This is a genomic window from Actinospineispora eucalypti (assembly GCF_039543365.1).
Lineage (GTDB): Bacteria > Actinomycetota > Actinomycetes > Mycobacteriales > Pseudonocardiaceae > Pseudonocardia > Pseudonocardia eucalypti.
The window spans coordinates 451,860-507,809 of sequence record NZ_BAABJP010000015.1; the positions used below are offsets into that span (position 1 = coordinate 451,860).

52 protein-coding genes (2 of these 52 running past the window's edge) are annotated in these 55,950 nt (G+C 72.6%); 32 read left to right on the forward strand and 20 right to left on the reverse strand.

The window, feature by feature from the left end; genetic code table 11:
- From ABEB12_RS18210 to ABEB12_RS18225, 4 genes are all read left to right on the forward strand, one after another.
- Window positions 1-1,288, forward strand: partial view of a hydantoinase/oxoprolinase family protein gene (locus tag ABEB12_RS18210; RefSeq protein WP_185059231.1) — the 3' portion only. The gene continues 785 nt to the left of window position 1, outside the view; the window shows 1,288 of its 2,073 coding nt (coding positions 786-2,073); its start codon lies off the left edge, out of view; it ends in the stop codon at window positions 1,286-1,288.
- A complete protein-coding gene (locus ABEB12_RS18215; protein WP_185059230.1) occupies window positions 1,288-3,255 on the forward strand; it encodes a hydantoinase B/oxoprolinase family protein in 1,968 nt (655 codons plus the stop codon). The genes ABEB12_RS18210 and ABEB12_RS18215 overlap by 1 nt, the downstream gene beginning before the upstream one ends.
- 82 nt (window positions 3,256-3,337) lie before the next feature.
- On the forward strand, window positions 3,338-4,918 hold the full coding sequence (locus ABEB12_RS18220) for an FGGY family carbohydrate kinase (RefSeq protein WP_185059229.1): 1,581 nt from the start codon (window positions 3,338-3,340) through the stop codon (window positions 4,916-4,918).
- Window positions 4,915-6,288, forward strand: a complete 1,374-nt coding sequence (locus ABEB12_RS18225; protein ID WP_185059228.1) for an alpha/beta hydrolase-fold protein — start codon at window positions 4,915-4,917, stop codon at window positions 6,286-6,288. Before ABEB12_RS18220 ends, ABEB12_RS18225 begins: the two co-directional genes overlap by 4 nt.
- 4 nt (window positions 6,289-6,292) lie before the next feature.
- On the opposite strand, the gene ABEB12_RS18230 is transcribed toward ABEB12_RS18225, so the two are convergent.
- From ABEB12_RS18230 to ABEB12_RS18240, 3 genes are all read right to left on the reverse strand, one after another.
- Window positions 6,293-7,063 carry an enoyl-CoA hydratase gene (locus ABEB12_RS18230; protein WP_185059227.1) on the reverse strand — a complete coding sequence of 257 codons (771 nt, stop codon included), beginning with the start codon at window positions 7,061-7,063 and terminating at the stop codon, window positions 6,293-6,295.
- A complete protein-coding gene (locus tag ABEB12_RS18235; RefSeq protein WP_185059226.1) occupies window positions 7,060-8,274 on the reverse strand; it encodes a CoA transferase in 1,215 nt (404 codons plus the stop codon). Before ABEB12_RS18235 ends, ABEB12_RS18230 begins: the two co-directional genes overlap by 4 nt.
- Before the next feature lie 878 nt (window positions 8,275-9,152).
- Window positions 9,153-10,286: an ROK family protein gene (locus tag ABEB12_RS18240; protein ID WP_185059225.1), complete on the reverse strand. Its 1,134-nt coding sequence runs from the start codon at window positions 10,284-10,286 to the stop codon at window positions 9,153-9,155.
- 61 nt (window positions 10,287-10,347) lie between these two features.
- Here ABEB12_RS18240 and ABEB12_RS18245 point away from each other — a divergent pair, with 61 nt between their 5' ends.
- The 5 genes from ABEB12_RS18245 to ggh are packed head-to-tail and all read left to right on the forward strand — an operon-like array spanning window position 10,348 to window position 15,657.
- The gene (locus tag ABEB12_RS18245; protein ID WP_185059224.1) at window positions 10,348-11,664 is read left to right on the forward strand and encodes an extracellular solute-binding protein; all 1,317 of its coding nucleotides are present in this window, start codon (window positions 10,348-10,350) and stop codon (window positions 11,662-11,664) included.
- Window positions 11,665-11,669: 5 nt separating this feature from the next.
- Window positions 11,670-12,500 carry an ABC transporter permease subunit gene (locus tag ABEB12_RS18250; RefSeq protein WP_185059223.1) on the forward strand — a complete coding sequence of 277 codons (831 nt, stop codon included), beginning with the start codon at window positions 11,670-11,672 and terminating at the stop codon, window positions 12,498-12,500.
- Window positions 12,497-13,282, forward strand: a complete 786-nt coding sequence (locus tag ABEB12_RS18255) for an ABC transporter permease subunit (RefSeq protein WP_185059222.1) — start codon at window positions 12,497-12,499, stop codon at window positions 13,280-13,282. Before ABEB12_RS18250 ends, ABEB12_RS18255 begins: the two co-directional genes overlap by 4 nt.
- A gap of 9 nt (window positions 13,283-13,291) precedes the next feature.
- Complete coding sequence (locus ABEB12_RS18260) at window positions 13,292-14,359, forward strand: ATP-binding cassette domain-containing protein (protein WP_185059221.1); 1,068 nt, start codon at window positions 13,292-13,294, stop codon at window positions 14,357-14,359.
- Window positions 14,360-14,364: 5 nt separating this feature from the next.
- Entirely contained in the window at window positions 14,365-15,657 is a 1,293-nt protein-coding gene (ggh, locus tag ABEB12_RS18265) for a glucosylglycerate hydrolase (protein ID WP_345702940.1), read from the forward strand.
- Between the two features lies 1 nt (window position 15,658).
- On the opposite strand, the gene ABEB12_RS18270 is transcribed toward ggh, so the two are convergent.
- From ABEB12_RS18270 to ABEB12_RS18280, 3 genes are all read right to left on the reverse strand, one after another.
- Window positions 15,659-16,408, reverse strand: a complete 750-nt coding sequence (locus ABEB12_RS18270; RefSeq protein WP_185059219.1) for a curculin domain-containing protein — start codon at window positions 16,406-16,408, stop codon at window positions 15,659-15,661.
- 65 nt (window positions 16,409-16,473) lie between these two features.
- Window positions 16,474-17,703 carry a cytochrome P450 gene (locus ABEB12_RS18275; protein WP_185059218.1) on the reverse strand — a complete coding sequence of 410 codons (1,230 nt, stop codon included), beginning with the start codon at window positions 17,701-17,703 and terminating at the stop codon, window positions 16,474-16,476.
- 37 nt (window positions 17,704-17,740) lie between these two features.
- Complete coding sequence (locus ABEB12_RS18280; RefSeq protein WP_185059217.1) at window positions 17,741-18,577, reverse strand: oxidoreductase; 837 nt, start codon at window positions 18,575-18,577, stop codon at window positions 17,741-17,743.
- A 61-nt stretch (window positions 18,578-18,638) separates the two neighbouring features.
- On the opposite strand from ABEB12_RS18280, the gene ABEB12_RS18285 reads away from it, so the two are divergent.
- Window positions 18,639-19,565: a LysR family transcriptional regulator gene (locus ABEB12_RS18285; RefSeq protein WP_345702912.1), complete on the forward strand. Its 927-nt coding sequence runs from the start codon at window positions 18,639-18,641 to the stop codon at window positions 19,563-19,565.
- Between the two features lie 175 nt (window positions 19,566-19,740).
- On the opposite strand, the gene ABEB12_RS18290 is transcribed toward ABEB12_RS18285, so the two are convergent.
- A complete protein-coding gene (locus ABEB12_RS18290; RefSeq protein WP_185059216.1) occupies window positions 19,741-20,574 on the reverse strand; it encodes an MBL fold metallo-hydrolase in 834 nt (277 codons plus the stop codon).
- A 56-nt stretch (window positions 20,575-20,630) separates the two neighbouring features.
- On the opposite strand from ABEB12_RS18290, the gene ABEB12_RS18295 reads away from it, so the two are divergent.
- The 3 genes from ABEB12_RS18295 to ABEB12_RS18305 are packed head-to-tail and all read left to right on the forward strand — an operon-like array spanning window position 20,631 to window position 22,985.
- Entirely contained in the window at window positions 20,631-21,497 is an 867-nt protein-coding gene (locus ABEB12_RS18295) for a TIGR03619 family F420-dependent LLM class oxidoreductase (protein ID WP_185059215.1), read from the forward strand.
- A gap of 26 nt (window positions 21,498-21,523) precedes the next feature.
- Window positions 21,524-22,309: an alpha/beta fold hydrolase gene (locus ABEB12_RS18300; RefSeq protein WP_185059214.1), complete on the forward strand. Its 786-nt coding sequence runs from the start codon at window positions 21,524-21,526 to the stop codon at window positions 22,307-22,309.
- A gap of 10 nt (window positions 22,310-22,319) precedes the next feature.
- Window positions 22,320-22,985, forward strand: coding sequence for a hypothetical protein (locus ABEB12_RS18305; protein ID WP_185059213.1), 666 nt, complete (start codon window positions 22,320-22,322; stop codon window positions 22,983-22,985).
- Window positions 22,986-23,065: 80 nt separating this feature from the next.
- Here the strand turns inward: ABEB12_RS18305 and ABEB12_RS18310 are convergent, their stop codons facing one another.
- Window positions 23,066-24,463, reverse strand: coding sequence for an amino acid permease (locus ABEB12_RS18310; RefSeq protein ID WP_185059212.1), 1,398 nt, complete (start codon window positions 24,461-24,463; stop codon window positions 23,066-23,068).
- A gap of 114 nt (window positions 24,464-24,577) precedes the next feature.
- Here ABEB12_RS18310 and ABEB12_RS18315 point away from each other — a divergent pair, with 114 nt between their 5' ends.
- Genes ABEB12_RS18315 through ABEB12_RS18325 form a run of 3 tightly spaced genes read left to right on the forward strand, consistent with a single transcriptional unit; the run spans window position 24,578 to window position 28,448 of the window.
- On the forward strand, window positions 24,578-25,459 hold the full coding sequence (locus tag ABEB12_RS18315; protein WP_345702913.1) for a MurR/RpiR family transcriptional regulator: 882 nt from the start codon (window positions 24,578-24,580) through the stop codon (window positions 25,457-25,459).
- A 56-nt stretch (window positions 25,460-25,515) separates the two neighbouring features.
- Window positions 25,516-26,289: an enoyl-CoA hydratase-related protein gene (locus ABEB12_RS18320; RefSeq protein ID WP_185059211.1), complete on the forward strand. Its 774-nt coding sequence runs from the start codon at window positions 25,516-25,518 to the stop codon at window positions 26,287-26,289.
- Complete coding sequence (locus ABEB12_RS18325; protein ID WP_185059210.1) at window positions 26,289-28,448, forward strand: acetate--CoA ligase family protein; 2,160 nt, start codon at window positions 26,289-26,291, stop codon at window positions 28,446-28,448. Before ABEB12_RS18320 ends, ABEB12_RS18325 begins: the two co-directional genes overlap by 1 nt.
- On the opposite strand, the gene paaZ is transcribed toward ABEB12_RS18325, so the two are convergent.
- The gene (gene paaZ / locus ABEB12_RS18330; protein ID WP_185059209.1) at window positions 28,420-30,453 is read right to left on the reverse strand and encodes a phenylacetic acid degradation bifunctional protein PaaZ; all 2,034 of its coding nucleotides are present in this window, start codon (window positions 30,451-30,453) and stop codon (window positions 28,420-28,422) included. The two genes, ABEB12_RS18325 and paaZ, sit on opposite strands and share 29 nt — an antisense overlap.
- Before the next feature lie 132 nt (window positions 30,454-30,585).
- Here paaZ and ABEB12_RS18335 point away from each other — a divergent pair, with 132 nt between their 5' ends.
- Complete coding sequence (locus ABEB12_RS18335; protein WP_185059208.1) at window positions 30,586-31,068, forward strand: Rrf2 family transcriptional regulator; 483 nt, start codon at window positions 30,586-30,588, stop codon at window positions 31,066-31,068.
- Window position 31,069: 1 nt separating this feature from the next.
- Here ABEB12_RS18335 and ABEB12_RS18340 read toward each other — a convergent pair whose 3' ends face one another.
- Window positions 31,070-31,489 carry an HlyD family efflux transporter periplasmic adaptor subunit gene (locus tag ABEB12_RS18340; protein ID WP_185059207.1) on the reverse strand — a complete coding sequence of 140 codons (420 nt, stop codon included), beginning with the start codon at window positions 31,487-31,489 and terminating at the stop codon, window positions 31,070-31,072.
- A 111-nt stretch (window positions 31,490-31,600) separates the two neighbouring features.
- Here ABEB12_RS18340 and ABEB12_RS18345 point away from each other — a divergent pair, with 111 nt between their 5' ends.
- A complete protein-coding gene (locus ABEB12_RS18345) occupies window positions 31,601-32,161 on the forward strand; it encodes a DinB family protein (RefSeq protein ID WP_345702914.1) in 561 nt (186 codons plus the stop codon).
- 2 nt (window positions 32,162-32,163) lie between these two features.
- Window positions 32,164-33,582, forward strand: a complete 1,419-nt coding sequence (locus ABEB12_RS18350; RefSeq protein ID WP_185059206.1) for an amidase — start codon at window positions 32,164-32,166, stop codon at window positions 33,580-33,582.
- Here the strand turns inward: ABEB12_RS18350 and ABEB12_RS18355 are convergent.
- Window positions 33,569-34,123, reverse strand: a complete 555-nt coding sequence (locus ABEB12_RS18355) for a transglutaminase-like domain-containing protein (RefSeq protein WP_345702915.1) — start codon at window positions 34,121-34,123, stop codon at window positions 33,569-33,571. The genes ABEB12_RS18350 and ABEB12_RS18355 overlap by 14 nt on opposite strands.
- 153 nt (window positions 34,124-34,276) lie before the next feature.
- Here ABEB12_RS18355 and ABEB12_RS18360 point away from each other — a divergent pair, with 153 nt between their 5' ends.
- Window positions 34,277-35,941 carry a lipid II flippase MurJ gene (locus tag ABEB12_RS18360; RefSeq protein ID WP_185059205.1) on the forward strand — a complete coding sequence of 555 codons (1,665 nt, stop codon included), beginning with the start codon at window positions 34,277-34,279 and terminating at the stop codon, window positions 35,939-35,941.
- Window positions 35,942-35,954: 13 nt separating this feature from the next.
- Window positions 35,955-36,938 carry an EamA family transporter gene (locus ABEB12_RS18365; protein ID WP_185059204.1) on the forward strand — a complete coding sequence of 328 codons (984 nt, stop codon included), beginning with the start codon at window positions 35,955-35,957 and terminating at the stop codon, window positions 36,936-36,938.
- On the opposite strand, the gene ABEB12_RS18370 is transcribed toward ABEB12_RS18365, so the two are convergent.
- Entirely contained in the window at window positions 36,838-38,088 is a 1,251-nt protein-coding gene (locus ABEB12_RS18370; RefSeq protein WP_185059203.1) for a hypothetical protein, read from the reverse strand. The genes ABEB12_RS18365 and ABEB12_RS18370 overlap by 101 nt on opposite strands.
- Window positions 38,089-38,140: 52 nt before the next feature.
- The gene (locus ABEB12_RS18375) at window positions 38,141-39,670 is read right to left on the reverse strand and encodes an ankyrin repeat domain-containing protein (RefSeq protein ID WP_185059202.1); all 1,530 of its coding nucleotides are present in this window, start codon (window positions 39,668-39,670) and stop codon (window positions 38,141-38,143) included.
- Between the two features lie 175 nt (window positions 39,671-39,845).
- Between ABEB12_RS18375 and ABEB12_RS18380 the strand changes: the two genes are divergently transcribed.
- The 5 genes from ABEB12_RS18380 to ABEB12_RS18400 all read left to right on the forward strand — a co-directional run bounded on the left by ABEB12_RS18380 (window position 39,846) and on the right by ABEB12_RS18400 (window position 44,009).
- Window positions 39,846-40,250: a Rid family hydrolase gene (locus ABEB12_RS18380; RefSeq protein WP_185059201.1), complete on the forward strand. Its 405-nt coding sequence runs from the start codon at window positions 39,846-39,848 to the stop codon at window positions 40,248-40,250.
- 138 nt (window positions 40,251-40,388) lie between these two features.
- A complete protein-coding gene (locus ABEB12_RS18385) occupies window positions 40,389-40,673 on the forward strand; it encodes a hypothetical protein (RefSeq protein WP_185059200.1) in 285 nt (94 codons plus the stop codon).
- Window positions 40,674-40,729: 56 nt separating this feature from the next.
- The gene (locus ABEB12_RS18390; protein ID WP_185059199.1) at window positions 40,730-41,149 is read left to right on the forward strand and encodes an MmcQ/YjbR family DNA-binding protein; all 420 of its coding nucleotides are present in this window, start codon (window positions 40,730-40,732) and stop codon (window positions 41,147-41,149) included.
- 33 nt (window positions 41,150-41,182) lie between these two features.
- Entirely contained in the window at window positions 41,183-42,352 is a 1,170-nt protein-coding gene (locus tag ABEB12_RS18395; protein ID WP_185059198.1) for an MFS transporter, read from the forward strand.
- Window positions 42,353-42,461: 109 nt separating this feature from the next.
- Window positions 42,462-44,009 (forward strand): alpha/beta hydrolase, encoded by a 1,548-nt coding sequence (locus ABEB12_RS18400; protein WP_345702916.1) that lies wholly within the window; start codon window positions 42,462-42,464, stop codon window positions 44,007-44,009.
- A 533-nt stretch (window positions 44,010-44,542) separates the two neighbouring features.
- Here the strand turns inward: ABEB12_RS18400 and ABEB12_RS18405 are convergent.
- Both ABEB12_RS18405 and ABEB12_RS18410 read right to left on the reverse strand, forming a co-directional pair.
- The gene (locus ABEB12_RS18405; RefSeq protein ID WP_185059197.1) at window positions 44,543-45,196 is read right to left on the reverse strand and encodes an HlyD family efflux transporter periplasmic adaptor subunit; all 654 of its coding nucleotides are present in this window, start codon (window positions 45,194-45,196) and stop codon (window positions 44,543-44,545) included.
- 9 nt (window positions 45,197-45,205) lie between these two features.
- Window positions 45,206-46,807, reverse strand: coding sequence for a DHA2 family efflux MFS transporter permease subunit (locus ABEB12_RS18410; RefSeq protein WP_185059196.1), 1,602 nt, complete (start codon window positions 46,805-46,807; stop codon window positions 45,206-45,208).
- 168 nt (window positions 46,808-46,975) lie between these two features.
- Between ABEB12_RS18410 and ABEB12_RS18415 the strand changes: the two genes are divergently transcribed.
- Window positions 46,976-47,668 carry an SbtR family transcriptional regulator gene (locus ABEB12_RS18415; protein WP_185059195.1) on the forward strand — a complete coding sequence of 231 codons (693 nt, stop codon included), beginning with the start codon at window positions 46,976-46,978 and terminating at the stop codon, window positions 47,666-47,668.
- 2 nt (window positions 47,669-47,670) lie between these two features.
- Here the strand turns inward: ABEB12_RS18415 and ABEB12_RS18420 are convergent, their stop codons facing one another.
- The 4 genes from ABEB12_RS18420 to dgoD all read right to left on the reverse strand — a co-directional run bounded on the left by ABEB12_RS18420 (window position 47,671) and on the right by dgoD (window position 51,253).
- A complete protein-coding gene (locus ABEB12_RS18420; protein WP_185059194.1) occupies window positions 47,671-48,390 on the reverse strand; it encodes a winged helix-turn-helix domain-containing protein in 720 nt (239 codons plus the stop codon).
- 106 nt (window positions 48,391-48,496) lie between these two features.
- Window positions 48,497-49,519 (reverse strand): aminotransferase class I/II-fold pyridoxal phosphate-dependent enzyme, encoded by a 1,023-nt coding sequence (locus tag ABEB12_RS18425; protein WP_185059193.1) that lies wholly within the window; start codon window positions 49,517-49,519, stop codon window positions 48,497-48,499.
- A gap of 7 nt (window positions 49,520-49,526) precedes the next feature.
- Window positions 49,527-49,979 (reverse strand): cupin domain-containing protein, encoded by a 453-nt coding sequence (locus ABEB12_RS18430; protein WP_185059192.1) that lies wholly within the window; start codon window positions 49,977-49,979, stop codon window positions 49,527-49,529.
- A 128-nt stretch (window positions 49,980-50,107) separates the two neighbouring features.
- Complete coding sequence (gene dgoD / locus ABEB12_RS18435) at window positions 50,108-51,253, reverse strand: galactonate dehydratase (protein WP_185059191.1); 1,146 nt, start codon at window positions 51,251-51,253, stop codon at window positions 50,108-50,110.
- Window positions 51,254-51,311: 58 nt separating this feature from the next.
- Between dgoD and ABEB12_RS18440 the strand changes: the two genes are divergently transcribed.
- From ABEB12_RS18440 to ABEB12_RS18460, 5 genes are all read left to right on the forward strand, one after another.
- A complete protein-coding gene (locus ABEB12_RS18440; RefSeq protein WP_185059190.1) occupies window positions 51,312-52,823 on the forward strand; it encodes a linalool dehydratase/isomerase domain-containing protein in 1,512 nt (503 codons plus the stop codon).
- 511 nt (window positions 52,824-53,334) lie between these two features.
- Window positions 53,335-53,811, forward strand: a complete 477-nt coding sequence (locus ABEB12_RS18445) for an RNA polymerase sigma factor (protein WP_185059189.1) — start codon at window positions 53,335-53,337, stop codon at window positions 53,809-53,811.
- A complete protein-coding gene (locus tag ABEB12_RS18450) occupies window positions 53,808-54,407 on the forward strand; it encodes a methylated-DNA--[protein]-cysteine S-methyltransferase (RefSeq protein WP_185059188.1) in 600 nt (199 codons plus the stop codon). Before ABEB12_RS18445 ends, ABEB12_RS18450 begins: the two co-directional genes overlap by 4 nt.
- Complete coding sequence (locus ABEB12_RS18455; RefSeq protein WP_185059187.1) at window positions 54,404-54,883, forward strand: methylated-DNA--[protein]-cysteine S-methyltransferase; 480 nt, start codon at window positions 54,404-54,406, stop codon at window positions 54,881-54,883. Before ABEB12_RS18450 ends, ABEB12_RS18455 begins: the two co-directional genes overlap by 4 nt.
- Window positions 54,870-55,547 carry a hypothetical protein gene (locus ABEB12_RS18460; protein ID WP_185059186.1) on the forward strand — a complete coding sequence of 226 codons (678 nt, stop codon included), beginning with the start codon at window positions 54,870-54,872 and terminating at the stop codon, window positions 55,545-55,547. The genes ABEB12_RS18455 and ABEB12_RS18460 overlap by 14 nt, the downstream gene beginning before the upstream one ends.
- Here the strand turns inward: ABEB12_RS18460 and ABEB12_RS18465 are convergent.
- Window positions 55,537-55,950 carry the end of a TIGR03620 family F420-dependent LLM class oxidoreductase gene (locus ABEB12_RS18465; protein ID WP_221497558.1) on the reverse strand. It continues 441 nt past the right edge of the window, so only the last 414 of its 855 coding nucleotides appear in the window; the start codon falls outside the window, past its right edge — the gene reads right to left on this strand; it ends in the stop codon at window positions 55,537-55,539. The two genes, ABEB12_RS18460 and ABEB12_RS18465, sit on opposite strands and share 11 nt — an antisense overlap.

A 55,950-nucleotide genomic window follows, 5' to 3' on the forward strand; every position in this document is an offset into this window, starting at 1 on the left:
GGCCGGCGCCATCGCCGCCCGGCACGTGGCCGGCCAGTGCGGGTTCGCCAACGCCATCGGCCTGGACATGGGCGGCACCAGCACGGACATCTCGCTGATCCACGACGGCGAGCTGCGGGTGACCAAGGAGTGGTCGGTCGAGTTCGGCTACCCGATCATCTTCCCGTCCATCGAGGTGCTCACCATCGGCGCCGGCGGCGGGTCCATCGCCCACCTCGACGAGGCCGGCTCGCTGCGCAACGGCCCCGGCTCGGCCGGCGCCGAACCCGGCCCGGCCTGTTACGGCAGCGGCGGCACCCAGGCCACCAACTCGGACGCCAACCTGCTGCTCAACCGGCTCGGCACCTCGCTGGCCGGCGGCGCGCTGCGGCTGGAACCGGAGCTGGCCGAACGGGCCATCAACGAGCACATCGCCGGTCCGCTGGGCCTCGGCCTGGAGCAGGCGGCCAGCGCGATCCTGCAGGTGGCGAACGCGAACATGGCCGACGCGGTGCGGCTGATCTCCATCCGGCGGGGCTACGACCCGCGCGAGTTCGCGCTGGTCGCGTTCGGCGGCGCGGGCGGGCTGCACGGCGCCGAGGTGGCCCGCGAGCTGAACATCCCCACGGTGATCGTGCCGCCCAACCCCGGGGTCACCTCCGCGCTGGGCTGCCTGCTGGTGGACATCCGGCACGACCTCTCCGCGATGTTCGGCGCGGTGGTCGGCGAGGCCGAGAGAAGCGTCAGCGGAACGAGCATCAGCGCGGACACCGACGAGCTGGAGGCCGCGTTCGCCGGGCTGGAGGCGGAGGCCGGCGCCCGGCTCCGGCACGAGGGCATCGCCGCCGACGACGCCCAGCTGCAGCGCCTGGTCTCCATGCGCTACTTGGGGCAGTGGCGGTCGCTGACCGTGCGCTGCGGCTCCGGGCCGGACGCCTTGTCGGCGGCGGTGCAGCTGTTTCACGAACAGCACGAGCGCGAGTACGCGTTCCGCCGGGACGACACCCCGGTGGAGATCTACCAGCTGGGCCTGACCGCCATCGGCAGCACGCCGAAGCCCGCGTTTGCCGCGCGCGACCTGGTCTCCAACGGACGCCCGATACGGGCCGGCTCGCGTTCGGTGTACTTCGACGACCTCGGCCGGGTGGAAACGCCGGTGTTCGCCCGTGAGTCGCTGCCGGCCGGAACCCACCTCTCCGGCCCGGCGATCATCGAACAGCTCGACTCCACCACCCTGGTCCCGCCGGGCACGCGCGCCGAGGTGGACGAGTGGCTGAACATCCGCATCCACCTTTCCGGAGGCGCGTGATGACCCTGACCGAGACCGAAGAGCTGGACGCGGTCACCTTCGAGGTGCTGAAGAACGCCTTCGTGACCGCGGTGGACCTGATGAGCGAGCAGATCATGCGGACCTGCTACTCGTTCGTCATCTACGCCCGCGACTTCTCCTCCGCGCTGTGCGACGCGGCGGGCAACACCGTGATGCAGGGCAGCGCGGACATCGCGGTGCACGTGGGCACGCTGCACTTCCAGTGCAAGGCGGTGCTGGAGGAGTTCGGTTCCGACATCCATCCCGGCGACGTGTTCGCCATCAACGACCCGTACCGGGGCGGCACCCACTTCAACGACGTGAGCTTCATCCGGCCGATCTTCGTCGGTGAGCGGATCATCGGGTACGCGCAGAACAAGGGGCACTGGGCGGACATCGGCGGCACCGTGCCCGGGTCGTTCGACGTGAACGCCAAGGAGCACTTCGGGGAGGGCCTGCGGATCACCCCGATCCGGGTGTTCTCCCGGGGGAAGCTGCTGCACGACGTGGCGCAGCTGCTGGTCTCCAACACCCGGTCGCCGTACATCAGCATGGGCGACCTGAACGCCCAGTCCGAGGCCACCGCCGTGTGCGAGCGGGAGATCCTGCGCCTGGTCGACCGGTACGGGGTGGAAACCGTGGTCACCGCCATGGAGGCGGCGCAGGGCTACGTGGAGCGGCTGGTCCGCCACCGGCTGACCGAGCTGCCGCGGGGCGTCTGGGAGACCGTGGACTACCTGGACTCCGACCCGGCGCGGCCGGAGGGCCTGATCCCGATCAAGATCAAGATGACCATCGACGGGGACGGCATCCACTACGACCTGCGCGGCAGCGCGCCGGCCGTGGCCACCTTCCTCAACTCCGGCTACGGCACCACGCACTCCGCCCTGTACGCCGGCACCAAGACCTTCTTCCCGGACGTGCCGCTGAACTCGGGCTTCTACCGGGTGGTCACCGCCGAGATCGGCGAAGAGGGCACCGTGGTGAACGCCGGCTGGCCCTACGCGGTCACCGGGTTCTGCTCCGGCCCCTACGAGAAGCTGATGAACGGCATCTTCGAGATCTGGTCCGAGGTGATGCCGGAGCGGGCCATGGCCTGCGCGTTCAACCTGGAGTACCTGCTGGTCGGCGGGAAGGACGCGCGCACGCCCGAGCGGCCGTACTTCATGTGGTACGACTGGATGGCCGGCGGCTGGGGCGCCCGGCACAACCGGGACGGCTCGGAGGCCACCTCGCCGCTGTTCGGCGCCGGGTTGGCGGTGCAGCCGGTGGAGGGCCAGGAACGGCTGTCCCCGGTGCTGACCAGCGAGCACCGCATCGTGCCCGACTCCGGCGGGCCTGGTCGCCAGCGCGGCGGCTGCGGGCTGGAGAAGGGCGGCACCCTCACCGACTGCCATGCCACCGTGATGTCCTACTGCTGCGACCGGGCGCGCTCGGTGACCTGGGGCATCCTGGGCGGGCTGCCGTCGGTGCCGCACGGGGTCTGGATGAACCGGGGCACGGAGGACGAGAAGTTCCTCGGCGCCACGTTCTCAGGAGTGCCGGTGGTGCCCGGCGACGCGTTCGTCCGGCCCTCGGCCGGGGGCGGCGGGCTCGGCGACCCGCTCACCCGGGACCCGGCGGCGGTGCTGGAGGACGTGATCGACGGGTACGTCACCCTCGACCGCGCGCGGATCGACTACGGCGTGCTGATCCACCCGGTCGACCCCGAGCTGGACCAGTACGAGCTGGACGTGATCGGCACCGAGCGCACCCGCCGGTGCATCGCCGGCAAGCGCGCCGACTGGCTGCGCACCGATCCGCACGAGGTCGCCGCGCGGTACCGGTCCGGGGAACTGGACATGCTGGACCTGGTCCGGCAGTACGGCGTGATCGTGGACTGGGGCACCGGCGAGCTGCACGAGAACACCACCCGCCAGTACCGCGATCTGCTGCACCGCCGCTCCGAGGCCCACTGGGAGCGCTGATTTCCTGAGAACCCGTTCCGGCGAGGGCGGGCATACTTCGGGCGTGGGGGTGCCGATATCCCGCACGCGCCTAACTGGGCGCGTGCTCAGTCCAGCGCCTACGGCGCTGGTTGTCGACGCCGGGACGACGGCGGTCAAGGCGGCGGTCGTCGCGGGCGACGGGCGGGTGCTCGGCGGCGGCAGCGCCGGGCTGACCACCGCGCATCCCGGGCCGGGGCGGGTGGAGCAGCATCCGGACGACTGGTGGCGCGGTTTCGTCGGCGCCGTGCGGCAGGCCGTTTCCGCCGTTTCCGCCGGTGGCTCGGTGGACGCGCTCTGTGTGACCGGGCAGATGCAGGACTGCGTGCCGCTGGACGCGGACGGCGAACCAGTGCGGCCGGCGTTGCTCTACGCCGACCAGCGCGCGGTCGCCGAGCTGGGCGCGCTGGACGCCCGGTTCGGCGCGGACTGGCACCGGGCCGCCGGCAACGTCGGCGACGCCGCGAGCACCGCCGCCCAGCTGCTCTGGCTGCGCCGCCACGAACCGGAAACCCCGCGCCGCGCCCGGCGGCTGTTGCTGGGCGCGCCGGGTTACCTGCTGCACCGGGCCGGCGGGCGGGCCGCGGTGGACCTGACCACCGCGTCCACCACCGGACTGCTGGACATCCGCGCCCGGGACTGGTGGTCCCCGATGCTGCACGAGCTTTCCCTGGACCCCGACACGCTGCCCGAACTGGTCGCCCCGGGTTCACCGGTGGGCGTGCTGGCGCCCGGGCCGGCCGGCGAACTGGGGCTGCCGGCCGGGTTGCCGCTGATCCACGCGGCCGGTGACGCCGGCGCGGTGACCGACGGGCTGGTCGGCGCCGAACCGGGGGCGACCAACATCTCGCTGGGCACCAGTGGCTGGGTGGCCGCGCTCACCTCGCGGCCGGGCGAGCCCGACCCGGCGCTGCACCAGCTGATCGGCGCGGACGGCCGCTCGACCCTGTTGATCGGTGCGCTGCTCTCCGCCGGCGCGACGGTGGACTGGGCCCGGCGCACCTACCTGCCGGGGGCCGACCACGCGGCCGCCGACCGGGCCGCCGCCGACGCCGGCCCGACCGGTCTGCTCATGCTGCCCAGCCTGGTCGGCGAGCGCTCCCCCGTGCGTGACCCGGACGCCACCGGCGCGGTGGTCGGGCTGCGCGCCACCACCACCGCCGCCCAGCTCTACCGGGCCGCCATGGAAGGCGTCGCGTACTCGCTGCGGCACGTCCTGGCGCTGCTCGCACCCCGGTTGCCGGCCCGGAACGGGCCGATACCGCTGTCCGGCGGCGCGGCTCGTTCCCCGGTCTTCCAGCAGATCATCGCGGACGTGCTGGACTGCCCGGTGTGCCCGGTTCCGGACGCGCACGCCGCCGAGGCCGGCTTGCGCGGCGCGCACCGGGCCGCGGCCTCGGCGCTCGGCGAACCGGTCCCGCCGCCGTTGGCCGGCGCCGCGCACTCGGGCGCCGGGCTCTCGGCCGCCGGGCTCTCGGACGCCGGGCTCTCGGACGCCGGGCTCGCCGACGCCCGGCCGACCGGCGCCGGGCAGGTCACGGTGTGCGCGCCCGGCCCGGCCCGCGAACACTACGCGCGGCTGGCCGACGCGCATGCCGGCCTGTGGACGGCACTGGCACCCACGTTCCGGAGCCAGCGCCCATGAGCCAGCTGAACATCATCACCGGCGTGGTGCCGGCGCTGCTCACGGTGGCCGCGGCGCTCGCGCTGGGTTACCTGCTGGCCCGCCGGTCGGGCCGCTGGTGGCGGCGGGCGGTGCCGGTGACCCTGGGCGGCGCGGCCGCGTTGACGGCGGCGGCGTACCTCGGCCTCTGGCTGTGGAACCCGTTCCCGGACGCGCTGCCGCTGCCGGTGCTGGCGTGGGCGTGTCTGGGATTGCTGGGCGTCGCGCTGGCCGGGGCGAACGCGCTGGCCGGAGGCCGGTGGCGGCGGGTGGCGGCCGTGCCGGCGCTGCTGTTGGTGCTGCTCACCAGCGCGGCGCAGATCAACGCGTTCTACGGCTACCGGCCCACGCTCGGCGCGGCCATCGGCGGAGCGGTGGACGACGACACCGCCTTCGCCGACGTGGCCGGCAGCCGGCCGGCCGCCGCGCGCGACCAGTCCGAGCCGCTGGACCGGTCCTGGCACCCGCCGGCCGGCCCGCCCGCCGCCGGTGAGGTGACCCAGGTGGACATCCCGGGTACCCGGTCCGGGTTCCGCGCCCGGCCGGCGCTGGTCTACCTGCCGCCCGCGTACCGGGCCGAACCGCGCCCGCTGCTGCCCGTGCTGGTACTGATCTCCGGCCAGCCGGGCAGCCCCAGGGACTGGTTCCTGGCCGGCGCGGTGCCCCGCACGATGGACGCCTTCGCGGCGGCCAACGGCGGACTGGCGCCGATCGTGGTGGTCCCGGACGGCACCGGCTCCGCGTTCGCCAACCCGCTGTGCCTGGACAGCCCCCTCGGCAACGCCGAGACCTACCTGACCAAGGACGTGCCGGACTGGGTCCGGGGCAACCTGCAGGTCGACCCGGACACGCGGCGCTGGGCGGTGGGCGGCTTCTCCTACGGCGGCACCTGCGCGCTGCAGCTGGCGGTGCGCGCGCCCGCGCTGTTCCCCACGTTCCTGGACATCTCCGGACAGGCGGAGCCGTCGCTGGGCAGCCGGGCCGAAACGGTGCGCGCGGCGTTCGGCGGGGACGCGGCGCGGTTCCACGCGGTGAACCCGCTGGACCTGCTGCGCACCGCCGCGTTTCCCGGATCCGCCGGCGTCCTGGCCGCCGGCACCGCCGACCGGGGCGACCTGGCGACGGCGCGGCAGATCGCCGACACGGCGCGCGGCAGCGCCATGGTGCTGCACACCCGCGCCGTGCCGGGCGGACACTCCTGGGTGATGGCCGCCGAGGCGCTGCGCGGCACGCTGCCCTGGCTGGCCGGCCGTCAGGGCCTCACCCCGCCGACCGAACCGCCACCCACCGCCCGGGCCGAGGCGGCGCCGGCCAAGCCGGTCAAGCACCACCGACGGGCGGCGGCCCGCTAACGGGTTACTTGCCGGTCCAGTCGGCGCGCTGGCCGGTGCCGAAGGCGCGCACGCCGGCGGCGAAGTCGGCGCTGCCGTAGACCCTGGTGACCAGGTCGTCACCGTCCGGCAGGTTCGCCCGGCGGAGCCGGGCGACGGCGACCTTGGTGGCCCACATGGTCAGCGGGGCGTGCCCCAGCAGCGTGTCCACCGTCTCGGCGAGCACGTCGTCGAGCGCCCGGTCGGCCCCGACCAGCTCGGCGACGAAGCCCGCCGCGTGCGCCTCCGCGCCGGTGTAGACCCGGGCGCGCAGCAGCAGGTCCAGGGTGCGCGCCGGGCCGAGGTGGCCGACCAGCAGCGCGTAGGTGTCCATGGAAAGGCAGTTGCCCAGGGTGCGCGCGGTGGGGATGCCGAACTTGGCCGACTCGGTGGCGATGCGCAGGTCGCACACGGCGGCGATGGCCAGGCCGCCGCCGAAGCAGTAGCCCTCCACCGCGGCCACGGTGGGCACCGTGACGTCCTCCAGCCGGCGGATCACCCGGCCGATGCGCTGTTCGTAGGCCACCCCGTCGGCGCCGTCGAGCCCGGCGAACTGGGCGATGTCGGTGCCGGAGATGAACGCCTTCCCCCCGGCGCCGCGCAGCACCATCACCCGGATGTCCGGGTCCGCGTCGGCCCGCTCGCAGGCGTTGTACAGGCCCTCGTACATGCCGAAGCTCATCGCGTTCCGCGCGGCCGGCCGGTTGACCGTCACGGTCAACACCTGCCCGGACTGTTCGACCTGCAGAAAACTCATCCCGCCTCCCCTGCTCGGATCATCGCGTCGATCTCGGTGTCCGGGTAACCGGCCGCGCGCAGCACCTCACGGGTGTGCGCGCCGGGCAGCGGCCCGGCCCCGTCGCGCCGGGTCGGCGTCCCGGACAGCCGCATCGGCGAGCCGAGCTGGCGGACCTCACCGAGCACCGGGTGCGGGGCGTCCCAGAAGAACTCCCGCTGGGACAGGTGATCGTCGGTGAACACCTGCGCGTAGTCGTTGATCGGCGCGCACGGCACCGACTCGGCGCGCAGCGCGGCCACCAGCTCGTCCTGGGTCCACTTCTCCGTGACCGCCTCGAGCACCGGAATCAGCTCCTCGCGGTGCTGGTGGCGGCCGCTGGCGCCGGCGTAGCGCGGATCGTCCCGGATGGTCTCCGGCAGTCCGAGCACCCCGCAGGTGGCGGCCCAGCTCTTGTCGGTCACCGCGCCGATGGTGGCCCAGCCGTCCGAGCAGCGCAGGGCCTGGTACGGCGCCTGCGCCTGGTGCGCCGAGCCGAGCGGGCGGGGCAGCTCGCCGGTGGCGAAGTACCGGCCGGCCTCCCACACCGCCAGGGACACCCCGGCCTCGAGCAGCGACACGTCCACGAACTGGCCGCCTCGCTGGGGGTCGGCGTCCCGGTGTCGCAGCGCGGCGAGCACCGCCATGGCCGTGTACAGGCCGCTGACCAGGTCGCAGATCGGCACGCCCACCTTCACCGGGTCCCCGTCCGGCTGGCCGGTGATGCTCATCAGGCCGCCCCGGGCCTGGGCCATGATGTCCAGCCCGGGCAACCCGGCCAGCGGGCCGTCCTGGCCGAACCCGGACACCGAGGCATACACCAGGCCGGGGTTCACCGCGCGCACCTCGTCCGGGCCGAGGCCGATCGCGCGCAACGCGCCCGGGCGCAGGTTCTCCACCAGCACGTCCGCCGTCTCGGCCAGGCGCAGCAGGGCGCGCCGGCCGGCCTCGGACTTGAGGTCCAGCCGGATCGACTCCTTGTTCCGGTTCAGCCGGACGAACGGGGAGCTGTGCCGCTCGCCGTCCTCACCCTCCAGGAACGGCCCGGCCATCCGCATGGCCTCCGGCACCCCGGGATGCTCGATCTTGATCACCCTCGCGCCCAGGTCGGCCAGCTGCATGGCGGCGAACGGGGCGGCCATGTACTGCCCGATCTCCAGCACGGTCAGGCCGGCCAACGGTGCAGGCATCATGTTCGTGATGGTACGTATTCAAACTGTTTCCCGCGGCCCTCCCGCAATCGTCGCTCTCTCCCGAGTGCTCCCGGACGCGCACACCCACCTTTGCTCTGCGTTGGAAAACGCAACATTCGGTGTACTGAATCGTTTCTTAGTGGATCTTTCGGGTGGGCCGGACGACGGCTGGGGAAGGCGCGTCCCCCGTACTCCGCGATCTGGGGCCGCGCGGCGCGGTTCTGCCGCGCGGGGCGGTTCTGCCGTCGCGGCGGTGCCGAGGCTGCCGGCGGTTCCGCGACTGCCGGCGGTTCCGCGACTGCCGGCGGTTCCGCGATTGCCGGCGGTTCCGCGATTGCCGGCGGTTCGCGGCCGGAGCGGTTCGCGGATGCAGCGGATTCGCGGCCGCGGGCCGCGCCCGTTCGGGTTTGTTTACCGCGTGTAGTCGCGGCGCGTCATCGAAGGCAAGCTCAGTCCGGTGGACAGCGTGATCAGATCGGACTCAGCTTGCACTCGGCGAACGGAGCAGCCCAGCTATGCGGCCTTACTGTCACCTCCGCCTCACTCGTCACGTGACCGTCACGCAGGGTGACGCTCAACCCGGGGATGCTCGCCGAGTGGCGGCACAGTCACCTTCTGGTCATGGATTGGGGGACTGCGCTGCCACTCGATGAAAGCGAACCCGGGAACCCGCACGCGCGACCACGCCCCGCGTTCGGAAGGCAACGGCCGCTGGATGTCGCATTTCTTGACGCAGAGCAAAGTGAGTGGGAGCGCGGGCCTGGGTGCTGGGGGAGCTAAAGAGGGAACTCCCGGGGGGTGCCAGACGGGGGGCGCGGTAGGGCGGCCGCCAGTGCGGTGAGCACGAGCGTTCACCGGGTCCTCGGCAACGCGCGTGGTCACCGCACTAGGCGGTCCACGGTGGACGGGGCGAAGTGCTCGTCGGCGGCCAGGGCGGCGATGCCGAGCAGGGTGGTGTTCTCCGCCGGGGGGCAGGCTTCGACCGACAGGCCGTCCAGTGCGTGGGTGTGCGCTCCGGCCAGCACGGTCTCGCGCAGCCCGGACAGGAAGGGTGGCAGCACGCCGAAGGCGCCGCCCACCCGGATGTGACGGGGGTTCACGATGGTCACCACGGTGGCCAGCACGGACCCGACCAACCGCCCGGCCGCCGACGTCACCCGCACCGCGTCCGGGTCGCCCGCCCGCACCCGGCCCAGCGCCTCGGCGGCCGAGCGGACCCCGTGCGCGCGCAGCTCGCGGACCACGGCCCGCCCGCTGGCCAGGGCGGCCACGCAGCCCCGGCGGCCGCAGTCGCAGCGCTCGTCGCGGCCCTCCACCCGGATGTGCCCGATCTCCCCGGCGCAGCCGGTCTCGCCCCGGTGCACCGCGCCGGAGATCACCACTCCGGCGCCGATGCCCGTTCCCACCTTCACCCCGACCAGCGCACCGGCCGGGTTGCCGAGGCCCCGGTACGCGCCGAAGGCCAGGGCGTTGGCGTCGTTCTCCAGCAGTACCGGCACCTCCAGCGACGCGAACGGCGTTCGCAGGGGGACTCCGCCCCAGTCCGGCATGGTCGGCGGGGCGTGCGTCACGCCGGCCCGGTGGTCGATCTGGCCCGGGACGCTCAGGCCGACCGCGGACAGCGTGGACTCCCGGCCGGTCTCGGCCAGCAGCCGGCGGCCGGCGGCGAGCAGGGCCGGCAGGGTGCGGTCGGGATGGTGGCCGTCCGGCAGGTCGGTGTGCGCCTGGGCCAGCACGGTCCCGGCCAGGTCGACCACGGCCAGCGTGGTGTGCCGCTGGCCGACGTCGGCGACCAGTGCGGTGCGGCCGATGTCGTTCACCGCGAGCAGCTCGGCCCGGCGGCCGCCGCTGGACTCGCGGTACCCGGCCGCGCGGACCAGGCCCAACCGGTGCAGCGCGTCCAGCCGCTCCACCAGGGTCACCCGGGACAGCCCGACCCGGACCCGCAGCTCCTCGCGGGTGAGCGGCCCGTCGGCGCGCAGCGCGGCCAGCACCTCACCGGCGGTACTCATTGACAACCACCTCCTCCCGGACTTATGTTCAGCGAGCTGACAGAAGTCTAGAGGGGACCCGATGACGCTGTCTCGCCGGCAAGCGCTGCGCGGGCTCGGCGTGGCTGCGCTTGCGGCCGGCGCCGGGGCACTGACCAGCGGCTGCGTCGGATTTTCTACCACCGGCGGGGCCGGCATGGTGCTGCTCTCCACCCAGTTCCGGCCGGTCGCCGAGGCGGAGAAATTCCGCGCGGCTTTGGCCAAGGCGGTCAGTGCGCCGGTCAGCTACGTGACCATCGAGGAGGGTCCGTTCGCCAGCCAGGTACGCAGCCAGGCGGCCACCGGGCGCACCCAGATGGGCCTGCTCGGCGGTTCACACTCCGACCTCGCGCCGCTCGCCCCGGACTTCCTGGAGCCGGTGGACGGGCTGCTGGCCGGGCTCGGCGACCGCGGCTTCCCACCGGAGTTCCTCGCGCTGGCCCGGTCCGGCACCCGGCAGACCTGGTACGTGCCGTGGGTGCAGGCCAGCTTCATCATGGCCGCCCACGAGCGGGCGCTGGCCGCGCTGCCCCCCGGCGTGGACCCGGAGAACCTCAGCTACGACGGCCTGTTGGACTGGGCGATCGCCGCGCGCCGGGCCAACGGGGGCCGCCCGGTGCTCGGCCTGCCCTGCGGGGCGAAGGGGTTGGTGCACCGGTTCCTGCAGGGCTACCTGCTGCCCTCGTTCACCGGCGGGCAGATCACCACGTTCCGAGGCCCCGAGGCGGTCGCGGCCTGGCAGTACCTGCGCGAGCTCTGGCCGAACTGCAACCAGGCCAGCACCGGCTACGAGTTCATGCAGGAACCGCTGGCCTCCGGCGAGGCGTGGATCGGCTGGGACCACGTGGCCCGGCTGGTGGACGCGCCGTCCCGGGAACCCCGGAGCTGGCGGATGCTGCCCGCCCCGCGCGGGCCGCGCGGCCTCGGCTACCTGGCGGTGCTGACCGGGCTGGCGCTGCCCCGGGGCGGCACCGACCCCCGGCTGGCCGGCCAGGTGATCGAGGCGCTGACCACGCCGGCCGCCCAGCTGGCCACCATGCGCGCGACCGGGTTCTTCCCCGTGGTGAAAGCCGAGCTGCCGGGTGATCTCCCCCCGGCACTGGCCATGGAGGCCGCCGCGGTGGCCCGGCAGCGGGCCGCGCCCGGCGCGCTCCTTTCCCTGCTCCCGGTCGGTCTGGGCAGCCGGGAGGGCGAGGTCAGCAAGGCGTTCAAGGACAGCTTCCGCTCGATCATCCTGGAGGGCGCCGACATCCGGCGCACGCTGGACGCGCAGGCCCGGGTGCTGCAGGGGCTGTTCGACGACCTGAAGGTGCCCTGCTGGTCCCCGGACCCGGCCGCCGACCTGTGCCGGGTCGGGTGAGCCGCATGCGCAACTCCCCCTGGCTGTTGCTGGCGCCGTCCCTGGTTTTCCTGGCCGCCCTGTTCGGCTGGCCGCTGGTCCAGGGCGTGCTCACCGCGTTCACCGGTCCGGACGGGTTCACCCTGGCGCACTGGTCACGCCTGTTCACCGACCCGTACTTCCCCCGCGCCGCGCGCAACACCGTGCTGCTCATCCTGTGCGTGGTGCCGATCCAGGTGGTGCTGGCGGTGGGCATGGCGCTGCTCGTGCAGGCGCGGCCCCGGTTCCGTGCGGTGCATTTCTACGTCTGGACGATCCCGCTGGCGGTTTCCGAGCTGGCCGCCGGGCTGGTCTGGCTGGCCATCTTCGACAACCGGGGCTACGTCAACTCAGCTCTGGTCGGGCTGGGCCTTTCCGAACACGGCGTGGCCTGGCTGAACTACCAGAACACCGCCGGCATGCTGCTCGCCGTCGCGCTGGCGGAGATCTGGCGGGCGACCTCGCTGGTGTTCGTGATCGTGGTCGCCGGGGTGCAGATGATCCCCCAGGACTTCGACGAGGCGGCCCAGGTGTTCGGGGCCAACCGCTGGCAGCGGCTGTGGCACGTCACGCTGCCGGCGCTGCTGCCCAGCCTGCAGGTGGCGCTGATCCTGCGCACCATCCTGGCGCTGCAGGCGTTCGCGGTGGCGCAGGCGCTCACCGGGCGGGACTTCCCGCTGCTGGTCGGCGAGACCTACCAGTGGTACGTCCAGCTGCAGAACCCGGCGGTGGCCAGCGCGGCCGCGCTGGTCGTGCTCGCCCTGTCCCTGGGCACGGCGGTCGGATACCTGCGCGTGATGCGCCGGAGCGCGGCATGACCCGGCCACCGATCGATCTCCGTCCGCTGCGCGCCCGCCGGTGCCGGGCCGCCGCCGTGCAGGCCGCGTGCGTCGCGGTGTCCGTGTTCATGGGCCTGCCCATCGTGCTGATCGGGCTGGCCGTCTCACCCGACACGCTGGGCAGCTTCGTCGGCGCCGTCGGAACGGTGCCGGCGCTGGGCAACTCGGTGCTGGTCGGGCTGTACACGGTGGCGCTGTCCCTGGTGGTCGGTGCGCCGGCCGGGTACGCGCTGGCCCGGCACGCGTTCCGGGGCCGCGACGCGTACCAGGTTTTCCTGCTGCTGGCCCGGGCGCTGCCGATCGTGGTGCTGTCCGTGCCGCTGGCCACCATGTTCCTGCGCCTGGGCGGCTACGACACGGTGTTCGCGGTGACCCTGCTGCACACCACGCTGGCCCTGCCGACCACGGTGCTGATCACGGCCAGCATCTTCGTCGCGGTGCCGCCGGACTACGAGGAGGCGGCCCGGGTGTTCGGCTGCACCCGGTTCGAGGCGGCGCGCCGGGTGGTCGTCCCGCTCGCGCTGCCCGGGCTGGCCGCGTCGTCGATCTTCACCTTCGTGCTGTCCTGGAACGAGGTACTGGGCGCCGCCGTGCTCACCATCGGGCACCGCACGCTGCCGGCGCAGGTGCTCGGCTCGCTGGCCGAGGCGCCCCAGGCGTACCGGTTCGCCGGCGGGTTCGCGCTGATCCTGCCCGCGCTGCTGTTCATCCTGGTGATGCGCCGCTACCTGGTGAACATGTGGGGAACGACGCTCCGATGAGGGATCACGATGGCTGATGTAGAGCTCCACGAGCTGGTCAAGACCTACCCGGGCGGCACCCAGCGGGCCAGCGACGCGGTGTCCCTGCACGTGGCGGACGGCGAGTTCATGGTGCTGCTCGGGCCGTCCGGCTGTGGGAAGACCACGCTGCTGCGCATGATCGCCGGGCTGGAGACACCGGACTCCGGGCAGGTGCTGATCGGCGGGCGGGACGTGACCTACGCCGACCCGCGCGGGCGCAACCTGTCCATGGTGTTCCAGTCCTACGCGGTGTTCCCGAACAAGCGGGTGGCCGACAACATCGGCTTCGGGCTGATGGTGGCCGGGCGGCCGGCCGAGGAGGTCCGCCGGAAGGTGGAGTGGGCCGCCGACCTGCTGGCACTGCGCCCGTACCTGGACCGCTACCCGGCGAAGCTGTCCGGCGGGCAGCGCCAGCGCGTCGCGGTGGCCAGGGCGATCGTGATGGACGCCGACGTGCTGCTGATGGACGAGCCGCTGTCCAACCTGGACGCGCTGCTGCGGCTGTCCTTCCGGGCCGAGTTGAAGAAGCTGGTCGGCGAGCTGGGCACCACCTGCATCTACGTCACGCACGACCAGCTGGAGGCGCTGTCGCTGGGCGACCGGGTGGCGGTGATGCGCACCGGACAGGTCGCCCAGTGCGGGCCGCCGACCGAGGTGTACGCGCACCCCGCCGACGAGTTCGTCGGCGGGTTCCTGGGCAGCCCGCCGATGAACTTCCTCACCGGCACGGTCACCGGGGACGGCGGGCGGCTGGACCTGGGCGGCGCGTCGCTGCCGGTGCCGGCCGCGCTGCGCTCCTTCGCCGGCAAACCCGTGCGCCTGGGCATCCGCCCCGAGGGGATCGCCCTGGGCGCCGGGCTGACCGCGGAGCTGGAGGTGCTGGAACCCCTGGGCTCGTCCACCCTGCTCACCGCCACCCTGGCCGGCCAGCGGGTGAAGATCTCCGCGCCGGCCGGGTTCCGCGCGGACCCCGGCGCCGAGCTGCGCGTCGCCCTGCCCGAGGACCAGTGCCGCTGGTACGACCCGGAGACCCAGTTGCTGTTGGAGACCGCTTGACGTCCGTGCACTACCCCGAGCCCACCCTGGCGGCCCGCGCGGCCCGCGTACTGCGGGACAACGACACCGGATCGGTGATCACCGCCGCGCCCCGGTTGTACCCGCACATGTGGAGCTGGGACGCCGCGTTCATCTCCATCGGCCTGGCCCACCTGCACGTGCGGCGGGCGATCGCCGAGCTGGACACGCTGTTCGCCGCGCAGTGGGCGGACGGCATGGTGCCGCACATCGTGTTCACCGGGCGGGACGGCTACTTCCCCGGCCCGGACCGGTGGGGCGTCCCGGACCCGGCGCCCGGCGTGCGCACGTCCGGCATCTGCCAGCCGCCCATCCACGCCATCGCGGTGCGCCGGGTGCTGGACATCGCCCGCGCCGGTGCGCCGGAGGACGCCGAGGCGGCGGAACGGTTCGTTTCCCGCGTGTGGGAGCCGCTGCTCGCCTGGCACCGCTGGCTGGCGCGCTATCGGGTGGACGCCGGGACCGGCCTGGTGACGATCGTGCACGGGTGGGAGTCCGGCATGGACAACTCGCCGCGCTGGGACGCCCCGTACGCGGCGGTGCGCCCCGGCCCCGATCTACCCCCGTACACCCGGGAGGACCTGCACCGGGCCGACCCCGGCGAGCGGCCCACCGACGCCGAGTACGACCGGTACCTGTGGCTGATCGAGGGCATGCGCCGGGTCGGCTACGACGCCGCCCGGGTGGTGGCGACGTCGGAGTTCCTGGTCGGCGACGTGTTCATCACCGGACTGTTCGCGCTGGCCAACGACGTGCTCGCCGAGCTGGGCGAGTCACTGGGCCACGAAACGGCCGAAGTGCGGGGCTGGGCCTCGGGGGCGCGCGCGGCGGTGGCCGCCGCCCGCTCGCCTTCGACCGGCCTGGCCCGGGACTACGACCTGCGCGCCGGCCGCTGGCTGGACACCGAGACGATCGCCGGATTCGCCCCGCTGCTCTGCGACTCGGGCGCCGAACTGTTCGAGCTCTGGGACTCGCCGCGCTGGGCCGGCAACCCGGACCTGGTGGTCCCCATCCCGCCGTCCACCAGCCCGTCGGCCACGGGTTTCGACCCGCGCCGGTACTGGCGCGGCCCGCAGTGGCCGGTGCTGGCCTGGTTGTTCGGCTGGTCGTTCCGCCGGCACGGATGGGCGCACCGCGCCGCCGCCCTGCGGGAAGCCGGGATTCGCCTCACCGACGGCGGCGCCTTCGGCGAGTACTACCACCCGTTCACCGGCGAACCGCTGGGCAGCGCCGACCAGTCCTGGACCGCCGCGGTGGTGCTGGACTGGGTGTGCGCCTGAGCTAACGACCGCCGGTCTTGGTGGACCAGAGGGCGCGCTTGTCGGTGGAGTAGATGACCACGTTGCCGTCGTCCTGCACGCCCAGCCAGGCGCCCGGGTTGGGCGCGGTGCCGGCGTTCCAGACCGGCTGGTTGGCCGCGTTGACCACGACCAGGTTGCCGTCGCCCTGCATGACCGCCTTGACCCCGCCCTTGCCGGTGGTCTGCGCGTTCCAGAGTGCCTGCGCGCCCTTGTAGAGCACGAGGTTGCCGTCCCGCTGCATGATGAACCGGTAGCGCTGGTTGGCCGACCGCACGAACTGGTCGGCGGCCAGCGTGCGGTTCGGGTCCATCCGGCCGATGATCATGTGCCGGGACCACAGCGGCACCTTGCCGCTGGAGTAGATCACCAGGTTGCCGTCGTCCTGGACGCCCAGCCAGGCACCCTGGTTCGGCGCGGTGCCCGCGTGCCACACCGGCTGGTTGGCCGCGTTGACCACGACCAGGTTGCCATCGCCCTGCATGACCGTCCGGGCGCCCTTGCCGGTGGTCTGCGAGCTCCACAGCGCGCGCCGCGCCGAGTCGTAGAAGACCAGGTTGCCGTCCGTCTGCTGGATCAGCGTGTAGCGGCCGTTCCCGGAGCGCACCGACTGGTTGGGGCCGAGGGTGGCCCCGGAGGCCAGGACCCCGGCGGGCACGGCCGATGCGACGGCGGGCACGGCGACCACCGGGGACAACGCCAGCGCGGCGGTGAGCAACACCTTGGCAAGCACGTCTGACCTCACTTCGGTTTCAACACGAACGGCTGAATGGCTCAACCGAAATGAGGGTCCGAAGGTTACGCCAGAGACACCGGCAACCGGTCCAAACCCCTGATCAACATGCTGTTGCGCCAGGTCAGCCCGGCCGGATCGACGGCAAGCCGGATCCGAGGGAATCGCGCTATCAGGGTACGGAAGGCGATCTCCCCCTCCAGCCGGGCCAGCGGCGCCCCGAGGCAGTGGTGGATGCCGTAGCCGAAGGCCAGGTGGCCGGAGGTGTCCCGGGCGAGGTCCAGCTCGTCCGGGCGGTCGAACCGCGCCGGGTCCCGGTTGGCCGAGGACAGCGAGACCAGCACCACCTCGCCGGCCGGGATCTCCACGTCGCCGATGGTCACCGGTTCCTTGGTGTGCCGGAAGGTGGCGGTGTTGAGCGGCCCGTCGAACCGGAGGAACTCCTCGACCGCCGCCGAGACCAGCCCGGGGTCGGCGCGCAGCTCGGCCAGCCGGTCCGGGTTGGTGAGCAGGCCCAGCATGCCGTTGCCGATCAGGTTGACCGTCGTCTCGTGCCCGGCGACCAGCAGCAGGAAGGCCATGGACACCGCCTCCCGCTCGGACAGCTGGTCGGCGTCCTCGGCGGCGGTCACGATCAACGAGAGCAGGTCGTCACCGGGCTGCTCGCGCTTGCTCGCCACCAGCGCGGTCAGGTATTCCGCCATGGCCATCCCGGCCGCCGCGCGCTCCTTGATCGGCTTCTGCGAGAGCAGCGTGTTCGACCAGTTGCGGAAGCTACCCCGGTCTTCCTCGCCCACCCCGAGGATCTGCGCGATCACCGTCATGGGCAGCGGGAAGGCGTACGCGTCGAGCAGGTCCAGCGTGGGCTGCCCGGCCCGCACCCGCGCCTCGATGGCGTCCACCAGGCTGTCCGCCGTGGCCTGGATGCGCGGCCGCAGCGCACTCACCGACCGTACGGTGAACCCCCGGTTGACCAGTTTGCGCAGCCGGGTGTGGTCGGGCGGATCCGTGCTCAGCATGTGCGCACTGATCGCCTCGCCGAACGCCAACCTCTGGCTCGGATCCGGCAGATGGCGCTCGATCACCGTGCTGAGCTGGGCGTTGTCCTTGGCCAACCGGGGGTCGTTGAGCGCGGCGCGCGCCTCCTCGTACCGGGTGACCAGCCAGATCGGCAGGCCCAGCGCGGTGGTCGCGCGCACCGCGGGGCGTTGCTCCCGCAGCACCGCGTACATCGCGTGCGGGTCGGCGAAGAACTCCTCGCCGAGGTGGACCGGCTCGCGTGTGGTGGACGTCATACGTACACCGTACGGGAGCGGCGGCGGTCAGCGCACGTCAATCTTCCGGGTAACGGGTGTCCAGGCTGAGCTTCTCCCACCTCTCCAGGTCGGCCAGCTGGCGCCGCAGTTTGTCCCGGATCCGGTTGACCGCCTCGGGGCCGAGCGGCAGGCGCAGCGGCGCGTCCGGCTCGTCCACCAGGCGGATCACCGCGTCGGCCAGCCGGCGCGGGTCGTTGGGCTGGCGTCCGTGCTGCCGGGAGAAGTGCTCGCGCAGGCGGCCGGCCGGGGTTTCCCGGTAGTCCTCGATGGGCTCCGAGAACTCCATCGACCGCCCGGTGAACTCGGTGCGGAACGGCCCCGGCTCCACGATGAGCACCCGGATGCCCAGCGCCCCGACCTCCCCGGCCAGCGCCTCGGACATGCCTTCCAGGGCGAACTTGCTGGTCGCGTACAGGGCGTGGCCAGGATTGCCGACCACGCCGCCCACCGAGGACAGCTGCACGATGTGCCCTTCGCGACGGGCGCGCATGTGCGGCAGCACCGCCCTGGTCACCGTGAGCACGCCCCGCACATTGGTGTTCAGTACCCGTTCGACCTGCTCGTCGGACAGCTCCTCCAGCGCGCCGACCAGGCCGTGGCCCGCGTTGTTCACCAGCACGTCGATCCGGCCGGCCCATTCGACCGCTTTGGCGACGGCCCCTTTCACCTGGTCGGCCTGGGTGACGTCGCAGGGCAGCGCAAGTACGTCGGCCGGGTGGGTTTCGGCGAGATCGGCCAGCGTCTCGGGGCGGCGGGCGGTGGCGACCACCCGGTCGCCGTGGGCCAGGACCGCCTCGGCCAGCACCCGGCCGATGCCGGCGGAGGCCCCGGTGATGAACCAGATTCGTGTCATGCCTCCAGCATGTGGTTAGCCGTGCTCAGAAGTCCAAGACATGTTTGAGCTTGGATTCATCGTGTTGGATTATGAATGGGTGGAGCTGCGCCAGCTGACCTACTTCGACGCGGTGGTCCGGCACGGCGGGTTCACCCGGGCCGCCGAGGCCCTGCGGGTGGCCCAGCCGGCGGTGTCGGCGCAGATCCGCCGGCTCGAGGCGGAGCTGGACGTGCAACTGCTGCGCCGCACCACCCGGCGGGTGGAGCTGACCGATGCCGGCGAGCTGGTGCTGGCCCGGGCCCGCCGCATGCTGGACGAGCGGGACGCGCTGCACGGCGACCTGGCCCAGGCGGCCGGCGCGCTGCGCGGGCGCGTTCGACTGGGCGCCATCCAGGCGGTCGGCCCGTTCGACCTGGGCGGCGCGCTGGCCGCGTTCCACGCGCGCTATCCCGACGTGGAGCTGCGGCTGCGCTCCGGCCCGGGCGGGCAGCTGGTCGGCGACCTGGACGCGGACCGCATCGACCTGGCCATCGGCCCGCTGCCGGACACCCTGCCGGAGCGGATCTCCCGGCTGCCCCTGTTCACCGACGAGCTGGTGCTGGTCACCGCGCCGACCCACCGGCTGGCCGGGCTCGGCTCGGTGCCGCTGACCGCGCTGCGGGACGAGCCGTTCGCCTGCCTGCCGGCGGACAGCGGGCTGCGCCGCATCCTGGACCAGGCCTGCGCGGCCGCCGGTTTCGCGCCCCGCGTGCCCTACGAGAGCACCAGCGTCCAGCAGATCCGCGAACTGGTAAGCCACGGCCTGGGCGTCGCCCTGCTGGCCCGCTCCGTGGCCACGGCCCCCGGCCGCCCGGTCACCACCCACTCGGTGTCCCCGACACCGATCGATCGCCCGATCGGCCTGCTCCACCTGCGCAACCGCCCACTGGCCCCGGCCGCCGCCCACTGCCGCGTCTTCCTACTCGCCTGGCCCCGCCCCGGTGATTCAGTGGGTCCAGCACTCTGATTCAGTGGGCTCAGCAGGGTGGTTCAGTCCGTTCAGCACGGTGATTCAGTGGGTCCAGCACGGTGATTCAGTCACGTTTGGCGGGGCGGCCGTTGCTGAACCGACTGAACCAGCGTGCTGAACGGACTGAACCAGCGTGCTGAACCCACTGAATCACCGTGCTGGACCCACTGAATCAGGGGTGGGAGGGGGCCGGGTACTGGCGGAGGTCGGCGGCGGCGTGGGCGCTGAAGATGGTGACCTCGTCGCCGTGGGTCGCCGCCAGCTCGCGCAGGCGGGACTGGTTGTGCAGGCGGGAGTGCTTGTTCTGCTGGACCAGTGACTCGAACAGCGCGACGCCGGCGGGCGCGTGCGGCTCGGGCGCCAGCTCACCCGGGTGGAAGTAGGCGTCGCCGGCGTGCAGCAGCCAGCGGTCACCGTCGCGAACCGCGACGCCGGCGTGACCCCGGCTGTGGCCGGTCAGCGGCACGATCAGGATGTCCTCGGACAGGCCGTCCAGCGGGCGGACCGCGTCGAAGCCGAACCACGGCTCGCCGCTGGTGTGGTACGGGCGGAACTTCGGCCCGTGGGCGAACTGCGCCGACCGGTAGCGGGACCGCTCGCCGGCGTCGGCCGGCGACCGCATCGCGTCCAGCTCGTCCTGGTAGACGTGCACGGTGACCTCCGGGAAGTCGGCCAGCCCGCCGGCGTGGTCCAGGTCCAGGTGGGTGGGCACGATGTGCCGCACGTCCTCGGGGCGGTAGCCCAGCGCCTTCAGCTGCTCCACCGCCGACTCCGCCCGGTCCAGCACCGGGTTCACCACCAGCAGGAACGCCTTGCCCAGCCACTCGGCCGGGCGATCGGTGGCCGGCAGGCCGACGCCGGTGTCGACCAGCACCAGGCCGTCCTCGGTCTCCACCAACAGGCAGTGGCACACCATCCGGGCGCGCCGCAGCAGCCCGGGGTCTCCGTCGATGAGCCGCCCACCGGGCGGCCGCATGGTCCCGCAGTTCAGGTGCCGTACCAGCATGCGTACATCGTACGCCAACCTTCTCCGGAGACAGTTGGACAGGTAGTGTCACACCGATGAAGCTGGGCATCTCGTTCCTGAAGCTGCATCCGGGCCGGTTCGCCGAGGTCACCCGGGAGGGCGAGCGGCTCGGCTTCGAGTCGGTGTGGCTGTCCGACCACCTGGTGTTCCCGGTGGACCTCGGCGGCGCGCCGTATCCCGGGGACAACGCCGACTCGCCGGCCGACACCGTGGTGAAGACCCCGTCCATGTGGGACCGCCCGCTGTTCGACACCACCGCCTACCTGTGCTTCCTGGCCGGCCAGACGTCCACGATCCGGTTCGGCACCTACGTCTACCTGCTCGGCCTGCGCCACCCACTGATCGGCGCGCGGGCCTTCCAGACGCTGGACGTGGTCTCCGGCGGGCGCGCCGAGGTGGGCATCGGGGCCGGCTGGATGGAGAGCGAGTTCGCCGCCGCCGGGGTCGACTTCCGCACCCGGGGCCGCCGGCTGGACGAGTGCATCCAGGTGTGCAAGCGGCTGTGGACCGAGCCCAACGTCGCCCACGAGGGCGAGTTCTACGCGTTCGACGGGGTCGGATTCGAACCGAAGCCGTCGCCGGCCATGCGCCTGCACGTGGGCGGCGAGTCCAGGGCCGCGATGCGGCGGGTGGCCCGGTACGGGAACGGCTGGATCGGCATGGAGCACACCCTCGAGTCACTGCCCGCCAAGCTCGCCGAGCTGGACCGGGCGTTGGCCGACGCCGGGCGTTCCCGGGACGAGCTGGAGATCTCCGTGGTGGGCGCCGCGCGGGAGCCGGACGACCTGAAGAAGTGGGCCGAGTTGGGCGTGCACCGGCTCATCCTGACCCCGTTCCGGCGCACCTCGACCGCGATCGAGGACATGCGCGATTTCGCCACCGGCATCGGCCTCGGAAAGTAATCGGTTAGGCCGTAAGCTCGCTGGTTATGGCCTCGACGGTGACCCAGGCAGACCAGCGGCTGCCGCATTACGTGGACCACGGCGGAACCGGTCCGGCGGTGGTGCTGTTGCACAGCTTCCTGATGGACGGCGAGATGTTCGAGCCTCAGGTCGCCGCGCTCGGCGGGTCCTTCCGGATGATCACGGTGGACGAGCGGGGGCACGGCGGGACGCCGGCCGAGGAGCCCTTCGACTACTGGGACGTGGCGCGCGACGTGCTGGCCCTGCTGGACTCGCTGGGCATCGAGCGGGCCGCCGTGGTCGGCACCAGCCAGGGCGGGTTCATCGGCATGCGGATCGCCCTGCTCGCGCCGGAGCGGGTGTCCGCGCTGGCCGTGCTCGGCACCTCGGCGGCGGCCGAGGACCCGGCGCTGGCCGACAGCTACCGCCAGCTGGCCCAGGCCTGGGCGGACAACGGCCCGGCCGACCAACTGCTGGACACGGTGGCCATGGTCTGCCTCGGCGACGCGCCGGCCGACCGCTGGAAGGCCAAGTGGCGCAAGGTGGACGCCGAGCGGTTCGTGCGCAACCTGCACACCCTGGTCGGGCGGGACAGCCTGCTGCGGCGGCTGGGCGACATCAGCTGCCCGGTGCTGGTGCTGCACGGCTCGGCCGACCGGGCCTACCCGGTGTGCCGGGCCGCCGAGATCGTCGAGGCGGTGCCGGGCGCGGAACCGTTGGTCGTGGTGGACGGCGGCGCCCACTTCCTCAGCCTGACCGACCCGGAGGCGGTGGAACCGCACCTGCGCGCGTTCCTCACCAAGCACTGTTAGATTATCCGGTGTGGCAGCCACCGGGTGGATCGTCGGGTACCAGCTGCTCAGTGCCGCGCTGGTATTGGGCGGACTGGTCTACCTGCTGCGCCGCCGCGATCCGCTGTACCTGGGTCTCTACCTGGGGTCGGCGGTGGGCGGCGGGGTGTTCGAGTGGATCTTCGACACCCGGTGGTACTTCAACCTCACCACCGACGAGCGGCTGCTCCCGCTGTGGCGGATCGACGGGGTGCCCGCACCGCTGGCGATGATCTTCTTCTACACGTTCTTCTTCGGCATCCCGCTGGTGGTGTTGATGGAGCACGCGGACACGCTGTTCGCCCGGTTCGGCCGGCGCGGCTGCTACCTGGGCCTGGCGCTCGTGGCGGCGGTCGGGGTGCTGGCGTTCGAGTCGTTCAACACCTCGGTGATCGGCGCCTACGCCTACCACCAGCGTCCGGAGTTCCTACTGCTCGGCATGCCGTGGTCGAACCTCTGGTTCAGCCCGCTGATCTTCTGTTTCGCGTTCTGGGGCGCGCTGCGCGCCCGCGACCTGCTACGGGCGGCGCCGGCGCGTTCGACCGCACTGGCGCTCGGCTTCGCCGTCCTGGTCACCGCCTACTTCGCGGCCGCCACCCTCAACGGCATCTGGTACGCACTGGCCGCCCCCTGGACGGAGAGCGGCCGCCCCTTCTAACCGGTCAACCACGCACGCTTTGGCTCTGCGTGGAAATATGCGACACCGCCGAGGTCGCGACCAGAGACGCTTTGCCAAGATCAAATGTCTCTCATCGCTACCTCGGCGTGGCGGCGCTGCCAGACGACACCCGCCACTACCGCAACGAACGTGGCCAGGGCGGTCAAATACAGCGGCTTGTGGCTGGCCGGGTCGAAAATCATCCCGACCACCACACCCACCAACAACGTCAGCGTCAGGATCGACAGCCACGGATACGCCCACATCCGCACCGGCAACGCCGCCACACCCGCCGCACCCAACCGACGCCGACACGCGATCTGGGTCACCGCCACACACAGATACACCACCACCGCGACCGCACCGGCCGAAGCCAGCAGGAAACTGAACACCACATCCGTGGGCAGGAAATAGTTCGCCAACACCGCCACGAACCCCGCCCCCGCACAAATCCACACCGCCCGCGTCGGCACACCCTGGCTGTTGACCTTCCGCAGCGCAGCGGGGGCCTCACCCCGCCGCGCCATCGAGAACATCATCCGCGACGACGAGTAGATCCCCGAGTTGAGGCAGGACAGAACGGCGGTCAGCACAATCAAGTTCATGATCAACGCCGCGCCCGGGATACCCAACCGGGTCAACACCGCCGTATACGGCGACGCCGTCACCTCCGCCGAAGAAGCCGGCAACAACGTCACCACCACCGCGATCGAACCCACATAGAACACGATGATCCGCGTCGCCACACTCCGCAGACTCCGCCGCACCGTCTCCGCCGGATTCACCGACTCACCCGCCGCCACCGTCACCAACTCGGTGCCGAAATACGACAGGAACACCGTCAACGCCGCCGGCAACAACGCCCCAAACCCATGCGGCAACCAACCCCCATGCCCCGTCAAATTCGACATCCCCGGCGCGGCGACATGCGGCAACAACCCCACAATCGCCGCCACACCGACCGCGATGAACAACACGATCGACGCGACCTTGATCAACGCGAACCAGAACTCGAACCGGCCGAACGACGACACCGCCGCCAAGTTCACCGCCGTCAAAAACACCATGAACACCAACGCGGACAACCAGTTCGGCACCCCCGGCGCCAACTTCCCCGCGATCGCCGCCCCCGCCACCGCCTCAAACGCCACAATCACCCACCAGTGATAGGCGTACAACCACCCCACCGCCAAACCAGCCCACGGCCCCAACTCGCGAGTGGCATACGCCGAGAACGACCCGGTATCCGGCGCCGCCACCGCCAACTCCGCCAGCATCCGCATCACCAACACGATCAACACCCCGACCGCAGCATACACAAACACCACACCCGGACCCGTCGCGTTGATCGCCTTCCCACTACCCACGAACAAACCGGCACCGATCACCCCACCGATACCGATCATCGTCAACTGCCGGCTACTCAACGCGGCCTTCAAGCCGCCGGAAACCTCATCGGTGGGCGCGTGCACGGACATGGCGGACCCCCTCGGTCAGCACACTCAACGTGATTTGCATGACATAGTGACGATGCAATTCAAGTTTCGTCAAGACCTCGCACCGAACTGTTTCGACGCAACTACAGTTGCGGGGTGACCGAGACGATCCCCCAGCCGGGCAGCTACCGCGAGTTGCGGCAACGCCTGCAGGAACGACTGCCGGACATGGCGGCCGGCCAGCAGCGCATCGCCCGGCTGCTGCTGGACGACCCGGAGGGCACCGCGTTCCGCAGCATCGGCGAGACCGCCAAGCTGGCCGGCGTGCACTCCTCCTCGCTGGTCCGGTTCGCCGGCCTGTTCGGCCTGAACGGCTACCCGGCGCTGGTCAAGCTGTGCCGGGAGCAGCTGGCCTCGGAGGCGCAACTGGTGCGCCGGCTGGAGCAGGCCGGCGAGCACACCGCGACCGGCGAGCTGCTCGGCGCGGTGGTCGACCACGACGGGCGCAACCTGACCCGCACCTTCGCCCAGATCGACCACGCGGAGTGGGAGCGGGCCGTGGGACTGCTCGCCGACGCGGCCACGGTGCACGTGGTCGGCCTGCGCAAATGTTTCTCCGTGGCGCACCTGATGAGCTACCTGCTGCACATGGTGCGCCCGGGCGTGCGGCAGATCGGCGGCAGCGCGGGGCTGCTGGTGGACGAGCTGCGCGAGGTGCGCGCGGGGGATGTCCTGGTGGCGGTGTCGATCAGGCGCTACACCGGCGACACCGTCCGGGCGCTGGAGCACGCCGGCCGGCTGGGCGCGGCGACCGTCGCGCTCACCGACGACCCCTCCTCGCCGCTGGCCCGGGCGGCCGACCTGTCCTTCTACGTGGAGACCGGCGGGGTGACCGTGCTGCGCTCGCTGTCCGCGTTCACCTCGCTGGTGCAGGCGCTGGCCACCGCCGTGGCCGTCCAGCTGGGCACCCGCAGCCGCGACGAACTGCGCACCGACGAGGACCTGCTGGAGGCGTTCCAGGTCTACCACGAGCGCTAGCCCCAGTTGCGTTTAAGACTTGTGTACGCAACTCGAATTGCGTACAACTAGTGAGCATGACGGTGGTGCTTGCCGAACGTGCCGGGGCCGTACAGCGGCTCGTCCTGAACCGACCCGAACGCCTCAACGCGGTGAGCGCGGAGCTCTACCGCCTGCTGCTGGACCGGCTGGCCGAGGCCGACGCCGACCCGGACGTGCGGGCGGTGGTGCTCACCGGCGCCGGCCGGGCGTTCTGCGTCGGCGCCGACCAGAAGGCTCACGGCGCGGGCACCCGCACCCCCGAGCAGCGGGCCGAGTACGTGCGGCTGGCCTGGCAGGTGTGCGAGCGGATCCAGACCATGGCCACCCCGGTGGTCGCGGCGGTGCGCGGCTACGCGCTCGGCGCCGGCGCCGAGATGGCCACCAGCGCGGACTTCCTGCTCATGGCCGAAGACGCGCAAATGGGCTTCCTCGAGGTGTCCATCGGCACCTTCGTCGGCGGCGGCGTGACGCGGCGGCTGCCCCGGCTGGTCGGGCTGCGCCGGGCCGGGGAACTGCTGATGCTCGGCGAACGGTTCACCGGCACCCGGGCCGCCGAGTGGGGGCTGGCCCACGCGGCGGTGCCCGCCGAGCGGCTGGACGAGGAGGCCACCGCGCTGGCCGGGAAGCTGGCCGGCAAGGCGCCGATCTCCATGGCCCGGATGAAGGCCGCGCTGTACCGGGAGGACCCGATGGCCGAGGTGCTGCGGGCGGAGGCCGACGACCTGCTGGAGATCATGGACACCGAGGACTGGGCCGAGGGCGTGGCCGCGTTCGCGGACCGCCGCGACCCGGTTTTCCGGGGCAAGTGATGACCGGGACGATCGAACCAACGGCCACCGAAACCGACGCGCTCACCCGGCTGCTGGACCCCCGCTCCATCGCCGTGGTCGGCGCTTCCACCGACCCGGCCAAGCGCGGTTACCAGGCCATTCGCGCGCTGCGCGACGCCGGCTACCCGCACCCGGTCTACCCGGTCAACCCGCGCGGCGGCGAGCTGTTCGGGCTGACCGTGCGGCGCAACGTGGCCGAGCTGCCCCCCGGGGTGGACGCCGCGCTGGTCGCGCTGCCCGGGCCGGCGGTGCCCGGCGCGCTGCGCGAGCTGGCCGGGGCCGGGGTGGCCGGCGCGGTGGTGCTGGCCAACGGCTTCCGCGAGTCCGGGGCGGCCGGGGCGCCGCTGGAGGCGGAGTTGGCCGCCGCGATCGCCGACACCGGCATCCGGGTGATCGGGCCGAACACCTCGGGCATCCTGAACACCGCCTCGGGGGCGAACCTGGTCGGCGTGCCGGACCCGGCCCCCGGCCCGGTGAGCGTGCTCAGCCAGAGCGGCAACATGCTGCTCTCCCTGCTCGCCGACGACCGCGCGCTGGGTGGCCCCGGCCTGCACTGCTACGTCGGCCTGGGCAACCAGGCCGACGTGGGTTACCACGAGTGCCTGCGGGTGCTGGCCGGCCAGCCGGGGACCGGCGCGGTCGCGGTGCACGCCGAGGGGCTGGGCGACGGGCGGGCGTTCCTGGTCGAGGCGGCGGCCGCCGACCGGCCGGTGGTGTTGCTGCGCGGCGGGCGTTCGGACGCCGGCCGGGCCGCCGCGCTGTCCCACACCGGCTCGGTGGCCAGCTCCGACGCGGTGGCCACCGCCGTGCTCGCGCAGGCCGGCGTGGAGCTGGTGGACCGGTCCGACGAGCTGGCCATGCTGGCCGGGGTGCTCGCGGTGAGCACGCCGATGCCGGCCGGGCGCGGGGTCGCCGTGCTCTCCGACGGCGGCGGGCACGCCACCCTGGCGGCGGACGCGCTCACGGCGGCCGGGGTCCCGCTGGCCACCCTCTCCGGCACGACCCGCTCGCGGTTGCGGGCGCTGCTCGGCCCGCCGGCCGCCGTGGTCAACCCGGTGGACGTGGCCGGTGCCACCGACACCGACCCGACCCGGTTCGTCGCGGCCACCGAGGCACTGATGACCGACCCGGCCGTCGGCCTGGTGCTGCTGGTGGGCCTGTTCGGCGGCTACCACCTGCGGTTCGGCAAGCACCTGAAGGCGGCCGAGGAGGCGACGGCGGCGGACCTGGCCGCAATGGCCGGCCGGCACGGCATGCCGTTGCTGGTGCACAGCTGCTACACGGTGGACCGGCCGGCCGCGCACCACACGCTGCGGGCCGCCGGGGTGCCCGTGCTGGCGTCCATCGACCACGCCGTCCGCGCCACCGCCGCGCTGCACCGGCGGGCGCGGCGGGGTGCGACGCGGTCGCAGCGCTCCACGCTGCGGCTACCCGTGAGTGAGAAGTGTGGCTATAGCCACACTTCTCACTCACGGGCCGTGGACGAGCCGGCGGCGCGCCGGCTCGTCGAGGCAGCCGGCATCGACACCGGGCCGTGGTGGTTCGCCCGCACCGCCGGCGAGGCGGCGGCGCTGGTCGGCGCGCACAAAGGGCCGTGCGCGCTGAAGGTGGTCTCGCCCCAGGCGCCGCACAAGTCGGACGTCGGCGGGGTGCGCCTGGGCGTCACGGCGGACGCGGCCGAGGGGGCCTGGCGGGGCATCGTCACCGACGTGACCACCGCCCTGCCAGAGGCGGTGATCGACGGCATGGTGGTCGCGCCGATGGCTCCGCGCGGGGTGGAGCTGCTGGTCGGCGCTACGGTGGACCCGGTGTTCGGCCCGGTGGTGGCGTTCGGCTCCGGGGGTGTGCTGGTGGAGGCGCTGCGCGACGTGACCTTCCGCGCCGCGCCGTTCACCCACCTCGAGGCGCTGGAGATGATCGAGGAGACGGTGGCCGCCCGCCTGCTGGACGGCTACCGCCACCTCCCGGCGGTGGACCGCGACGCGCTGGCCGAGTTCCTGGTCCGGATCGGCGACCTCGCCGTGGCCACGCCCGGCCTGGTCGAGCTGGACATGAACCCGGTCCTGGCCGCCGGCAAGAATCTCCTCCCCCTGGACGTCCGCGTGGTGCTCAGCTCGCCAGCTTCGCCACCAGGGTGAGGACGTCGTAGCGGGCGACCGAGGCGCCGTCCTGGCGGGTGACGTCGGCGTCCCAGCGGACCTCGCCGTAGCCCGCGCCGTCCCTCGGCGTGAGCTGCTTGCAGGTCAGCGTCACGGTCAGCTCGTCACCGAACTTGACCGGGGAGAGGAACCGCAGGTCGTCCACCCCGAAGTTGGCCAGCACCGGACCCGGGTCGGGGTCCACGAACAGCCCGGCGGCCAGCGAGACCACCAGGTAGCCGTGCGCCACCCGCTCGCCGAACAGCGGGTTGGCGGCGGCCGCCTCGGCGTCCATGTGCGCGTAGAAGGTGTCGCCGGTGAACTCGGCGAAGCGCTCCACGTCCTCCTGGGTCACCCGGCGGGGACCGGCCACGATGGTGTCACCGGGGCGCAGCTCCTCCAGGTGCAGGCGGAACGGGTGCACGTCGGTGACCCGGCGGGCGGCACCCCGGACCCAGCGGCCGGTGATCGCGGCCAGCGTGTCCGGGTCGGCCTGCACGGCGGTGCGCTGCATGTGGTGCAGCACCCCGTGGATGCCACCCAGCTCCTCGCCCCCGCCGGCCCGCCCGGGGCCGCCGTGCAGCAGCGCCGGCAGCGGCGAGCCGTGGCCGGTGGACTCGGCGGCATCCGCGGCGTTCAGCACCAGCAGCCGGCCGTGCCAGGGGGCCGCGCCGAGCACCACGTCACGGGCGAACGCCGGGTCGGCGGTGACCACCGACCCGGCCAGGCTGCCCCGGCCCCGGGCCGCCAGCTCGACCGCCTCCGCCGCCGTCCCGTTGTACGGCAGCAGCGTGCTGACCGGCCCGAACGCCTCCACCTCGTGCGGCTCGGCCCGGTCGGCGTCGGCGACCAGCAGGATCGGCGAGATGAACGCGCCCCGGTCGGCGTCCGCGTCGGTGACCGCCACCTGGTCCGGGTCACCGAACACGATGCGACCCGCGCCGGCCAGCGCCTTCAGGCTCCGGCGGACCTCGTCGCGCTGCTCCTGGCTGGCCAGCGGACCCATCCGCACGCCCTCGGCCGCCGGGTTGCCCACGGTAATGCGCGCGAGGCGGGCGGAGGTCGCCTCGGCCACCGCGTCCAGGTGTTGCGCCGGGACCAGTGCCCGGCGGATCGCGGTGCACTTCTGCCCCGCCTTCACCGTCATCTCGGTGACCAGTGCCTTCACGAACAGGTCGAACTCCGGCGTGCCGGGCGTGGCGTCCGGACCGAGCACGGACACGTTCAGCGAGTCGGCCTCGGCGGTGAACCGGACCGCGTTTCGCACGATCGCCGGGTGTTGACGCAGCGTCGCGGCGGTGGCCGCGGACCCGGTGAACGCCACCGAGTCCTGCTCGCTGAGGTGGTCGAACAGGTCGCCGACCCCGCCGGCCAGGAACTGCACCGAACCCTCCGGCAGGATGCCGGACCCGACGATCAGCTCGACCAGCTCGGCGGTGAGGAACGACGTCGGCGTGGCTGGCTTGATCAGGCTGGGCACCCCGGCCAGCAGCGCGGGCGCGAGCTTCTCCAGCGGCCCCCACACCGGGAAGTTGAACGCGTTGACCTGGACCGAGACCCCCGGACGGGGACAGTAGAGGTGCTGCCCGACAAAACTGCCGCCCTTGCTCAGCGGCTCCACCGGGCCGTCCACATAGAACGTGTCGTTGGGCAGCTCGCGACGCCCCTTCGACGCGTAGGTCAGCAGCACACCGAGGCCGCCGTCCACGTCCACCTTCGAGTCGAGCGGGGTGGCGCCGGTGCGGGCGGACACCGCGTACAGCCGCTCGCGGTGCTCGCGCAGGTGCTGGGCCAGCGCCTTGAGCAGGGCCGCCCGCTGGTGGAAGGTGAGCTGGCGCAGCGCCGGGCCGCCGGTCTGCCTGGCGTGCCGCAGCGCGCCGGCCAGGTCCAGGCCGGCCGAGGACACCGTGGCGACCAGCTCACCGGTCACCGCGTCGTGCACCGGCCTTCCCTCGCCGCCGCCGGTGTGCCAGCCGCCGGCCAGGTAGCTCCGCAACATGCCCATCTGCTGTTCTCCCCGTAGCCCCTCGTAGCCCGACCGATCGTTCGGTTGGCCTAAGAACCTACCACCCGGACCCGCACCACGACAGGGGGCAAACCCGAGTCCGCCATACGGTGACCTGACAGAATCGCCGACATGCGCATGTCGGCGAAGGCGGAGTACGCCGTCAGGGCCATGGTGCAGCTGGCGGCGGCCGGACCGGACGTGGTGATGAAGTCCGACGACCTGGGCGCGGCGCAGGGCATTCCGACGCCGTTCCTGCTGGACATCCTGTCCGATTTGCGCGCCGGCCGGCTGGTGCGCAGCCAGCGCGGCCGGGACGGCGGTTACGCGCTGGCCCGGCCGGCCGAGCGGATCAGCCTGGCCGACGTGCTGCGCTGCATCGACGGCCCGCTGGCCAGCGTGCACGACGTGAGCCTCGGCCAGCTGGCGTACACCGGCCCGGCCGCGCCGCTCACCGAGGTGTGGATGGCGCTGCGCGCCAGCATGCGCGCCGTACTGGAGGAGACCAGCCTGGCCCAGGTCGCGGAGAACGCGCTGCCCACCCCGGTGGCCGAGTTGGCCGCCGACTACCGCGCACAGGAACACCAGCGCCGGGGCGCCGTCTACACCGACTGACTCAGCCGACGGTGACGTCGGCCGTCACCGACATACCCGCGCGCAGCCTCGAGTCCCCGGCCAGTAGCGCGATGGTGACCCAGTAGTTGGCCACCCCGGAGATGCTCACCGCGGTGGGGGCAATCGCGTGCACCCGCCCGGGCAGGGTCAGCCCGGGCACCGCCGGAAAAGTCAGCCGCACCGGTTGACCGGGGTGCAAGACCGCGGCGTCCGCCTCCTGGAACGGGAGCACCGCCACCCCGCCCCGCTCGTCAACCCCGGAAAGCGCCCCACTGGCGGTCGCCGTCGGAGGCGCCGGACTCGGCTGCGCGGCCTGAACGATCCCGGCGGCCGGCGCCGGCGCGCCTGCCCCGGCGCACCCCACGCCCGCGAGCCCAACCCACACCACGAGCCCGGCCATGGCCACCCGTCCCAGGCGCACGCCCCCGATGCTACGCGGGACCTGGGCTTGGCCGGGGTCACCGGCTCACCGCGCCGCTCGCGCCGTCGCATATTTCCACGCAGAGCCAAAGCGGGGGTCTAGGTTCGGGGTATGGACCCGCTGGACTGGAACGCGCAGCTGGTCGACCAGCTGGACTGGCACTGGCGCCAACAGCTGCGCCCGAGGCTGACCGGGATGACCGACGACGAGTACCTCTGGGAACCGGCGCCAAACGCGTGGAACCTGCGCCCGCGCGGCACCAGCACCGCGCCGATCAGCGTGGGCGGAGGCGCGCTCACCCTGGACTACGCCTTCCCCGAGCCGGACCCGCCGCCGGTCACCACCATCGCCTGGCGGATCGCCCACGTGCTGGTCGGGGTGTTCGGCGCCCGCACCGCCAGCCACTTTGGCGGCCCGCCGGTGGACTACGACAGCTACGAGTACCCGGAGACCGCCGCCCACGCCCTCCGGCAACTGGACGCCGGCTACCACGCCTGGACCGAGGGCGTACGCGGGCTGGGCATCGACGGCCTGCAACGGCCGTGCGGGCCGGCGGAAGGCCCGTTCGCGGACTACCCGATGGCCGCGCTGGTACTCCACATCAACCGCGAGGTACTGCACCACGGCGCGGAGATCGCGCTGCTCCGCGACTTGTACAGAGCGAAGATGTAAGCGTGACCGACATCTGCGCCCTCACCGCAAACCAGCTCGTCGCCCACCTGAACGCCAGGGAGCTGTCCTCCCGGGAGATCACCGCCGCGCACCTGGACCGGATCGAGAAGGTCAACCCGGCGGTGAACGCGATCGTCTCGCCGCGCGCCGAGCAGGCGCTGGCCGAGGCGGACCTGTCCGACCGCCAGCGAGCGGCCGGCAAGGCGGTCGGGCCGCTGCACGGCCTGCCGATGGCGTTCAAGGACACCCACGAGACGGAGGGCATCCGGACCACCTACGGCTCGCCGCTGCTCTCCGACTACGTGCCGGCCCGCGACGAGCTGGTGGTGGCCCGGATGCGCGCCGCCGGGGTGATCCCGCTGGGCAAGACCAACGTGCCGGAGTTCGCCGCCGGCTCGCACACGATGAACCCGGTGTTCGGGCTGACCCGCAACCCGTACGACCCGACCCGGTCCGCCGGCGGCAGCAGCGGCGGGGCGGCGGCCGCACTGGCCTGCGGCATGCACCCGCTGGCCGACGGCAGCGACATGGGCGGCTCGCTGCGCAACCCGGCGTCGTTCTGCAACGTGGTCGGTTTCCGCCCGACGCCGGGCCGCGTGCCGACCTGGCCGGCCCGGCTGGGCTGGGCCACGATGGCCGTGCAGGGGCCGATGGGGCGCACGGTGGCCGACGCCGCGCTGCTGCTTTCGGTGATCGCCGGCCCGGACGACCGCGCCCCGTTGTCCCTGGACCAGCCCGGCTCGCTGTTCACCGGGTCGCTGGACAGCGACCCTTCCATGCTGCGGGTGGCCTGGTCGCCGGACTTCGGCGGCACCCTGCCGGTGGAGCCGGAGGTGGCCGCCGTGGTGGCGGACGCGGCACGCACGTTCACCGGGCTGGGCGCCGAGGTGGTGCGGGACTGCCCCGACCTCGCCGACGCCGACCAGGTGTTCCGCACCCTGCGCGCCTGGCAGTTCCAGCACACCTTCGGCGAGCACTACGCCAACGCGCGCGACCAGCTCAAGCCGACCCTGGTGCGCAACATCGAACAGGGCATGCGGCTGACCGGCCCCGAGCTGGCTAGGGCCGAGGAGCTGCACACCGGGCTGTACCACCGGGTGCGGGAGTTCTTCGACCGCTATGACGTGCTGTTGTTGCCGGTCAGCCAGGTGGCGCCGTTCCCGGCCGAGCTGGAGTACCCGACCGAGGTGGCCGGCACCGAGATGGCCGACTACCTGGACTGGATGCGCTCGGCGTACTACATCTCCGCGACCGGCTGCCCCGCGCTGTCCGTGCCGGCCGGGTTCACCCCGGGCGGGCTTCCGGTGGGCGTGCAGATCGTCGGGCCGGCCCGGGCCGACCTGGCCGTGCTGCGTGCCGGGCACGCCTTCGAGGCCGCGACGGGCCACGCCAGCCGGCGCCCGCCGGTCATCGCGGGGTGACCTCCCGCTCCGGCCGGTACAGCGGCCGGGTGAGCACGGTGCCCGGCGTGCGCACGTTGCCGGCCACGAACCAGTCGCCGACCAGCCCGCCCTCCTCCGGCGGGAGGCCGAAGGTGTCCGGGTCGAAATTAAATCCGTCGGAGCCGAAATAGTTCGCGAACCCGTTGCGCACGCGCGCCGGAATTCCCACGTGGCGCAGCATCGAGCAGTACAGCAGGGAGAAGTCGCTACAAATTCCGACGAATCGGGCAGACAATTCACGGGCCCGGTCGAGCGGGCGGCCGTCCCGGGCCAGGACGATCCGCGGGATGTCGTCCACGTAGCGGGTCTCCGCATCCTCGTGCCGCCACCGCTCCGGTATCCGGTAGCCGAAGATCTCCTCTTCCATCCGGTGGAACAGCAGGTTCCGCACGATGCCGGCGAGCGCGGCCGGGTCCGCCGGCAGGTCGGCGTAGTGCCCGGCCAGCTCGTTCGGCCCGGAGAAAACGCTCTGCGAAACATAGAGCTCACGCTCGCCATCGGCGAGTTCGGAAAACATCATTAATTCCTCCCGTCCGCCACTGTGCCAAAATTCCCGGAAATTGTTGCGGCCGGGCCACCGACGCAGTGACACTCGGTAGTCGGCGCCGGAAGAGGATCACGATCGAGTCTCGGCTACGGTTGCCACGCTCCCCGCCGGCAACCTTGGGATGGAATGGACAAGCTCACGGAACCCGACAAGGCCGAGTCCAAGCGACCGAGCACCGCGCGCGGCTCGATCACCGTGTCGATCTGGACCATGGTCAGCCGGATCACCGGCCTGCTCCGGGTGGTGGTCATCGGGGCGGTGCTCGGGCCGACCTACTTCGCCAACGCCTTCCTGGCCGCGAACAGCGTGCCCAACCTGACCTACACCGCCGTCGCCGGTCCGGTGATGGGGCTGGTGCTGGTGCCGGCGATCGTCCACTCGCTGGGCGCCGCCACCGGCGCGCACCCGTTGCGGGACACGGCGGACATGCTGGCCAAGGTCACCGGCTACCTGCTGACCATCGCGGCGGCGGCCGCCGCCGCGCTCGCGCTGGCCTCCCCCGCCCTGGCCTACGCGGTCACCGCCGGCATCCCCGACCCGGCGGTCCGCGAGCACGCCTGGGAGCTGACCGTCCTGGTGGTGCTGTTCGTGGCGCCGCAGGTGATCGGGTACACGGTGGCCGGCATCGGCGAGTCGATCCAGCAGGCCCGGGGCCGGTTCGCGCTGGCCGCCGCCGCGCCGGCGCTGGAGAACTTCGGCCTGATCGCCACCATGGGCATCTTCGCGCTGGTCTACCCGCCGGGCGTGGACGTGATGGACGTTTCCATCGGCATGGTGCTGCTGCTGGGCATCGGCGCCACCGCGTCGGTCGCGGTGCACGCGGGCGCGCAGGTCTACGGCGCGCGCCAGGTTGGGCTTCCGATCCGGGTGCGGCGCGGCTGGAAGTCCGACCCGGTGACCACCGAGATCACCAAGCGGCTGCGCAGCTCGGTGATCGTGGCCGGGTTCCCGGCCATCTCCATGTTCGGCATGCTGGCCCTGGCCGCCACCGTGCCCGGCGGCACGTTCGTCTTCCAGGCCGGCATGTCGATGTACTTCGTGCTCTCCGCGCTGGGCGCCAAGTCGGTGGTGGCGGCGGCGCTGCCCGGGATGAGCGTGGCGGTGAAGGAGAAGGACAACGCGCGCTACGGCGCGGCCTGGCGCCAGGCGCTGTCCTTCGGCGTCACGGCCAGCCTGCCGGCCGCGTTGCTGCTGCTCGCGTTCGCCGGGCCGGTGGCCGGGGTACTGGCCAACGGCAAGCTGGCCACCCCGGACATCCTGAACTGGCTGACCGGCTGCCTGGCCGTGTTCGCCATCGCCCAGTTCGCCAACTCGATCAACGAGATCGCCCGGCAGGCGCTGTTCGCCCGGCTGGACGTGCAGCGCGCCCGCACGATCAGCACGGTCGTGCTGATCGTGCGCCTCGGCGTGGGCGCGGCCAGCCTGCTGCTGCCGCTGGGGCTGTACCGGCTGCTCGGGCTGTGCGCGGCGGTGCTGCTCGGCGAGGCGGTGGCGGCGGTGCTCGGGCTGCACTCCATCCGCCGGGCCATCCGGCCGGAGCGGCTGGTGGACTACCGCCGGCTCGGCCACCTGGCCCTCGCCACGCTGGCCATGCTGCCGGCGGCCGCGGTGGGTGCCTGGCTGGCGCAGCGGCAGGACGCCTCCTATGCCGCCGGGCACATGGTGCAGATCGCCATCTGCGTGGCGTTCGGCGGGCTGGCGATGGCCTGCTTCGTGCTGGTGGTGGCCAAGCTCACCGGCCAGCTGCCCAAGCTGCTCGGCAAGATCCGGGGGAAGCTGCTGCCCGGCTAGGTACCGTGGCGGGATGCGCGATCGCACGTGGCTGGTCGCGGCCGCGGCGGCGATCTGGGGCACCGACGCGCTGCTGCGCAAACCGCTGGCCGGCCAGCTCCCCTCGGCCACGGTGGTGTTCTGGGAACACCTGATCGTGGTGCTGGTCCTGCTGCCCTGGCTGCCCGCCGCCGGGAAGGCGTTCCGGGCGCTCGACTGGCGCTCCCGGTCGGCGCTGTTGGTCATCGGGGCGGGCGCCTCGGCCGTGGGCACCGCGCTGTTCACCCAGGCGCTGCGGCTCGGTGACCCGGTCACGCCGCTGGTGATGCAGAAGCTGCAGCCGGTGATCGCGCTGGTCACGGCGGCGGTGCTGCTCGGCGAGCGGCTGCGCGCCGGGTACTGGGCGTACGCGGTGCCGGCACTGGCCGGGGCATGGCTGATGTCCTTCCCGGACCCGTTCGAGGTGCGGCCCCGGGCGGCCTCGGCGGCGCTGCTCGCGTTCGGCGCGGCGGTGCTGTGGGCGGTGGGCACGGTGCTCGGCCGGTTGGTCAGCGCGGAGCTGAGCAGCCGGGACGTGACGGTGCTGCGGTTCGCCATCGGGCTGCCGGCGTCCGCGCTGGTGGTGCTGGCGCAGGGCGCACCGGTGGCGGTCACGGCGGGACAGCTGCCGCCGCTGGTGGCGTTGGCGCTGGTACCGGGCCTGCTCGGGCTGACCCTCTACTACCTGGGCCTGCGCGCCACCGCCGCGTCCCGGGCCACCCTGGCCGAGCTGGCCTTCCCGGCCACCGCCGCGCTGATCGGGGTGACACTGCTCGGCGGCTCGCTCAGCGTGACGCAGTGGCTGGGACTGGCGGTGGTCGCGGCGGCGGTGACCGCGCTGGGGCTGCGGGAGTCCGGCCACCGACCGGTGGTCGAGCTCACCGGGGCCGCGCCCGGCGGCGGGCGAGCGGGCCGCCCCGGACCCGACGGCCCGGCAGCCGGCGACCCAGCGCACGGGCGACCCAGCCGGCCGTCCTGACCACCTCGGCCACCAGCGGCCGGGGGTCGCGCACGGCCCAGAACGCGCCGACCGGCCGCCGCCGGACGCGCAGCGCCTCGGCCAGCACCCGGCGCACCGCCGGCCCGTCCCGGCCCAGGGTCACCACCAGCGAACGGGGCAGCGCGGTCTCGTGGACCCAGATCGACTCCCGCCCCCTCGCGGACCGGGGCACGCGCGGCGGACGGCGGACCGCGTCCAGGTAGGCCACCTCGGGCAGGTTCACCCCGGCGGCGGTGGTCAGCGCGGTCTGCATGTTGGGCCGGCCCACCGTGGGTTCGGTGATCAGCATCCGGCCGTCGACGGCACTGCGCCGCACCTCCACCGAGCCGAACCCGACGTGCCCGGCGGCGGCCAGCAGGCGCCGCGTCAACTGGTGCAGCTCATCGTCGGCGCAGGTCACGGCCAGCGCCGAGGTGCCGATGTCCACCGGCCACTGGAGCAGCTTGCGGCCCGCCCTCGCGGCCAGCTCGGTGCCGTCCCGGTCGCGGTAGGTGAGGCAGAAGTACACGTCGCTGTCCCGCCCGGGAATCCACTCCTGCAGCACGACCCGGTCCACCGCGCGGAACGGGTCGAACGGCAGCCGCGCCCAGTCGTCCGGGGTGGCCAGCCGGTACACCTTGGTCTGCCGGCTCAGCTCCTGCCAGCCCAGGGTCCGCTCGAACGGCTTGAGCACCACCGGAAACGTCAGCTCGCGCAGCGCGCCGGGCACCCCGGCCGGGTCGTCCAGGACCACCGTGCGCGGCACCGGGAACCCGTGCTCCACCGCCCACCGGTGGAACGCGGTCTTGTCCAGCAGCCGCTCCACCACGGCCAGCGCGGGCAGCACGAAGTCGAACCGCTCGGCCAGCTCGGCCCGGTGCTCCGCGACCACGCGCACCGCGCCGTCGAAGGCCGGGAACAGCACCATCCGGCCGTACCGCCGGTGCGCCGCGCCCAGGGCGGCCAGCCACGCCTGGTCGGACGGCCCGCCGACCGGAAGCACGGCCTTCCACAGCGCCGACCGGCAACCCGACTCGAACGGCGTCCGCGCGGCCCCGACCAGCGGCACCCCCAACGGGCGCAGCCCCCGGGCGAGGGCCAGCCCGATGGGGGTGTTCGCCCCCGCTACCAACGCCGGTAGGTCGGCCATCCGGCCGATGGTCCTCCGCCGGAGGCCGCCGCGATACCCCTCGCGGCCCGGGTTACCCCCGGCCGGCCAGGTATTCCGCCACTTCGCGCTGCTCGTTGTACTCCGCCCAGCCCAACGGGGTGGCCTCGTGCTCGGCATCCAGCGCCTCCGGGTCGGCCCCCAGCTCGAGCAGCGTCTTCACCATCTCCAGGTCGCCCCGCCAGGCCGCCTCGTGCAGCGGGGTGCGCCCGCCGGGCGGGTTCACCGGGAAGCCCAGCGAGACCAGCAGCCGGGCGGCGTCCACCCGGCCCAGCTCGGCCGCCCGGCACACCAGTGCCGGGTGCGCGGCCAGCGCCCGCTCGACCAGTAACGGCTCGCCGGCCGAGCCGGCGGGCCGGGTCGGGCGCCCAGTTCGGCGCCCGACGGAGACACCGTCGACGAGCAGCCGGTCCACCGCCGCCCGGTCGCCCCGCATGCACCGGGCCACGAACTCCAGCACCGGGTCGGCCTCGCCTCGCACCGGGTCGGCCTCGGCGCCGGCCGCCCGCAACAGCTCGGCGATCTCCACGTTGCCGGACAGCATGGCCAGCTCGTACGCGTTCCGGCCGCCCATGATCGGGTGCTCGGTGCCCAGCCCGCGCACGTCCGCGCCGGCCTCGAGCAACAGCCGCACCCGGTTGGCCAGGCCCTCGGACGCCGCGTGCAGCAGGGCGTCCTGCAACAACCGCGCCGGCGTCGGGTGGATCGGCGCCATCCGCCGGTGCCACGGCCCGCCGGAGCCCCGGCCCAGCCCGTGCGCGAGCAGCAGCTCCAGCCAGTCGTTGCGGTCCTCGCCCGGGCCGGCGAAGGCGAGGTGGTAGAGCGCCTGGCTGTCGTTGGCGTCCGCGCCGGCCTCGAGCAACAACCGGGCCAGGGCCAGCGCGTGCCGGTGCGGCGGCTGGTCGCTCTCGCCCCCGCCGAACGCGCCGGTCAGCGCGGTGAACGGGGACGGCAGCCCCTCCCACAGGTAACCGGCGTTCGGGTCGGCCCCGTGGTTCAGCAGCAGCCGGGCCACCCCCAACGGGTCGCCACCGTCGAGCCGCGAATAGGCCAGGTAGAGCAGCGGCGGCCAGTTGAAGGGGCCGCCCTCGGCGTTGGCCAGCGCCGGGTCCTCGGCCAGTGCGGCCGCGGCCGCCGCCACCTCGCCGACCGCGGCCATGGTGTGGATGTTGGCGGCGGCCAGCGCCGGGTTCGCCGCGAGCAGCCGCTCCGCCTCCTCGCGGCGGGCCGGGGTGTCCTCCTCGGCGTAGGTGAGGCAGGCCAGCCGGAGCAGCCGGTCGGGACCGGCCTCCTGGGCCGGGGCCCGGTGCGGCGCGCGGGTGTAGCGGGCCACCTGGTCCAGGTGCTCGGTGAGCCGGGGCCAGCTGGGAAAACCGTAGGAGCGGGCCAGCACCAGCTGGGCGTCCGACCGGCTCAGCTCGGCCGGCGCCACGTCCCGGGGGTGGAACTCGCGGACCAGCGCACCCGCCTCCGGGTCGCCGGCGCGCGCTCGGCGCTGCAGCTGCTTGGCCTGGTTGCGCAGGTGTTCGGAGTTGGGGTCACTGGGCAGGCGACGGGTAGGCACGACGGCCTCCTTTCCGGCTTGCCTGGCGTTCGCATGGTCAGGCGGGAAAAGGAGGTCGTACACGGGCCTTGCGCATCGAAACAGGTGGGCTGAGCCCTTCCCGCGAACCGGCGGCGCCCCGCGCGCCACCGCCATCGTAAGGGATCCGTATCGGCCCGGAAATAGGCTTCCGATCATGACCGACATCACCCGTCACGGAGTACTGCGCAACCTGGCCGACACCGAGTACCCGGGACCCACGATCAGCCAGCTGGTCACCCGGGGCGACACCGCGTACCTGTGCGGGGTGATCACGCCCGAGCTGGCCCGCGACCCGTCCGGCGGCACGGTCGGCGACGTCCGCCGGCAGACCCGGGACGTGCTGCACCGGATCGACGAGCTGCTCGCCCTGGCCGGCACGGACCGCTCGAAGCTGATCACCGCCCAGGTCTGGCTGACCGACATCGGCCTGTTCACCGAACACAACAAGGAGTGGAACGCCTGGGTGGACCCGGACAACCCGCCGGTGCGCGCCTGCGTGGAGGCGAAGCTGGCGCACCCGGCGCTACTGGTCGAAATCATGGTCACCGCCGCCCGCTGACGTTCGCGGTGTCACCCAAACGGCGGAAACCTGGGTAAAGAGTAGATGTGATGCACACCGCTCGCCGGTGCAGCCTCGTTGGGCCGTTCGAAGTCGGGACTCACGACACGACATGCTCAAACCAGCGTTAGGAACCTGATGAAGCTCACCACCGCGAAGCTACTGCTTACTTCGGTTGCGCTCGCCACTTGCGCGTTCGGCGGCGCGCTGGTCGCCGCCCCGGGAATCGCCGGCATGTCCTCCGCGCCCGCGACGGTTCTCGCCTCCGGTGACGACGACGACTTCGAGGACTTCTGCGACCACTACGACGGCGAGCACGAGCTGCCCGGCAACAACGGCGTCTTCCAGCACCCGTGCCAGTCCAAGGACAACAGCGTCGGCCGGGGCAAGGTCGGCATCCTGGGGCACGAGTTCGAGCGCTGAGTTCTCGCGCATAGAGACATCCCCGACCCGCGCGGTCGCGGTCTAACCTGCTGGTCATGCCGGCAGAGGACCGCGCCGCGCGGGTCGCGGACGTTCATCGGCTTGCCGCCGCGATGCCGCACGTCACGGTGGAGCAAGGCCCCAGGAGCAATCCCGTCTACCAGGTGGGCCGGAAGTCGTTCGTGTTCTTCCGCACCCCGCGCCCGGACGCCGTCGACCCGGAGTCCGGCGAGCGCTATCCCGATGTGATCGTCTTCTGGGTGGAGTCCGAGTCGGACAAGCAGGCGCTGGTCCAGGACCCGGGCACACCGTTCTTCACCACACCGCACTTCGACGGGCATCCCTCGGTGCTGTGCCGGGGCAGCCGGATCGGCGAGCTGTCCCTCACCGAGCTGACCGAGGTGGTGCAGGACGCCTGGCTGGCCCAGGCCTCACCCCGCCGGGCCGCCGCGTGGCTGGCGACACAAAGCCATTGACCTGAACTTATCTCGAGGTTTTAGCGTCGGTACATGGCCCTGACCAGCACCGCACCGTCCCGAGCCGCCCGTCCACCCTTGGCCACGCTGCTCGGCGTGAGCACGATGACGATCATGGCGAGCGCCACGATCACCCCGGCGCTGCCCGGCATGGAACGCCACTTCGCCGGCGAACCGAACGTCGAGCTGATGGTGCGCCTGGTGCTCACCCTGCCCGGGCTGGCGATCATGGTCAGCGCCCCGCTGCTGGCCCGGCTGGGCACCCGGGTCGGCCGGGTGCGCGTGCTGCTCGGCGCGCTGCTGCTCTACCTGGTGGCCGGCGGGTCGGGCCTGCTGGTGGACTCGCTGTCCGCGCTGCTGGTCGGGCGGGCGCTGCTCGGCGTCGGCATCGCCGGGATCATGACCACGTCGACCGCACTGCTCGCCGACCACCATCCCGCCGGCGAGCACGGCCGGGTGCTCGGCCTGCAGGGCGCGGCGATGGGCTTCGGCGGGGTGGTCGCCCTGCTGCTCGGCGGGGTGCTCGCGGCGGCCAGCTGGCGCGGCCCGTTCGCGGTGTACCTGCTGGCTCTGCCGTTCCTGCTGCTGGTGTGGCGAAGGGTCTCGGAACCGCCGGCACCGCCGCCCTTCGAAGCGGGGCTGGCCCGGCGCCGGTGGAGCGCCCGGCTGCTCGGGCTGTACGGACTGGTCTTCCTGGGCGTCCTGGTGTTCTACACGGTGCCCACCCAGGCACCGTTCTGGCTGGCCCGCATCGGTGACGCCGGCCCGGCGGTGACCGGCGTGCTCATCGCCGAGGTGAACCTGGTGGCGACGCTGGTCGGCCTGGGCTTCGGCCGGCTGCGCAACCGGCTGGGCTTCGCCACCCTGGCCGCCGTGATGTTCGGCGCCTACGCGGTCGGGCTGGCCGTGGTCGGCACCGCGCCCGGACTGTGGGCGGCGGCGATCGGCATGGCCGTCGTGGGCGTCGGCATCGGCCTGCAGAACCCCACCATGAACGGCTGGACCGTGGCCTCGGTCGACCCGGCCGCGCGCACCAAGGCCCTGGGCGGCACAACCGCGGCCCTGTTCCTGGGCCAGTTCGCCTCACCACTGGTAGCCCAGCCGCTGATCACCGGCGCCGGCTTCGCCCCCATGTTCCTGACCGCCGCCGCCCTGGCCGCCCTCGCCGCCACCCTCCCCGCACTGGTCCGCCGTCTGAGATGATCCACATTGCGTGACCGGCACACGCGTTGTGGCGCCGGCACACGCTCAATAGTCCGGGTGCCGGCGCCAGAACGGGTGTGCGGCCCAGACCGACCGGGGGAACCGACTGGTGCGTGGGGGCTGGCGGCGGGTGGGGGCCGGGATGCTCCTGCTCGGGTGTGTGCTCGGGGTGGTGGCGGTGCCGCCGTATGCGGATGAGCTGGCCGATGCGGCGGCCACGCCCGCGTTGGAGTGGCGGGACTGCGCGGAGGGCTTCCAGTGCGCCACCGCCCAGGTCCCGCTGGACTACCGCGAGCCGGAGCGCACCAAGATCGACCTGGCGCTGATCAAGCTGCCGGCGAGCGACCCTTCGCGGCGGATCGGCACGCTGTTCGTCAACTTCGGCGGCCCCGGCCCTTCCGGGGTGGACCGGATGCGGCAGCGGGCGCGCTGGCCGTGGCTGTTCTCCGAAGAGCTGCGCGCCCGGTTCGACCTGGTCTCCTGGGACCCGCGCGGGGTCAACCGGAGCACCTCGGTGCGCTGCTTCCCGGACGACGCGCAGCGGAACGCGTTCTTCACCGCCTTTCCCGACGTGCCCGACACGCCGGCCGGCGAACCGGCGTTCTTCCGCGCCTCCCGGGAGCTGGCGGACCGGTGCGCACAGCAGTCGGGCTGGCTGCTGCCGCACCTGAACAGCGTCAATACCGTGCGCGACCTGGACCTGCTGCGCCGCGCGGTCGGGGACGCCAAGCTGACCTACCACGGCATCTCCTACGGCACCTACCTCGGCGCGCTGTACGCGAACCTGTTCCCCGGGCGGGTGCGCGCGCTCGCCCTGGACGCCACGCTGGACCCGCTGGGCAACGCGGTCGGCCACGCGTCCAGCGCGCTGCACCGACCGGTGGACACCCGCCAGGGACTGCCCGACGCGCTGGCCGACACGTTCCACGCGTTCCGCCGGGAGTGTGCGGCGGCCGGCCCATCCCGGTGCGCCTTCGCCGGCGGTGACCTGGCCGCGCTGGTGGACCGCGCCCGCCGGCGGCCGATCCCGCTCACCGAACCGGACGGCACGAGGGTCGACTACACCTCCTCGAAGATCATCGAGCTCGTCGCGGGCCTGGACGTCCCCGGTGACTGGCCGGACGCCGCCGCGACGCTGCGCCGCCTCGCCGACACCGCCCCGGCGACCCGACCCACCGGCGTCCCCGAGGCTCCCGACCCCCAGCCCTACCCCGCGAACCGCACCGAGGCGTACAACGCCATCCAGTGCGCCGACAGCGCCACGCCCCGCTCCGAGTCCGACTACTCCGCCCTGGCCGCCGCCGAGGACGCCCGCGTCCCCTACTTCGGCCGCCGCACCGTCTACAACATGATGACCTGCGCATACTGGCCGGCCGAGGCCGTCGCCCCCTACACCGGCCGCTGGGACCGGATCCCGGCAAACCCGGTCCTGGTGATCAACAGCCGGGTCGACCCGGCGACCCCCCACCCCGGCGCGGTGGACACCGTAAGACTGTTGGCCCGGGCCCGGTTGCTGACGGTGGACGGCGCCGGTCACAGCACCATGTTCGTGCGCTCCCTGTGCGCGGAACGGGTCAAACGCGAGTACCTGATCGACGGCATCCTTCCCCCGGAAGGCACGAGCTGCCCGGTAGACCGCTCCCCGTTCGCGCCCTGAGCCGGCGTGCGGCCAAGATCCACATCAACCTCAGTGCCCCTTTTCGGCTTCGGAAGGTGCGTGAGGTTGATGTCGATCTTCAGTTGGGCGGGGTGCCGGTTCAAGACGGCTTGGACGGCCGCGGTTGGGCGGCCTGCGTCGCTCGGGTGCCGCCCGCCGCGGTTGCGCGCCCTTCGGTACTTCGGCTACGGACCGTGGTCGGGCACTGGGCGGCTGGGGCGGTGGTTTCATCGAGAGCTGGCTCAGTCCGGTGAATTCCATGATCGAAGGGGACTCAGCCAGCACTCGACGGGTGACGAGCGCCCGAATCCACTCGGGAGCCGTTGTGGTGGTTACGGTACGTAGCGAAAGTGGGCGTCGAGTGCCCAGACGCAGCGCAATGGGCCGCACGGCCGCTTCGGAACGCAACGGGCCGGGCCAAGGCCGCGGCAGGCGGGCCGACCGCGGCCGTCCAAGCCGTCTTGCACCGGTACCGCGCGGAACCGGAGCCTCGCTCCTGACCCGGCGTGCCCGGCCCAGAAGGTGTCGACCGGTCAGGAGCGGCGGATGGCCACGTCGACGTTCATACCGGGGGAAATCACGACGCCGTTGGTGTTGAGCAGGGCGATGCGGACGGGGACGTACTGCTCGATCTTCTGCGGGTTGCGGGGGTCGGTGCCGGCCGCCGGGTAGATGGTGAACTGGCCGGCGGTGGCCGCCTGGATGTCCAGCACCTGGCCGAGCAGCGGGCGGCCGGGGTAGGCGTCGGCGGTGATGTCCACCAGGCTGCCCTCGCGCACGCCCTCGATGTCCTCCTCCGCCACCCGCGCGGTGACGTAGACGCTGTCGTAGGCGGTGGCCAGCTTGGTGCCGGCGGTGACGTACTGGCCGGGGACGACGTTGGTGGCCGCGATGGTGCCCGCCCTGGGCGCCTTGATCACCCGTTGCGGCTGGCCGCCGCTGCCGATCTCCTCGATGCGGCCGACCACCTCGTTGGCCGACACCGTGGAGCCCGTGGTGAGCGACCAGCTCAGCAGCGTGCCGGTGCGCGGCGCGTTGATCTCGATGGCGTCCCCGTCCACCTTGGCGTTGTCGGTGGAGACGTAGTGCCGGGTGTGGAACAGGTAGGTGCCGGAGAACGCGGCGGCCTCCACCAGGGTGACCAGCCCGATCACCGCGGACGCGATCTTCGTCGAGCGTTTCAGCATGTCGGCCCCTCAGTGTGCGACGGGCGCGTCGCCGCCGCCCGACGGTCGCCCGGCCGGCAGGAAGAAGGCCAGCGCCACCCCGGCCAGGGTGAGCGAGCCGGCCACGATGAACGCGTTGCCGTACGTCTGCGCCTGCACCTGGTTGCCCAGCTGCTGCCACAGACCGAGCAGCCCCTCCTGGCCGTTCGCCTGCATGGCGACCACCCGGGGGTCGGCGTCCGCGCCGTCCGCGGAGAGCAGGCCGGACCGGTCGGCCATGATCTGCGCGTGCTGCAGGCTGACCATCGCGGTCATCCCGGCCAGGCCCAGCCCGGCGCTGACCCGCTGGATCAGCGTGCTGAAACCGCTGGCGTAGTCGGCCAGATGCGGCGGCACCGCGGACATCCCGCCGGTCATGATCGGCATCATGGCCAGGCCGGTGCCGCCACACATGATCATCGTGCCGATGACGACCTCCAGCCGGTCGACGTTCACGTTGATCTGGGACAGCATCATCAAACCGAGGCTGTTGATGCTCAGCCCGAGCATCGCCAGCCACCGCGCGCCGAACCGGTCGTAGAGCCTTCCGGTGATCGGCATCATCACCATCAGCACCACCGCCAACGGCGCCATCACCAGTCCGGCGTGCCACGGCGTGAGCCGCTGCGCGCTTTGCAGGAACGACGGGATGTAGAACAGCGTGGCGAACAGCCCGATGGAGATCGCCGCGTTCAGGATCATCGAGTTCACGAACGGCCAGTAGGTGAACACCCTCAGGTTCAGCAACGGGTTCTTCACCTGCAGCTCGATCACCACGAACAGCGCCATGAGGTTGGCCGCCACGGCGAGCAGGATGAGCACCCGGTAGCCGGTCCAGCCCCAGTCCGCGCCTTCCTCGAGCGCCAGCAGCAGAGCGAACAGGCTGCCCGCGATCGTCAGGAAGCCCCACAGGTCGAACGGCTTGCCCCGCTCGGCGGGGAAGTTGGGCAGCACCGCCATCGCGGCGACCACGCCGAGGATGCCGATCGGCACGTTGATGATGAAGATCAGCCGCCAGTCGGTGTGTTCGACCAGGTACCCGCCCAGCGTCGGCCCGAGGCCCGGCGCGGCGGTCACGCCCAGCCCGAAGATGCCCATCGCGGCGCCGATCTTGTCCATCGGCACCATGCGGAAGAGCAGGGTCAGGCAGGTCACCGGGATCACCCCGCCCGGGATGGCCTGCAGGATCCGGAACAGCACCATCTGCCCGAGGTCACCGGCCAGCCCGCACAGCGCGGACGCGACGGTGAACCCGATCAGCGACCAGATGTAGACCCGCTTGAGCCCGAACCGCATGCCCAGCCAGGCGGCGGCCGGCACCGCGACGCCCTCGGTGAGGCTGTACGAGGTGCTGATCCACTGGATGCTCTCGGTGCTCTCGCCGTAGTCGGCCCGGATGGCCGGCACGGCGACGTTCACGATGCTCATGTCCAGCACCGACATGAACATGCCGACGATCACCACGACCAGCGGGATCTGCCAGTTCACCGGCTTGGCGTCGGCCGCCGGCGCGGCCGGCACCGGTGGCGCGGGCGGTACCGGTGGTTCCGGGATGGGCGGAGCGGTGACAACCGATGACCCCGATGTGGACACGGGCGGACCTCGATTCGGCGGCAAAGGCCCGAGCGACGCTGCCCGGTACGACTGGGAGTGAAGCAGGGAGGGGTCCCCGGTTAGTTAACGGGGATGGGTCCCCGATTTCTTCCCAACCGTACTCATCAATTCGCGGAGGCGTCCACGCTTTAAGCTACGATAGCTGGCATGTCGGCGGGGAAGCCTCTGAATTCGCTGCGCAGCGATGCCCAGCGAAACCGGCGTCGCCTGCTCTCCTCGGCCGCCGAAGTGCTGCGTGAGCAGGGACTTGACGCCTCACTGGACGAGATCTCCCGGCGCGCGGGTGTGGGGAACGCCACGCTCTACCGCCACTTCCCCAGCCGGGAGAAGCTCTACGAGGCGGTGTACCTGGAACAGGCCGACGCGCGCCGGCAGTCGTTCGAGCGGTCGCTGGCGATGAGCGACGGCTGGGCGGCGCTGACCCACTACTTCGAGGAGGCCTGCGGCTTCTTCGCCACCGACCAGGGCCTGGCCGACCTGCTGAACCGGGGCATGCCCCAGTCCCCGATGCTGGACGAGATGCGCGACACCTGCCAGCGCATCCTGCGCGAGCTGCTGGACCGGGCCCGCGCCCAGGGCGCGGTGCGGGCGGACGTCGAGCAGACCGACCTGATGTGGATGCTCACCTCGCTGCAGCGGGTGGTCGCGGTGAGCGAGCCGGACCACCCGGACGCCTGGCGCCGCTACCTGGCGCTCACCCTGCGCGGCCTACGCCCGCCGGGCCGCGACACCGGCGAGCTGCCCGCCACCTCGCTCACCCCGGACATCTTCCACGAGCTGCTGTGCCCGCGCCTGCCCACGCACACCCCGCGGCCGGCCCGCGCCCTCGCCGGCAACTGACCTCAGGACGCCAACCCGGTGACCATCGAGGGCACCCGGCCCATAGCGAGCCGGTAGCCGACCCCACGCACGGTCTGGATGAGCCACGGCCGGCCGAGCTTGCCGCGCAGTGTGGACATGTGCACGTTGAGACACTCGCCGGCGCCCAGCCGGTACTCCCCCCAGATGTGGTCGAGCAGCTTGTCCCTCGAGCACACGCCGCCGCCCTCCTCGGCCAGCAGCTTGAGGATGTCGAACTCCTTCCTGGTGAGCTCGATGAGCCGGTCGGCCACGGTGACCGACCGGACGTCCAGGTCGATGGTGACGTCGTCCACCCGCACCACGCCGGCCGGCTCCAGCAACCGGTCGCGCAGCCGGCGGACCACCTTGATCCGGGCGAGCAGATCGATCGGGTGGAACGGCTCGCAGAGGTAGTCGTCCGCGCCCGCGCGCATCCGGAGGATCCGTTCGCCCACCTCGGGGCCGGACACCAACAGGATCACCGACACGTTGCTCCGCGCGCGGATCGCCCGGCACAGCGCGATGCCGTCCGCGCCCCGGGACAGGTCGGGCGTACGGCCGACGTCGGGCGGCAGGGCGACCACCGCCGCGTCCGCCCCGACCAACCGCTGGTGCACCGACCCCGGCGTGTCGTCCAACACCGGTCGCACCGACCACCTGGGCAGTGCCCGGGCGAGCGCGACGACGCCGGGCGAGCGATGGCCGAGAAACAGCACCTGCATTTCGGGATCAACCTCTCGTGGGCACCTGCGGAAGGCTTCAACGGAGAGTTGCGTCACAGACGCCGAAGGTTTACCCGGCACCGCGAAAGTCTCGAACCGACCAGGCCTAGCCGCACCGGGCTGGGCCGGCGCTCGGGAGCGCCGGCCAGTCGCGGACCAACCGGTCGGTGTCCGAGGCGGTCCCCACACTGACCCGGATGCCGTGCCCGGGGTACACCTTCACCCGCACGCCGGACAGCGCCAACCGGACCGACGTGAGCTCGGGGTCGAAGTCCGGCACCCAGACGAAGTTCCCCTGCCCGGCGACCACGGGCACGCCGCGAGCCCCCAGGCCCAGCGCCAGCCGGGCCCGCTCGGCGTTCACCGCGCGCACCGCGCGGGCCAGGTCCAGGGGACGGCCCAGGGCGGTGATCGCCGCCCGCTCCGCCGCCGAGGTGACGGCGTACGGGCAGCCCGCGGCGGCCAGCCGGGCGGCCAGGGCCGGCAGCGCCAGTCCGTAGCCGACCCGCAGCCCGGCCAGCCCGTAAGCCTTGGAGAACGTCCTGGTCACCAGCACACCGGGGTGCGCGGCCACCAGCTCCACCGGCCGGGGCGGGTCCGGGTGATCGACGAACTCGGCGTACGCCTGGTCGATCACCACCAGCGGGCCGGCGGGCAGATCGGCGAGGAACTCCACCAGCTCGCGGTGCGTGAGCGATCCGCCGGTCGGCGAGTTCGGCGTGCATACCACGACCAGCGAGGTGTCCGCGTCCACCGCCCGGTGCACCTCGGCCAGGTCGACCGCGCCGTCCGCCCGCAGCCGGGTGTGCGCCACGGACAGCCCGCGCGCACCGGCCAGCTGGGGGAACGCGTCGAAGCTCGGCCACGGCAACACCAACCGGCCGCCGGCGACCAGGGTGAACGCTCGAGCCAGCACGTCCACGCTGCCCCCGCCGGCGACAAACCACTCGGGCTCGACCGCCCAGTGCCGGGCCAGCTCCGCGCGCAGGGCCGGCGCGTCCCAGCTGGGATAGGCGCTCGGGTCGGCCAGCCCGCCCAGTGCGGCGGCCAGCACCGCGCGAGATCCGGGATGGCGGAGCTCGTTGCGGTCCGCCGCCAATGGCGGGGACCCACCGACCACCGTGCGCACGGCCGGCTCAGTCCACCGGCACCGGGGCCGCGCGCAGCTCGCCGACCACCGCGCGGGCCTGCTCCTCCAGCTCCGGTCGCAGAACCACATCCTCGTTGAACTTCGGGTCGGTGCGAAACTCCAGCGCGAACACCGGCTCGGTGAGGCTCAAGTTGACCGCGCAATGCGGAATACCGGCCGGCACATAACACATTTCTTCCACAGAATGCGGCAGCACCGTCGGTTCGCCGTCCTGCCAGACAACGGTGGCGGCCTCGCCGGACACCACCGCGACGATGATGTCGGACTCGGCGTGCACATGGGTGCGGCTCACGCCGCCCGGCGGCATGCGCACCGAGCCACCGGAAATTCGGTGACTACCCGCGGTTTCCGCAGTGATCATGGGAGTCAGCGCCTGCCCCTGGATGCTGGCGTACTCCCCGGTGTCCGGCTTGCCCACAACGGTCGCGCGCTCCGCCATCTGCCCCTCCTCAGTCGGCGATTGAGCGCAAAACTAAGTGCAATAACAATACTTATCAAGTGGACGTTAAATTGTTTAGATAATATTAAGAGGGATTGCGAATATTTCAACTTGGAAAGAAATTAGCCTTACCATTCGGCGAACGAGCCGTCCGGGTGCCGCCACACCGGCGGGCGCCACCGGTGGCCGACCTCGGCGGCCCGGCGCACCGCCGTCTCGTCGATCTCCACGCCCAGCCCGGGAGCCTCGCCGCGCTCGATGAAGCCCTTGGGGAACGCGAAGGCCGAGCGGTCCAGCAGGTAGTCCAGCAGGTCGGCGTCGGCGTTGTAGTGGATGCCGATGCTCTGCTCCTGGATCAGGAAGTTGGGCGTGGCCAACGCGACCTGCAGGCTGGCGGCCAGGGCCAGCGGCCCGAGCGGGCAGTGCGGGGCGAGCAGCGCGTTGTGCGCCTCGCCGAGCGAGGCGATCCGGCGCACCTCGGAGATACCGCCGGCGTGCGACAGGTCGGGCTGGATCACCGCCACGCCGGCCTCCAGCGCGGGCAGGAAGTCGGTGCGCGAGTACAGCCGCTCGCCGGTGGCGATGGGTACCTCGGTGCCGGCGACCACGTCGCGCAGCCGGTGGGTGTACTCGGGCAGCACCGGCTCCTCCACGAACAGCGGGTGCAGCGGCGCCAGCCGGGGGATCACCCGCCGGGCGGCGGCCACGGTGAACCGGCCGTGGAAGTCCACGGCGACGTCCCGGTCCGGGCCGATCGCCTCGCGCACGGCGGCCAGCCGGTCCACCACCCCGGCCACCTCGGTCGCCGTGGGCATCCGGCCGATCCGGCCGCTGGCGTTCATCTTCACGGCGGTCAGGCCGGCCTCCACCTGGGCGGCCGCCGCCTCGGCCACCGCGCTCGGCTCGTCGCCGCCGATCCAGCCGTACACCCGCACCCGGTCCCGCACCGCGCCGCCGAGCAGCTGGTACACCGGCACGCCCAGCGAGCGGCCCAGGATGTCCCACAGCGCCTGGTCCAGGCCGGCCACCGCGCTGGAGAGCACCGGCCCGCCCCGGTAGAAGGCCGCCTTGGTCATCGTCTGCCAGAGGTCCTCGATGCGCCGGGGGTCGCGGCCGAGCAACAGGTCCGACAGCTCGTCCACCGCCGCGCGAACCGTGTCCGCGCGGCCTTCGACGACCGGCTCGCCCCAGCCGACCACGCCCTCGTCGGTGGCGATCCGGCAGAACAGCCAGCGGGGCGGAACCTGGAAGGTCTCGACTTTGGTGATCTTCATTCTCCACCGCAGCCTACCCGCCAGCGCGCGACGGCCGGCGGGATTAGCATCTGCAGACATGCCAGAGGCTCAGCTGGACAACGAAGATCTCGGCCACCTGCGGCACTTCGACAACCTGTCCCGGCGGCAGCGCAACGACTGGTCGCTGATGCAGAACAAGAGCATCGGCCAGGACGACTTCGGCGGCTACCGCTTCCAGCTGTCGTACATGGTCTACGCGCTGGCCCTGACCCACCGCAACCGGCTGCCCGCCGCGCCGGGCCTCTTCCGGCCGGTGATCCGGCGGCTGATCGACAAGCTGCTGGAGCCCGAGGTGTGGCTGTACTGGCGGGACACCAGCCGGGGCGGCGCGCCGTTCAACGCCCACCTCGCCGGCAAGCTGGGCGAGGAGTGGGACCCGGTGGTCCGGGACAACATCATGTACAGCGCCTACGTGCAGTCCTGCGCGCTGCTGCACGACTACCTCTTCGGCTCCGACGAGTTCACCGCGCCCGGCTCCCTGACCTTCGAGCACTGGTCGTTCTTCTGGGGCGGCGAGCCCAAGCGGTTCGCCTACGACCGGGACTCGCTCAACGAGCACATCTACTGGCAGATGGTCCAGAACGGCTACCTCGGCGTGGCCTGCGAGCCCAACTGCGTGTTCCAGATCTGCAACCAGCCGGCCATCCTGGGCTTCCGGCTGCACGACCTGATCACCGGCGGCAACCGGGCCGACGAGGTGGTGGCCGGCTACGAGCAGGCCTGGCGCGACTTCGGCCGGCTGGACGAGACGGGCCACTACAACCGGTTCGTGGCCGAGGACAGCCGCGCGGTGGTGCCCGGCGGCGGGCAGAGCGCCTGGAGTGACGCCTGGTGCGGCGCGCTGATGAACATGTGGAACCGGGACTTCGTGCGCGCCAACTACCCCCGGCAGCTCCAGGACTTCCTGGTGCGCGAACCCGGCGGCACGCTGTCCGTGCGGCCCACGGCACGCGAGTTCGAGGGCATGCCGATGAACTACGACTGGTGCGACTTCGGCTGGACCTCCGTGTGGGCCTCGGAGATGGGCGACGCGGAGACCCTGGACGGCCTGCTCGCGCACGCGGACCGGTACATGTCCCCCACCGTGGTCGACGGCGGCCGGTACTACCCGCGCAACGACACGATCTTCGACGCGGACGGCCACCTGGTCGAGGTCGAGCCGATGACCGGCAACACGCTGCTCGGCTACGCGCGGCTGAACGTGCCGGACGGCCTGTGGCGGCTGTACAACGAGCCGTTCGACCCGGCCCGGTTCGAGCGGCCGGCGCTGCTCGAGGTAGCCCGGAACGTGGACGTGAGCCGGGCCGAGGTGGTGGACGGCAAGCTGGAGATGCGGTTGCGCGCCCGCGACGACGTGCCGGGGGACGGTTCGGTCGGCATCGGCCGGGTGCTCGGCCGGGGACGTTGGCTGTTGTGCGCGGACGGCGAGGAGCTGGCCCGGGTCGAGGGGCACTCGGTGACGGGTGAACAGGTGCGCGCCGACGGTGATCTGCTGGTGTTGAGCTGTCCGGCGCGGGATCGGGCGTTCCAGTTGGTTCCGCTGGTGTAGCGGGCGGCGGTTTAAAGATCTGCTTGGACGGCGCGGCTCGGAGGACTGCCCTGGTTGGGTGCGGCCCGTTACGTTTCGGCTGCGCGGCGCGTTTCGTGATCAACAGGGCGTGGTGGCCACCTCTGGGCCACTGAGGCGGCCGCCATGGCCTGGTGATCATGTGATTGGTGATCAGCATGACGTGATGGTCACCTGGGGGCGTCCGAGGTGGCCACCATGTCATGGTGATCATGCGATCGGGCGTGATCGTCGTCCCGGGTGATCCCGCCGCGCTGGCCGAGCTTGATCGCTGTCGCTGGCGGTGCGGCCGCGATTTTCGCGGCTCGTACGCCGCAAACGACGATCACCGTCCGCGCCGGGTTAGCGCGGACGCGATGCGCCGGGGGGTTACGCACCGCGTCCGCACAATGAGGATCGCCGGGGCGTGCGGCGGGGTTACTTGAGTTTTCAAGTTGTGATGTTTGGGGCGATCTCACGTTTCCGGCGGCCCGGTCGTTTACCCAACGTGCAGATGCGGCCGTTCGAACAGATCGTGGACGAGTACGGGCCGATGGTGCTGCGCGTGTGCCGGGCCGTGGTCGGCCCGACGGACGCGGAGGACGCCTGGTCGGAGACGTTCCTGTCCGCGCTCCGGGCGTACCCGGAGCTGCCGGCCGACGCCAACGTGGAGGCCTGGCTGGTCACGATCGCCCACCGCAGGGCCGTCGACCTGGCCCGGGCACGGGCCCGCCGCGCCGACCCGGTGGCCGAACCGCCGGACCGGCCGAGCCGGCACGGCCAACCCGGCCGGTCCGACCCCGACCTGTGGCGGGCGCTGGCCCGGCTGCCGGACAAGCAGCGCGCCGCCGTGGCCTACCACTACCTGGCCGGGCTGCCGCACAAGGAGGTCGCCCGGATCACCGGCGGCAGCACCGACGCCGCCCGCCGGGCGGCCGCGGACGGCATCAAGACCTTGCGCGCCATCTACCCGGAGGGAGCCCTCACATGATCTCCGAACTGTTCGCCGAGCTTTCCGACGTGGACGAGGAAACGACCGCGCGGCTGCGGTCCCGCCTGGTGGCCACCGCCGGGGCCGAGGGCCTGCTGGACGTCGGCTACCGCACCGTCGACTCGCCGGTCGGCCAGCTGCTGCTCGCCGCCACCGCCCAGGGGCTGGTGCGGGTGGCCTTCCACCGGGAGGGGCACGACTCGGTGCTCGGCGCGCTGGCCGGCTCGGTCAGCCCGCGAATCCTGGCCGCGCCGTCCCGCCTGGACAAGGCGGCCCGGCAGCTGGACGAGTACTTCGCCGGCCGCCGCACGGCCTTCGACCTGCCGCTGGACTTCCGGCTGGCCCGGGGTTTCCGGCTGGCCGTGCTGCGCCACCTGACCGTCATCCCCTACGGCGGCACGGAGAGCTACACCCAGGTGGCGGCGGCGGCCGGCAGCCCCCGGGCGGTACGGGCCGCCGGCACCGCGTGCGCCACCAACCCGCTGCCCCTGGTGGTGCCCTGCCACCGGGTGGTCCGCTCGGACGGCTCGTCCGGCGGCTACCGGGGCGGCGCCGAAGCCAAGCAGACCCTGCTCACCCTGGAGACCTCGAAATGAACCACACGATCTGGCCGAGCCCGCTCGGCGACCTCACCCTGGTCCGCGACGGCGAGGCCCTCACCGGCCTCTACTTCCCGCACCACTGGTACAAGCCCGACGACGTCGGTGAACGCGACGACAGTGGGTTCGACGAGGTCATCCGGCAGCTCACCGAGTACCTCGCCGGCTCCCGCACGGAGTTCGACCTGCCCGTGCGGGCCGACGGTGACGCGTTCCAGCGGTCCGTGTGGGCGCGCATCGCCCGGATCCCGTACGGCGCCACCACGACCTACGGGGCGATCGCGCGCGCCATCGGCCAGCCGGCCATGGCCCGCGAGGTCGGCGCCGCGGTGGGGCGCAATCCGCTGTCCATCGTGGTGCCCTGCCACCGGGTGCTGGGCAAGGACGGCGAGCCGCGGGGCTACGCGGGCGGGCTGCGCCGCAAGCGCCTCCTGCTCGACCTGGAACAGCCGGGGCTGTATGCGGCCGGCTGAGCGCAACCGGGTCACCCCGCTGGGCGAGATCGTGGCGATCCCGCTGCGCGGAGCGTGGACCGGCAACCGGGGCGTGCTGCACGAGGGTCGCGAGATCGTGCGGCCGCACCGGGGGAACCTGTGGATCACCTGCGCGCTGGAGTTCCGCGGCCGGTGGCGGGAGCAGTGGTTGCCCAACCGGTGGACCCACCTGTACTTCCACGACGAGGCCGTGTCCTTCGCCGCCGGCCACCGGCCCTGCGGGGAGTGCCGGCACGCCGACTACCAGGCCTACCGGCGGGCCTGGACGGAGTCGGTGGGCGGCGCCCCACCGTCCGCCGGCGAAATGAACCGCCGCCTGCACGCCGAGCGCCTGGTCGCCGGCACCCGCCGCCGCCGGCTGCACCCGATGCCGTGGCGGGACCTCCCGGACGGCACCTTCGTGCTGGCCGGCCCCACCCCCGCGAGCCGGCACTCCCAGCACACCGAGTCGGCGCTCCCGGCACACCGGGCCGACCCCGAGCTGGTGCTGGGTGGCGAGTTGGTGACCTGGGCGCACCACGGTTACCGGGGCCGGCGCCCGCGTCCCGGGCGCGGCGAGGTGGACGTGATCACCCCGCCGGCCACGGTCGCGGTGCTGCGCGCCGGCTACCCGGTGCAGATCGACCCCGGCGCTACCGGCTGAGCCCCAGCGCGCCGGCCAGCTCGGCCAGTGCGGGCAGCGGGTCGCCGGCGTCCGGCAGCACGTGCACGCAGACGTGGTCGGCGCCGTTGTCCAGGTGGGCGGTGACCTTGCCGGCCGCGGTCGCCGCGTCGCCCTGCGCGACCAGTGCGTCGATCAGCGCGTCGGTGCCGCCGTTGTCCAGGTCGGCGTCGGTGTAGCCCAGCCGGCGCAGGTTGGCCCGGTAGTTGGAAAGGTGCAGGTACGGCTGGTCCACGGCGGGGCGGCCGACCGCCAGGGTCGCCGCGTGGTCGGTGCCCAGGGCGACCTTGTGCTCCACCGCGAGCAGCGGCGCGTTGCCCAGGGTGTCCCGGGCGGTCGCGGTGTAGGCGGGCGGGACCAGGTACGGGTGGGCGCCGGCGGCGCG

Bases quoted from the DNA above. Each gene is read 5' to 3' on its own strand.
- ABEB12_RS18260 (WP_185059221.1), top strand. From the start codon at position 13,292: ATGGCTGATGTAGAGCTCCACGAGCTGGTCAAGACCTACCCGGGCGGC.
- ABEB12_RS18415 (WP_185059195.1), top strand. From the start codon at position 46,976: ATGTCGGCGGGGAAGCCTCTGAATTCGCTGCGCAGCGATGCCCAGCGA.
- ABEB12_RS18230 (WP_185059227.1), bottom strand. From the start codon at position 7,063: ATGAGTTTTCTGCAGGTCGAACAGTCCGGGCAGGTGTTGACCGTGACG.
- ABEB12_RS18440 (WP_185059190.1), top strand. From the start codon at position 51,312: ATGCCAGAGGCTCAGCTGGACAACGAAGATCTCGGCCACCTGCGGCAC.
- ABEB12_RS18295 (WP_185059215.1), top strand. From the start codon at position 20,631: ATGAAGCTGGGCATCTCGTTCCTGAAGCTGCATCCGGGCCGGTTCGCC.
- ABEB12_RS18365 (WP_185059204.1), top strand. From the start codon at position 35,955: ATGCGCGATCGCACGTGGCTGGTCGCGGCCGCGGCGGCGATCTGGGGC.
- ABEB12_RS18300 (WP_185059214.1), top strand. From the start codon at position 21,524: ATGGCCTCGACGGTGACCCAGGCAGACCAGCGGCTGCCGCATTACGTG.
- ABEB12_RS18215 (WP_185059230.1), top strand. From the start codon at position 1,288: ATGACCCTGACCGAGACCGAAGAGCTGGACGCGGTCACCTTCGAGGTG.
- ABEB12_RS18450 (WP_185059188.1), top strand. From the start codon at position 53,808: ATGATCTCCGAACTGTTCGCCGAGCTTTCCGACGTGGACGAGGAAACG.
- ABEB12_RS18310 (WP_185059212.1), bottom strand. From the start codon at position 24,463: ATGTCCGTGCACGCGCCCACCGATGAGGTTTCCGGCGGCTTGAAGGCC.
- ABEB12_RS18370 (WP_185059203.1), bottom strand. From the start codon at position 38,088: ATGGCCGACCTACCGGCGTTGGTAGCGGGGGCGAACACCCCCATCGGG.
- ABEB12_RS18430 (WP_185059192.1), bottom strand. From the start codon at position 49,979: ATGGCGGAGCGCGCGACCGTTGTGGGCAAGCCGGACACCGGGGAGTAC.
- ABEB12_RS18320 (WP_185059211.1), top strand. From the start codon at position 25,516: ATGACGGTGGTGCTTGCCGAACGTGCCGGGGCCGTACAGCGGCTCGTC.
- paaZ (WP_185059209.1), bottom strand. From the start codon at position 30,453: ATGGGCATGTTGCGGAGCTACCTGGCCGGCGGCTGGCACACCGGCGGC.
- ABEB12_RS18380 (WP_185059201.1), top strand. From the start codon at position 39,846: ATGACCGACATCACCCGTCACGGAGTACTGCGCAACCTGGCCGACACC.
- ABEB12_RS18405 (WP_185059197.1), bottom strand. From the start codon at position 45,196: ATGCTGAAACGCTCGACGAAGATCGCGTCCGCGGTGATCGGGCTGGTC.
- ABEB12_RS18455 (WP_185059187.1), top strand. From the start codon at position 54,404: ATGAACCACACGATCTGGCCGAGCCCGCTCGGCGACCTCACCCTGGTC.
- ABEB12_RS18460 (WP_185059186.1), top strand. From the start codon at position 54,870: ATGCGGCCGGCTGAGCGCAACCGGGTCACCCCGCTGGGCGAGATCGTG.
- ABEB12_RS18235 (WP_185059226.1), bottom strand. From the start codon at position 8,274: ATGATGCCTGCACCGTTGGCCGGCCTGACCGTGCTGGAGATCGGGCAG.
- ABEB12_RS18280 (WP_185059217.1), bottom strand. From the start codon at position 18,577: ATGACACGAATCTGGTTCATCACCGGGGCCTCCGCCGGCATCGGCCGG.
- ABEB12_RS18290 (WP_185059216.1), bottom strand. From the start codon at position 20,574: ATGCTGGTACGGCACCTGAACTGCGGGACCATGCGGCCGCCCGGTGGG.
- ABEB12_RS18385 (WP_185059200.1), top strand. From the start codon at position 40,389: ATGAAGCTCACCACCGCGAAGCTACTGCTTACTTCGGTTGCGCTCGCC.
- ABEB12_RS18245 (WP_185059224.1), top strand. From the start codon at position 10,348: ATGACGCTGTCTCGCCGGCAAGCGCTGCGCGGGCTCGGCGTGGCTGCG.
- ABEB12_RS18250 (WP_185059223.1), top strand. From the start codon at position 11,670: ATGCGCAACTCCCCCTGGCTGTTGCTGGCGCCGTCCCTGGTTTTCCTG.
- ABEB12_RS18255 (WP_185059222.1), top strand. From the start codon at position 12,497: ATGACCCGGCCACCGATCGATCTCCGTCCGCTGCGCGCCCGCCGGTGC.
- ABEB12_RS18355 (WP_345702915.1), bottom strand. From the start codon at position 34,123: ATGATGTTTTCCGAACTCGCCGATGGCGAGCGTGAGCTCTATGTTTCG.
- ABEB12_RS18390 (WP_185059199.1), top strand. From the start codon at position 40,730: ATGCCGGCAGAGGACCGCGCCGCGCGGGTCGCGGACGTTCATCGGCTT.
- dgoD (WP_185059191.1), bottom strand. From the start codon at position 51,253: ATGAAGATCACCAAAGTCGAGACCTTCCAGGTTCCGCCCCGCTGGCTG.
- ABEB12_RS18335 (WP_185059208.1), top strand. From the start codon at position 30,586: ATGCGCATGTCGGCGAAGGCGGAGTACGCCGTCAGGGCCATGGTGCAG.
- ABEB12_RS18345 (WP_345702914.1), top strand. From the start codon at position 31,601: ATGGACCCGCTGGACTGGAACGCGCAGCTGGTCGACCAGCTGGACTGG.
- ABEB12_RS18275 (WP_185059218.1), bottom strand. From the start codon at position 17,703: ATGACGTCCACCACACGCGAGCCGGTCCACCTCGGCGAGGAGTTCTTC.
- ABEB12_RS18240 (WP_185059225.1), bottom strand. From the start codon at position 10,286: ATGAGTACCGCCGGTGAGGTGCTGGCCGCGCTGCGCGCCGACGGGCCG.
- ABEB12_RS18360 (WP_185059205.1), top strand. From the start codon at position 34,277: ATGGACAAGCTCACGGAACCCGACAAGGCCGAGTCCAAGCGACCGAGC.
- ABEB12_RS18225 (WP_185059228.1), top strand. From the start codon at position 4,915: ATGAGCCAGCTGAACATCATCACCGGCGTGGTGCCGGCGCTGCTCACG.
- ABEB12_RS18420 (WP_185059194.1), bottom strand. From the start codon at position 48,390: ATGCAGGTGCTGTTTCTCGGCCATCGCTCGCCCGGCGTCGTCGCGCTC.
- ABEB12_RS18325 (WP_185059210.1), top strand. From the start codon at position 26,289: ATGACCGGGACGATCGAACCAACGGCCACCGAAACCGACGCGCTCACC.
- ABEB12_RS18445 (WP_185059189.1), top strand. From the start codon at position 53,335: ATGCGGCCGTTCGAACAGATCGTGGACGAGTACGGGCCGATGGTGCTG.
- ABEB12_RS18395 (WP_185059198.1), top strand. From the start codon at position 41,183: ATGGCCCTGACCAGCACCGCACCGTCCCGAGCCGCCCGTCCACCCTTG.